The 54942-nt window shown below is 61.1% G+C and carries 64 protein-coding genes (2 of these 64 only partly in view); 49 read left to right on the plus strand and 15 right to left on the minus strand.

Going from position 1 to position 54942, the window contains the following annotated elements:
• From MOP44_RS09890 to MOP44_RS09900, 3 genes are all read right to left on the minus strand, one after another.
• Positions 1-314: the 5' end (the start) of a SurA N-terminal domain-containing protein gene (locus MOP44_RS09890; RefSeq protein WP_260795876.1), read on the minus strand. 760 nt of this gene lie to the left of the window's left edge; only the first 314 of its 1074 coding nucleotides appear in the window; it begins with the start codon at positions 312-314; its stop codon lies beyond the left edge, outside the window.
• A gap of 118 nt (positions 315-432) precedes the next feature.
• Entirely contained in the window at positions 433-1389 is a 957-nt protein-coding gene (locus MOP44_RS09895) for a DsbA family protein (RefSeq protein ID WP_260795877.1), read from the minus strand.
• Positions 1390-1778: 389 nt separating this feature from the next.
• A complete protein-coding gene (locus MOP44_RS09900; RefSeq protein ID WP_260795878.1) occupies positions 1779-4241 on the minus strand; it encodes an LPS-assembly protein LptD in 2463 nt (820 codons plus the stop codon).
• A 292-nt stretch (positions 4242-4533) separates the two neighbouring features.
• Here MOP44_RS09900 and MOP44_RS09905 point away from each other — a divergent pair, with 292 nt between their 5' ends.
• From MOP44_RS09905 to MOP44_RS09915, 3 genes are all read left to right on the plus strand, one after another.
• Positions 4534-5988, plus strand: a complete 1455-nt coding sequence (locus tag MOP44_RS09905) for an RDD family protein (RefSeq protein ID WP_260795879.1) — start codon at positions 4534-4536, stop codon at positions 5986-5988.
• 168 nt (positions 5989-6156) lie between these two features.
• Entirely contained in the window at positions 6157-8613 is a 2457-nt protein-coding gene (locus MOP44_RS09910; protein WP_260795880.1) for an ABC transporter permease, read from the plus strand.
• 196 nt (positions 8614-8809) lie between these two features.
• Positions 8810-9619: a hypothetical protein gene (locus tag MOP44_RS09915; RefSeq protein WP_260795881.1), complete on the plus strand. Its 810-nt coding sequence runs from the start codon at positions 8810-8812 to the stop codon at positions 9617-9619.
• Positions 9620-9637: 18 nt separating this feature from the next.
• Here the strand turns inward: MOP44_RS09915 and MOP44_RS09920 are convergent, their stop codons facing one another.
• From MOP44_RS09920 to MOP44_RS09930, 3 genes are all read right to left on the minus strand, one after another.
• Positions 9638-10537, minus strand: coding sequence for an ROK family protein (locus MOP44_RS09920; protein ID WP_260795882.1), 900 nt, complete (start codon positions 10535-10537; stop codon positions 9638-9640).
• A gap of 19 nt (positions 10538-10556) precedes the next feature.
• Entirely contained in the window at positions 10557-11960 is a 1404-nt protein-coding gene (gene sthA, locus MOP44_RS09925) for a Si-specific NAD(P)(+) transhydrogenase (protein WP_260795883.1), read from the minus strand.
• Positions 11961-12170: 210 nt separating this feature from the next.
• Positions 12171-13880 carry a methyl-accepting chemotaxis protein gene (locus MOP44_RS09930; RefSeq protein ID WP_260795884.1) on the minus strand — a complete coding sequence of 570 codons (1710 nt, stop codon included), beginning with the start codon at positions 13878-13880 and terminating at the stop codon, positions 12171-12173.
• Positions 13881-14128: 248 nt separating this feature from the next.
• Here MOP44_RS09930 and MOP44_RS09935 point away from each other — a divergent pair, with 248 nt between their 5' ends.
• Positions 14129-15541: a glucuronyl esterase domain-containing protein gene (locus MOP44_RS09935; RefSeq protein ID WP_260795885.1), complete on the plus strand. Its 1413-nt coding sequence runs from the start codon at positions 14129-14131 to the stop codon at positions 15539-15541.
• Positions 15542-15582: 41 nt separating this feature from the next.
• Here MOP44_RS09935 and MOP44_RS09940 read toward each other — a convergent pair whose 3' ends face one another.
• The 5 genes from MOP44_RS09940 to MOP44_RS09960 form a co-directional block, all read right to left on the minus strand.
• Positions 15583-16632 (minus strand): DUF2950 domain-containing protein, encoded by a 1050-nt coding sequence (locus tag MOP44_RS09940; protein ID WP_260795886.1) that lies wholly within the window; start codon positions 16630-16632, stop codon positions 15583-15585.
• Positions 16633-16691: 59 nt separating this feature from the next.
• Positions 16692-18242, minus strand: a complete 1551-nt coding sequence (locus tag MOP44_RS27850) for a DUF3300 domain-containing protein (protein WP_313901060.1) — start codon at positions 18240-18242, stop codon at positions 16692-16694.
• 273 nt (positions 18243-18515) lie between these two features.
• The gene (locus MOP44_RS09950; protein ID WP_260795887.1) at positions 18516-19796 is read right to left on the minus strand and encodes a GAF domain-containing SpoIIE family protein phosphatase; all 1281 of its coding nucleotides are present in this window, start codon (positions 19794-19796) and stop codon (positions 18516-18518) included.
• 185 nt (positions 19797-19981) lie between these two features.
• Complete coding sequence (locus tag MOP44_RS09955; protein ID WP_260795888.1) at positions 19982-20464, minus strand: GNAT family N-acetyltransferase; 483 nt, start codon at positions 20462-20464, stop codon at positions 19982-19984.
• A gap of 39 nt (positions 20465-20503) precedes the next feature.
• Positions 20504-20932 (minus strand): hypothetical protein, encoded by a 429-nt coding sequence (locus tag MOP44_RS09960; protein WP_260795889.1) that lies wholly within the window; start codon positions 20930-20932, stop codon positions 20504-20506.
• A 200-nt stretch (positions 20933-21132) separates the two neighbouring features.
• Between MOP44_RS09960 and MOP44_RS09965 the strand changes: the two genes are divergently transcribed.
• From MOP44_RS09965 to MOP44_RS10005, 9 genes are all read left to right on the plus strand, one after another.
• A complete protein-coding gene (locus MOP44_RS09965; RefSeq protein ID WP_260795890.1) occupies positions 21133-21684 on the plus strand; it encodes a YceD family protein in 552 nt (183 codons plus the stop codon).
• 111 nt (positions 21685-21795) lie between these two features.
• Positions 21796-21981: a 50S ribosomal protein L32 gene (gene rpmF, locus MOP44_RS09970; protein WP_260795891.1), complete on the plus strand. Its 186-nt coding sequence runs from the start codon at positions 21796-21798 to the stop codon at positions 21979-21981.
• A 19-nt stretch (positions 21982-22000) separates the two neighbouring features.
• Positions 22001-23065, plus strand: a complete 1065-nt coding sequence (gene plsX / locus MOP44_RS09975) for a phosphate acyltransferase PlsX (RefSeq protein ID WP_260796630.1) — start codon at positions 22001-22003, stop codon at positions 23063-23065.
• Between the two features lie 11 nt (positions 23066-23076).
• The gene (locus MOP44_RS09980; protein WP_260795892.1) at positions 23077-23253 is read left to right on the plus strand and encodes a Trm112 family protein; all 177 of its coding nucleotides are present in this window, start codon (positions 23077-23079) and stop codon (positions 23251-23253) included.
• Positions 23254-23713: 460 nt separating this feature from the next.
• Positions 23714-24589: a tyrosine-type recombinase/integrase gene (locus tag MOP44_RS09985; RefSeq protein ID WP_260795893.1), complete on the plus strand. Its 876-nt coding sequence runs from the start codon at positions 23714-23716 to the stop codon at positions 24587-24589.
• Positions 24586-24945 carry a hypothetical protein gene (locus MOP44_RS09990; RefSeq protein ID WP_260795894.1) on the plus strand — a complete coding sequence of 120 codons (360 nt, stop codon included), beginning with the start codon at positions 24586-24588 and terminating at the stop codon, positions 24943-24945. The genes MOP44_RS09985 and MOP44_RS09990 overlap by 4 nt, the downstream gene beginning before the upstream one ends.
• Positions 24942-25193, plus strand: coding sequence for a hypothetical protein (locus tag MOP44_RS09995; RefSeq protein ID WP_260795895.1), 252 nt, complete (start codon positions 24942-24944; stop codon positions 25191-25193). Before MOP44_RS09990 ends, MOP44_RS09995 begins: the two co-directional genes overlap by 4 nt.
• A gap of 39 nt (positions 25194-25232) precedes the next feature.
• Positions 25233-25424 carry a hypothetical protein gene (locus tag MOP44_RS10000; protein WP_260795896.1) on the plus strand — a complete coding sequence of 64 codons (192 nt, stop codon included), beginning with the start codon at positions 25233-25235 and terminating at the stop codon, positions 25422-25424.
• Positions 25411-25752 carry a hypothetical protein gene (locus MOP44_RS10005; RefSeq protein WP_260792868.1) on the plus strand — a complete coding sequence of 114 codons (342 nt, stop codon included), beginning with the start codon at positions 25411-25413 and terminating at the stop codon, positions 25750-25752. The genes MOP44_RS10000 and MOP44_RS10005 overlap by 14 nt, the downstream gene beginning before the upstream one ends.
• A 793-nt stretch (positions 25753-26545) precedes the next feature.
• Here MOP44_RS10005 and MOP44_RS10010 read toward each other — a convergent pair.
• Positions 26546-26755, minus strand: a complete 210-nt coding sequence (locus tag MOP44_RS10010; RefSeq protein ID WP_260795897.1) for a hypothetical protein — start codon at positions 26753-26755, stop codon at positions 26546-26548.
• A gap of 207 nt (positions 26756-26962) precedes the next feature.
• Between MOP44_RS10010 and MOP44_RS10015 the strand changes: the two genes are divergently transcribed.
• From MOP44_RS10015 to MOP44_RS10025, 3 genes are all read left to right on the plus strand, one after another.
• Positions 26963-27175: a hypothetical protein gene (locus tag MOP44_RS10015; protein WP_260795898.1), complete on the plus strand. Its 213-nt coding sequence runs from the start codon at positions 26963-26965 to the stop codon at positions 27173-27175.
• Between the two features lie 32 nt (positions 27176-27207).
• Complete coding sequence (locus MOP44_RS10020) at positions 27208-27414, plus strand: DUF2158 domain-containing protein (RefSeq protein WP_260795899.1); 207 nt, start codon at positions 27208-27210, stop codon at positions 27412-27414.
• 715 nt (positions 27415-28129) lie between these two features.
• Positions 28130-29086, plus strand: a complete 957-nt coding sequence (locus MOP44_RS10025; protein ID WP_260795900.1) for a nucleoside hydrolase — start codon at positions 28130-28132, stop codon at positions 29084-29086.
• Between the two features lie 163 nt (positions 29087-29249).
• Here the strand turns inward: MOP44_RS10025 and MOP44_RS10030 are convergent, their stop codons facing one another.
• Positions 29250-29444 carry a hypothetical protein gene (locus tag MOP44_RS10030; protein ID WP_260795901.1) on the minus strand — a complete coding sequence of 65 codons (195 nt, stop codon included), beginning with the start codon at positions 29442-29444 and terminating at the stop codon, positions 29250-29252.
• A gap of 87 nt (positions 29445-29531) precedes the next feature.
• Entirely contained in the window at positions 29532-29738 is a 207-nt protein-coding gene (locus MOP44_RS10035; RefSeq protein WP_260795902.1) for a hypothetical protein, read from the minus strand.
• 654 nt (positions 29739-30392) lie between these two features.
• On the opposite strand from MOP44_RS10035, the gene MOP44_RS10040 reads away from it, so the two are divergent.
• Positions 30393-30980, plus strand: a complete 588-nt coding sequence (locus MOP44_RS10040; protein WP_260795903.1) for a hypothetical protein — start codon at positions 30393-30395, stop codon at positions 30978-30980.
• A 118-nt stretch (positions 30981-31098) separates the two neighbouring features.
• Here the strand turns inward: MOP44_RS10040 and MOP44_RS10045 are convergent, their stop codons facing one another.
• Positions 31099-33780 (minus strand): S53 family peptidase, encoded by a 2682-nt coding sequence (locus tag MOP44_RS10045; protein WP_260795904.1) that lies wholly within the window; start codon positions 33778-33780, stop codon positions 31099-31101.
• Between the two features lie 1098 nt (positions 33781-34878).
• Here MOP44_RS10045 and rpsL point away from each other — a divergent pair.
• The 32 genes from rpsL to rpsK all read left to right on the plus strand — a co-directional run.
• Positions 34879-35280, plus strand: coding sequence for a 30S ribosomal protein S12 (gene rpsL / locus MOP44_RS10050; protein ID WP_260795905.1), 402 nt, complete (start codon positions 34879-34881; stop codon positions 35278-35280).
• A 154-nt stretch (positions 35281-35434) separates the two neighbouring features.
• Positions 35435-35908, plus strand: coding sequence for a 30S ribosomal protein S7 (gene rpsG, locus MOP44_RS10055; protein ID WP_260795906.1), 474 nt, complete (start codon positions 35435-35437; stop codon positions 35906-35908).
• Positions 35909-36010: 102 nt separating this feature from the next.
• Positions 36011-38092 (plus strand): elongation factor G, encoded by a 2082-nt coding sequence (fusA, locus tag MOP44_RS10060; RefSeq protein WP_260795907.1) that lies wholly within the window; start codon positions 36011-36013, stop codon positions 38090-38092.
• A gap of 144 nt (positions 38093-38236) precedes the next feature.
• Complete coding sequence (tuf, locus tag MOP44_RS10065; protein ID WP_260795908.1) at positions 38237-39424, plus strand: elongation factor Tu; 1188 nt, start codon at positions 38237-38239, stop codon at positions 39422-39424.
• Positions 39425-39520: 96 nt separating this feature from the next.
• Entirely contained in the window at positions 39521-39838 is a 318-nt protein-coding gene (rpsJ, locus tag MOP44_RS10070; protein ID WP_026442722.1) for a 30S ribosomal protein S10, read from the plus strand.
• 224 nt (positions 39839-40062) lie between these two features.
• Positions 40063-40788: a 50S ribosomal protein L3 gene (gene rplC / locus MOP44_RS10075; RefSeq protein WP_260795909.1), complete on the plus strand. Its 726-nt coding sequence runs from the start codon at positions 40063-40065 to the stop codon at positions 40786-40788.
• Positions 40789-40874: 86 nt separating this feature from the next.
• A complete protein-coding gene (rplD, locus tag MOP44_RS10080) occupies positions 40875-41552 on the plus strand; it encodes a 50S ribosomal protein L4 (RefSeq protein ID WP_260795910.1) in 678 nt (225 codons plus the stop codon).
• Positions 41552-41845 (plus strand): 50S ribosomal protein L23, encoded by a 294-nt coding sequence (locus MOP44_RS10085; RefSeq protein ID WP_260795911.1) that lies wholly within the window; start codon positions 41552-41554, stop codon positions 41843-41845. Before rplD ends, MOP44_RS10085 begins: the two co-directional genes overlap by 1 nt.
• Before the next feature lie 132 nt (positions 41846-41977).
• Positions 41978-42802: a 50S ribosomal protein L2 gene (rplB, locus tag MOP44_RS10090; protein ID WP_260795912.1), complete on the plus strand. Its 825-nt coding sequence runs from the start codon at positions 41978-41980 to the stop codon at positions 42800-42802.
• A 15-nt stretch (positions 42803-42817) separates the two neighbouring features.
• A complete protein-coding gene (gene rpsS / locus MOP44_RS10095; RefSeq protein WP_260795913.1) occupies positions 42818-43108 on the plus strand; it encodes a 30S ribosomal protein S19 in 291 nt (96 codons plus the stop codon).
• A 60-nt stretch (positions 43109-43168) separates the two neighbouring features.
• Positions 43169-43687 (plus strand): 50S ribosomal protein L22, encoded by a 519-nt coding sequence (rplV, locus tag MOP44_RS10100; RefSeq protein WP_260795914.1) that lies wholly within the window; start codon positions 43169-43171, stop codon positions 43685-43687.
• Positions 43688-43707: 20 nt separating this feature from the next.
• The gene (gene rpsC, locus MOP44_RS10105; protein WP_260795915.1) at positions 43708-44382 is read left to right on the plus strand and encodes a 30S ribosomal protein S3; all 675 of its coding nucleotides are present in this window, start codon (positions 43708-43710) and stop codon (positions 44380-44382) included.
• Between the two features lie 163 nt (positions 44383-44545).
• Positions 44546-45007, plus strand: a complete 462-nt coding sequence (rplP, locus tag MOP44_RS10110) for a 50S ribosomal protein L16 (protein ID WP_260795916.1) — start codon at positions 44546-44548, stop codon at positions 45005-45007.
• Between the two features lie 64 nt (positions 45008-45071).
• Positions 45072-45329 (plus strand): 50S ribosomal protein L29, encoded by a 258-nt coding sequence (rpmC, locus tag MOP44_RS10115; RefSeq protein ID WP_260795917.1) that lies wholly within the window; start codon positions 45072-45074, stop codon positions 45327-45329.
• The gene (gene rpsQ / locus MOP44_RS10120; protein ID WP_260795918.1) at positions 45330-45656 is read left to right on the plus strand and encodes a 30S ribosomal protein S17; all 327 of its coding nucleotides are present in this window, start codon (positions 45330-45332) and stop codon (positions 45654-45656) included.
• A gap of 21 nt (positions 45657-45677) precedes the next feature.
• Complete coding sequence (gene rplN, locus MOP44_RS10125; RefSeq protein ID WP_260795919.1) at positions 45678-46049, plus strand: 50S ribosomal protein L14; 372 nt, start codon at positions 45678-45680, stop codon at positions 46047-46049.
• A gap of 64 nt (positions 46050-46113) precedes the next feature.
• Positions 46114-46440, plus strand: coding sequence for a 50S ribosomal protein L24 (rplX, locus tag MOP44_RS10130; protein ID WP_260795920.1), 327 nt, complete (start codon positions 46114-46116; stop codon positions 46438-46440).
• Between the two features lie 199 nt (positions 46441-46639).
• On the plus strand, positions 46640-47188 hold the full coding sequence (gene rplE / locus MOP44_RS10135) for a 50S ribosomal protein L5 (protein WP_260795921.1): 549 nt from the start codon (positions 46640-46642) through the stop codon (positions 47186-47188).
• Positions 47189-47287: 99 nt separating this feature from the next.
• Positions 47288-47473: a type Z 30S ribosomal protein S14 gene (locus tag MOP44_RS10140; protein ID WP_260795922.1), complete on the plus strand. Its 186-nt coding sequence runs from the start codon at positions 47288-47290 to the stop codon at positions 47471-47473.
• A gap of 127 nt (positions 47474-47600) precedes the next feature.
• Positions 47601-47996: a 30S ribosomal protein S8 gene (rpsH, locus tag MOP44_RS10145; protein ID WP_260795923.1), complete on the plus strand. Its 396-nt coding sequence runs from the start codon at positions 47601-47603 to the stop codon at positions 47994-47996.
• Positions 47997-48148: 152 nt separating this feature from the next.
• Positions 48149-48688: a 50S ribosomal protein L6 gene (gene rplF / locus MOP44_RS10150; protein ID WP_260795924.1), complete on the plus strand. Its 540-nt coding sequence runs from the start codon at positions 48149-48151 to the stop codon at positions 48686-48688.
• Between the two features lie 123 nt (positions 48689-48811).
• Positions 48812-49162: a 50S ribosomal protein L18 gene (gene rplR, locus MOP44_RS10155; protein WP_260795925.1), complete on the plus strand. Its 351-nt coding sequence runs from the start codon at positions 48812-48814 to the stop codon at positions 49160-49162.
• Positions 49163-49351: 189 nt separating this feature from the next.
• Positions 49352-49861 carry a 30S ribosomal protein S5 gene (gene rpsE, locus MOP44_RS10160; protein WP_260795926.1) on the plus strand — a complete coding sequence of 170 codons (510 nt, stop codon included), beginning with the start codon at positions 49352-49354 and terminating at the stop codon, positions 49859-49861.
• Between the two features lie 2 nt (positions 49862-49863).
• A complete protein-coding gene (gene rpmD, locus MOP44_RS10165) occupies positions 49864-50052 on the plus strand; it encodes a 50S ribosomal protein L30 (protein ID WP_260795927.1) in 189 nt (62 codons plus the stop codon).
• 119 nt (positions 50053-50171) lie between these two features.
• Complete coding sequence (gene rplO / locus MOP44_RS10170) at positions 50172-50645, plus strand: 50S ribosomal protein L15 (protein WP_260795928.1); 474 nt, start codon at positions 50172-50174, stop codon at positions 50643-50645.
• Between the two features lie 143 nt (positions 50646-50788).
• Positions 50789-52174, plus strand: coding sequence for a preprotein translocase subunit SecY (gene secY, locus MOP44_RS10175; RefSeq protein ID WP_260795929.1), 1386 nt, complete (start codon positions 50789-50791; stop codon positions 52172-52174).
• Positions 52174-52893: an adenylate kinase gene (locus tag MOP44_RS10180; protein ID WP_260795930.1), complete on the plus strand. Its 720-nt coding sequence runs from the start codon at positions 52174-52176 to the stop codon at positions 52891-52893. Before secY ends, MOP44_RS10180 begins: the two co-directional genes overlap by 1 nt.
• Positions 52894-53016: 123 nt before the next feature.
• Entirely contained in the window at positions 53017-53769 is a 753-nt protein-coding gene (gene map, locus MOP44_RS10185; RefSeq protein ID WP_260795931.1) for a type I methionyl aminopeptidase, read from the plus strand.
• 50 nt (positions 53770-53819) lie between these two features.
• Positions 53820-54038, plus strand: coding sequence for a translation initiation factor IF-1 (infA, locus tag MOP44_RS10190; RefSeq protein ID WP_026445769.1), 219 nt, complete (start codon positions 53820-53822; stop codon positions 54036-54038).
• Positions 54039-54159: 121 nt separating this feature from the next.
• Positions 54160-54273 (plus strand): 50S ribosomal protein L36, encoded by a 114-nt coding sequence (gene rpmJ, locus MOP44_RS10195; RefSeq protein WP_026445768.1) that lies wholly within the window; start codon positions 54160-54162, stop codon positions 54271-54273.
• Positions 54274-54507: 234 nt separating this feature from the next.
• Positions 54508-54894, plus strand: a complete 387-nt coding sequence (gene rpsM / locus MOP44_RS10200) for a 30S ribosomal protein S13 (RefSeq protein WP_260795932.1) — start codon at positions 54508-54510, stop codon at positions 54892-54894.
• A protein-coding gene (rpsK, locus tag MOP44_RS10205) for a 30S ribosomal protein S11 (RefSeq protein ID WP_260795933.1) crosses the window boundary here: on the plus strand, positions 54894-54942 show its 5' end (the start). The gene runs 371 nt beyond the window's last position; 49 of the gene's 420 nt are visible here — the first part of the coding sequence; it begins with the start codon at positions 54894-54896; its stop codon lies beyond the right edge, outside the window. The genes rpsM and rpsK overlap by 1 nt, the downstream gene beginning before the upstream one ends.

A 54942-nucleotide genomic window follows, 5' to 3' on the forward strand; every position in this document is an offset into this window, starting at 1 on the left:
TTCACGTCTTCGTCACTAGCGGCAAGGTTCAGCTTGGCTGCCCGCTGCTGAAGGATTTCATCGTCAATCATTCCATCCAGAGTTTTCAGGCGCACGATGTTGGCCTGCTCGGTCGAGGGCTCCTGCTGGGACTGATCGAGGTTGGCTTTGTAGATCTTCTCCAAGTCGGCGCGCATGATCTCCTTGCCGTTCACGGTGGCGACCACATCCGCGCTGGGGGCGCGGTGGCAGCCCGAAACGATCAGCAAGGTACCAAGGCCCAGAATGAAGACGGAACAGCGCGCTCGCGCGCCAACAACCCAATCGACTTGCAACCTGATCTCTCCCCTGAAAGCCGCAACAGCTTCCGGCACTACAGGATAACTCGCCTACCCGGGACAGGGGTAGGGCAAAACGCCTTTGTTCTCAGCAGCAAACCGCTGCTGGAACCACCTATTGTCCGGCCGGCTTCGGAGCGGGGGCCGGCTCCTGCTTTTGCGGCGGAGGCGGTTCGACGCCCGCTGCGCGAAGGGCCCGGTCGATGACGATCCAGAGTTGCTCTTCGGGCATAGCGCCGTTGATGCGTTCGCCTTCGATGAACAGGGCTGGGGTGCCTTCAATGCCCAGAGACTCTGCGAGGCTTGCGGATTGCTTCACCTTGCTCTCGTCCTGCTTGGTAATACAGGCATTCAGCTTGTCCATGTCGAGCTTGTCAACCGTGCCCTCGTCTTTGGCAATCCGATCGAGAGCCGCGAAACTTTTCTTGACGTCGCGATCCTGGCCTTCACCGTTGACTTCCTGGCCGTGCGAGTGCAGATAGTCGACGTACTTCCAATAGACGTCGCCGCTCTGATCCGCCAGACAATTCGCGTCCACTGCCGCATGCATGGCCCACGGATGGATTTCGGTCAGGGGGTCATCCTTATAGACGAACCGAACCTTGTCTTTGTAACGATTCAGCGTAGTGGGGAACAGCGACTGGTGCATGCGCGCGCAGTAAGGGCACTCGAGGTCGTCGAAATTGATCACCGTGACCTTGGCGTTGGGATTCCCACGCACCGGGCGGCCGCTGATGTCGATGTTCATGGCCGGGTTCTTGTCCAAACTGTAGGTTTCAAGCCGAGCCAGGGTCTTGTTGTCCTTGGAAATCAGAAACTTAAGCTCCTGCGAGCGGCTGCCGCGCGAGATCGTCACCGGCAGGTTGTCATAGCCGGGGAACTCGCTGGGCGTACGCTGTCCGATTGCGAGCGCGATGTCGGGCGGCATGCTGAACTGGGAGCGGACCATCACCTCGATTTTGCGGGTCAGGCCCGGATCGGCGGCGGTGGATTTGTCAGTCTGGGCTTTGCAGCCGGCGGCGAGGCCGAGCGCCAGAAGGCCGGCCATGATTCGAAAACGCAGCAAATTCATTTCCTCCGGCTTGATAGCCGTCCAGTGTCCGCGCCGGCAAAATCCGCTTCACAGCGCGGGTTTCAGAGCAGGTCGCACGGTGTCCTCAGGATACCACCGGGCAAAGTGCGGGCCGGTCGCGGGGCAGGTGTCCAAGTCTGAGACATTTGACAGTAGCGGAGGCAGGCGAGGCGGAACGACGATTTTGGTCAAGTGCCCGTACAAAGAGCGGCCAACCGCTGTTCCGTCCCTAACCTCATCTGGTGAGACGTTCCGGAGCACAGCGCATTATGCAGCCTCTGGGTCATTGGCTGGATAATGTGTCCCGTCCCCGCGCTGCAACACCCTCCCTCGTCGCCGCGAGTCCTTCGGGTCCACTCACTGAAGGGTTCGCGGTCCCGCCTTCCAAGTTAGTACGCAGGAATGGCGCCAGGGTCACGGAAGACGGCGTTTGAGCGGCGGATATCGCCCACAGAACCGAAGTTCGCCAGGGTGAAGCTGTAAAGATACTGCGTCTCATCCCGGACGGTTCCCAGGGCGAACCGGCGGTAGCCGACAGTGAGCCCGCAGCAGTCCCAGTTGTAAACAGCCTGGATGCCTCCGTACTGAAGGGCCCCGTTCACGAAGTCGTAGCCGCCGTTCATGGCGAGATTGAATCCCACGCGGTTCTGCCGGCCGATCTGGATGAACGGATCAAGCTGCTGGCTTTGGGAGAGGGAGGCCTTGCTGCCCTGCTCGTTGGGGGCGTTCAGCAGGGCATGGCCCACGCCGATGGTGGTGATGCCCCAGCTGTAGCCCGCAAAGACGTTGTCAGCGCCGAAGCGGCCAGGCTTGGGGTCGTAGTCCAGGTCCCACTCAACGCGCAGGTTGTGAATGGCCTCAAAGCGCAGCCGAGAAACCAGGGGGGACAGGTTGCGTGGTTCGGTCAGGAAAGCGACGCCAGTCAGGTCGAGCGTGGAGGAGAAGACGTTTCTGCGGCCGGGAATCAGCGCTCCGCCAAAAGTGGGGTCCAGGAAGTACCTCTGCAGGATCTGCCAGCTTGCCCATTCGCGAGGGCGGGAATCGCAACCCGGGTTCTCTGCTTTAGCAGCACCAGTACAGAGGCGCGGGCGTACGTAGAAGCGCTGCGTGAGCGAGAAGCCGACCTCGTTGGTGTCAGTGGGAATGTCCGTGGTGTCGACCAGGAGCACGTCCCGCGCCTTTTCGCCGATGCCGCCGACGAAGTGATAGGTCAGCTCAGGTTCAATGACGTGCCGCAGCACCTTGCCCGATTTGCCGATGGCGAAGTCACGTTCGAGCGCCGGCGGACGAAGATCGAGCGCGGCCTCGCCATAGAGACGGTGGAGAGGTTCGTGCCTGACCGCAGGAACGCCGGAGTGCGTTCCGACCAGGTCAGGAACCTGGCTGGTGGTGTACCAGGTGCCGCGCAACGCGACCTGGGGAACAATGCTCCAACCGGCGCCGACAATGGGTAAGGAGAGATGCGGATAGAAGTCGAGGCGCCCGTCGTTATGAGCGTGGAAGTTCGGCTCGGACCGGCTCATGTGGGCGATTGACGATCCCAGCCCCCAGTAGAGCGGCGAGGTCGGAGATTCGAGCGGGCGATCGAGAACATCGAAGCGCACACTGGGCAGGTGCAGGATGCGGACCTCGTTGAACTGCGAATCCGCGTCGCTGGGCGGTGCCGTCCCGTTGCCTGCATTGGGGCTGACGAATGTTTGCAGGCGTGCTGTCTCGACCGAGGGCACGTAGCCGTTATGCGCGCGGGTCCAGGCCAAGTCGCTCTTGACCTGTGAGTTGATGGCCTGCCAGTAGCTGTCGTTGAAGACCAGGCGGTAGGTGTAGTTGGAAAGGTACTCCACGTTGCCGGCGATGCGGGTCTCCGGCGAGAAATCTTTCCGCACAAGCGCATTGATGTCGGCACCGCCCTGATTGACGTGAACAGGAGGCGCATCGGGCTTGGGCTGGTAGTAGAAGCCGCGATCGAACAGCGCATTCCAACGGACGGTGAGGTGATCGAGTCCTGGGCCTTTGTAGCGGAAATCGCCGTTCGGCGCCCATCCGCGGCGGCTGTAGTACTCGGTGCCGACCACCATGTCCATGCTGCGGTTGAGTACGAGGTAGTACTGCTCGCCGAGCGTGAAGCCGCGAATGGATGAGCCTACGCTGAACACAGGGATCAGGAATCCGCTCTGGCGGCCGGTCTCCTCGGTCGGGTGCTTCATGTAAGGCAGATAAAACAGCGGCACGCCGAGGAATTTGAAATAGGTGTTCTTTGCGGACGCCTGGCCTTCTTTCACATTGATGGTTTTGGCGAGCAGCTGCCAGTCGGGGTTCGGCAGGCGGCAGTTGGTCATGGTGCCGTCGACGACGCGGTAGTCGCGCTCGCCGGCCTGGATGAGCACGCGCGCCGAGATGATGAAGGGATTGGCGGTGGAGTAGACGACGTTGCGGCCGGAGCCGCGCACGCCCATGGTGCCTGTGACGTCGTAGAAGCGCGCGGTGTGATCGTTGAGGCGCATGGTGCCGCGCGATGCGGTGAGCACTACGTCGTCGGGGCCGCCGCGCACCTCGAGGTGGCCTTCCGCCTCGAGCTCTGTGCTGACCTGGTTATAGGTGACCTTGTCTGCGCTGATCACGTAGTCGCGGTAGTGAAATTCCGTGACGCCGTAGAGCGTAGCGGTATTTGCGGCCCAGGTCTGGCGGTCCGCTTTCCAGCTGACGGGGACACCCGTTACCGGCGCTGGCTCGGGCTGTGCAACGGGGATTACTTCCTGGCCGGGATCGTCGGGCAGGCTGGAATTGGAGGGCTGATTTGAAGAGCTTGTTCCAGATTGCGCAGGGGGTAACGCATTGGTCAACGTCTGCGCCATCACAAAGGTGTGACAGAGCACTACGAGCGTGATACATAGGAAAAAGCGAGGACGCATCCGGAGACCAAGGCCAGCATAGCAAACCGCGGGCACAATCAATGGACGTACAACGCACGCTCTGGCTTCAGGACATTTCGGTTCAGCACGCCCGTTCGGATCGCTCGATCCGCATAAGGTCCTGTACTCACCTCCGCGCTTCCCATGCCTCTCGCATTGTCAATCTCCGCGGCGCCCTGCTCGCTGCCGCGGAACAACAGAGCGGATCGCAGCAAGCAGAGCCGCAACAAGGAATATGAAATTGAGCACACTCGGACAGCCCCATCCCGAGGCCGCGTGGAAGCAGGAAGTCGCTCGCCGCATTGCCGCGCATAAAAACCGCAAAGGAGCGTCCGCTCCCGAAGAGCCCGCGCAGGCGCACAACTTTGGCAGCAGCCTGGCTGCGCAGGCCGCGTCGCGCGTTGCCGCGCGCTTTGCCCAGGCTCCGAGCTATACAGAGATGCAGGCTGAGGAAGCGCGCCTCGCGGTGCGCGCCGCAGAGATCGCGACGAAGGTGGCGCTCGAAGCGCAGGCTGCGGCCGAAGAGGCGCTTGCCGAAATGCACGCCGCAGCAGCAGAGCAGAAACGCGGCCCCGCCGTGGTGGAGAGCATCGCAAGCGCCCGCGTTGAAGCGGTGGAGGAGATCGCCGTCTCGGTTGCGGAGCCGGAGATGGTCTCTGTGCCGGAGCCCGTGTGGATGAGCGAGGCGGTGGCTGAAGTTGTGTCCGAGCCTTTTGCCACAGTGCCTGTGCAGACGGCTGAGTCTGCCCCGGAGTCGGTGATCACGCAACACGTCGTGGATGGCCGGAGCTTTGGAATTCGCTGGGAGTCGGATGCGGCTGTGCGCGTATTGCAGCCAAGGCACGCGCCCGCTCCAGAGCCTTTTGAAATTGACCGTGAAGACTGGTGGACGCCGGCGGAGGTGAGCGCGACGCTGCGCAATGAGCCGATCGCCATAGAGTCTGACGCGGGCACCGCAAACCTGATCGCGTTCCCACGCGAGATTATCGCCACGCGCAAGATGCGCCCGCGCCTTGCGGAACCCGTGACTGCCGCCGCGACAGAGCGACAGCTCAGCATCTTTGAAGTCGATCCGGGTACCGTCTCGACTGAACCTGAGCCAGTGGCCGACCCCTGGCCTGCACAGGAGTGGGCGCCGGCTGGTTGGAACTCGGCGACAGTGTCTGAGACCGCGCACTGGCCAGTTGAGCAGGTGTCAGGGCCCAAGTGGTCGGGCATGGAGCTGGATGCCCACCCGGTGGTGGAACGCCGCACTGAGCCCGAGGCGGTGCGGGCAAAGCAGGAAGTTCACCTGGCCAGCCTGGGCTACCGCCTGATGGCGATGGCAGTGGACGGCGGCCTGATCCTGGCCGGCTTTTTTGCCGTGGCGATCATGCTTTCCTCCAGTGTGCAGCCGCTTTCGCCACGCTCAGCGGAGGTCTTCGCGGTGCTGGGCCTGGCTTTTGCAGGGTTAGCCTATAACGCGCTGTTCCTGGGATTGGGCGTGTCGACCCCCGGCATGCGTTATGCGGGGATCGCGCTGAGCACGTTCGAAGATGAAGTGCCGACGCGCGCGCAGTTGCGCCGCCGCCTGGGCGCGATGGTACTCTCGCTGGCTCCGGTGGCGCTGGGCCTGGTCTGGTCGGTGTTCGATGAAGATCACCTGAGCTGGCATGACCGGTTCTCGGAAACTTATCTGCGCAAGCGATAGCACTTGCGAGTGGCAGCTCACCTCTATAGTCTGTTCGAGTCTCAATGAGAAGCCGATCCGTTTCCGGGATCGGTTTTCTCGTTGTTTGCGTATCCCCGGACACAAGACACCGCCGGCGTGGCAGTCTGCTCGATGAGTGCGCGCGGCTTCCCTGAAAGAGGTGCGTCCTTGGCTACCCTTCTCGCCGACATCCGCCAATCCGTCCGCATGTTCTGGAAAAGCCCGGCCTTCACCATCGCGGTTCTAGCTGCGCTTGCGCTGGGCATCGGCGCCGATACTGCGATCTTCTCCGTGGTGAACGCGGTTTTGCTCAAGCCGCTCACGTATCCGGAGCCGGACCGGATCGTGCAGTTCCGGACGACCTCGCGGGACGGGGGCGAGTTCCAGGGAGCTTCGGTCACCAAGTTCCACATGTGGCAGGCGCAAACTGGCGTGGTGCAGGACGCGGCCGCGTACGACTTCGGCAGCAAGGGGATGAACCTGACGGGAAACGTCCCCGAGCAGGTGAAGGGTGTGCATGTATCGGAGGCGTACTTCCGGCTGTTCGGTGCGCGCATGACGCTTGGCCGCACCTTCACCCCGCAGGAAGACCTGCCGCATGGCGGAAATCTTGTGGTGATCAGCTACGGCTTCTGGAAGCGCAAGTTTGGCGGCGATCCTAACGTTATCGGGCGCACTCTGCCGCTCAGTGGAGAGCCTTACACCATCATCGGCGTCGTCGACCGCGACTTCGAGTCCGATCCTGCGGCCGACCTGTGGCTTCCGTTCCAGTTTCCGCCCAACTCGACCGACCAGGCGCACTACTTCCAGGCTGCGGCAAGATTGAAGCCGGGCGTGAGCCTCGGGCAGGCGCAGGCCCAGATGAAGCTGGGTTACTCGCAATTCAAGCGGCTCTATCCTGAGGCCGATCCCAACGACAGCTTTACCGTCAAGCCGCTGAAGGATGCCGTCGTTGGCGATATGCGTAAATCGCTGCTGGTGCTCATCGGCGCGGTCAGCTTCGTTCTGCTGATTGCGTGCGCCAATGTCGCGAACCTGCTGATGGTTCGCGCCGCAGGGCGCAAGCGAGAATTCGCCATCCGCGCGGCCATGGGTGCGAAGCGGATCCGCATGATTCAGCAGCTGCTCACGGAGAGCATCCTGCTGGCGCTGGTGGGCGGAGTGCTCGGGCTGGGCCTCGGCTTCATCGGCGTGCGCTGGCTGTTATCCGTGCGGCCCGGAGCGATACCGCGCATTGGCGAGGACGGCGCCGGGGTGTCCATTGACTGGCGCGTTGCGCTCTTCACCGTGGGTGTGTCGATTCTTACCGGTATCTTATTCGGGCTGATTCCTGCATTCGGCGCATCGCGTCCTGACCTGGCGGCGACAATGAACGAGGGTGGCAGCCGCAGCGGCTTCGGTCTGCGGCAGAGCAAGGCGCGGTCGATGCTGATCGTGAGCGAAGTTGGTCTGGCCCTGGTGCTGCTGGTGGGCGCCGCACTGCTCATTCGCACATTCATCGCGCTGCGCATGGTCAAGCCGGGATTCGATGCGCACAACGTGATCACCATGGAGATGTCGCTGACCGGCCAGCGCTACTCGACTACAGGCGGGGTGGCGCAACTCATCCGCGACAGCCGCGACCGAATCAAGGCGATTCCGGGCGTGGAGGAGGTCGGCGTCTCCGATACGCTGCCGCTCGATGGCGGATTCGGACTGCCGTTCATCATCGTGGGTCGCCCGCTCAAAGGGCCCGCGACCGGCGGATCTGAGTGGAAGTGTGCCTCGCCTGGGTATTTCGGAGCATTCCATATTCCCATCCTGCGCGGTCGCGACTTCACTGTGAACGATGTGAACGGCGCGCCGCCGGTGGTGTTGATCAGCGAAGCATTCGCCAAGGAAAACTGGAAGAACGGCGAGGACCCGATTGGACAGCAACTCATCATCGGCAAAGGAGTGGGCCCTGAATTCGAAGAGCCGGCGCGCACCATTATCGGCATCGTGGGCGATGTCCACGATCGCGCCCTGGATGATCCGGCAGGCCCGGTGATGATTGTTCCGCAGGCGCAGATGGGCGATGGTATCACGTTGCTGAATTCGCGGATCGCGCCGTTCATCTGGATCATTCGCACGCAAACGGACCCATACCAGGTGGTTCCCGCGGTGACCGAGCAACTGCGCATTGCCAGCGGCGGATTTCCGGTGGCGCACATCCGCACGATGGATGAGGTGGTGGTGCGATCGACCGCGAGGCAGGACTTCAACATGCTCCTGCTGTCGATCTTCGGCGGCTCTGCGCTGCTGCTGGCGGCGATCGGCATCTACGGCCTGATGGCTTACAGCGTGACGCAGCGAGTGCGGGAGATCGGCATACGAATGGCGCTGGGCGCGGACCGTGGCAATATTCGCAGCATGGTGGTGTGGCAGGGCATGCGACTGGCCATTGCAGGCGTTGTCCTGGGGGTGGGAGCAGCCTTTGCGCTGACGCGCCTGATCGCCAGCTCGCTTTACGGGGTGAAGAGCTGGGATCCGGCTGTGTTCATCACTGTGCCGATCGTGCTGAGCGCGGTGGCGCTGGCAGCGACATGGATGCCCGCGGTGCGCGCATCGCGGCTCGATCCGATGAAGGCGTTGCGTATCGACTGAACACCGGGCCTTGCACCCCAGAGAATTTCTTGTCGCCGATGGCCGCAATCGGGCTAGAATAAACGCGCTTTCCAATCAGTGTTTTCCCTTCATTCCTGCGTGCGCGGGGCGCGGGGTTCTTTGCTGCGCGTAAAGCCCTGCGTTGCGCACATGGATTGAGGGAAGGGCCCGGCTTCTTACATTCTCTGGAGGATTCATGCTGTCTCGTATGCAGATGTTCTCTCGGGGCCTGGTTCTCGCAGCCGCTGGGGTTGCCATCGCGGTCGCACAGACGAGTCTCTCAAAGTTCGGCGTCAACCTGAATGAGCTCAAGCCGCAGGTGGTCGAGTCGCTGCGGAACGGATTCATTCCGGCATACCCCAATCGCAAGGCGTATCAGGCTGCTCCGGTGGCTGCGCGCGTGGCGTTCGTGAATGAGGCCATGGCGTGGGCGAAGGCGTATACCGAGTCGGCCGCGTTTAAAGCGGATTATGACAAGCGGCGCATTGCGGCGAAGCCCGCAGCGCCCGAGGCTAAGGGAAGCGCGGACGACCAGTACAACAAGCTTTTGGCCGACCAGCGCAAGTCGCTGGAGGAGATGAAGAAGAACGTTGCCCAGATGTCTGCTGATATGCAGAAGCAGATGCAGCCGGTGATCAAGCAGATGGAAGAGACGATCGAGAAGACGGCGAAGGACCCGCAGATGGCCGGCATCATGAAGAACAGCTATTCGGCCCAGGCCACGTCTGACGAAGAACACTACAAGAAGGAGCTCGCCCGGTACGAGAAGGAGTTTCCGGCCGACCCCAAGGTGCTTATCACGAAGCGCCTGCGCGAGTTCATTGCGCTGTGCAACGACGTGAATTTTGACGCGAAGCTGGTGGGAACCGGCACCAATATGCGCTTCGCGGATCAGCAGTACGAGCAGAAATCTGACCAGTGGAAGCTGCTGTATCGCGCAGGCAAGGAGCCTACTGAGGCGGCGCGGGCGTATGCGGCGAATTGGTTGAAGCAGCTTGGAGGCTAGCGATCCCCAGCCGGCCTTCTACCATGTGAGCGCGCGCAACGCGCTCACCCCGGCTCCGATCAGGGCCGTCTCATCGTCTTCTTCCAGCACTTCGAGCGAGAAGCTCTGTAGCGGGCTCATCTTCACCATCGATTCCAGGTGCGCGCGCAGCATACTGAGTTCGAGGAACTTCACGTTGTGCCCGGTGAAGTAGAACTTGCCCGGGCCGGCGAGATGGATGAACGATGCTGTTGCGGCGGCCAGCGCACGATGCCATAGATCGACGAACTCCAGGCATTTGGAGTCGCCCTGCCGCGCCGCTGCGAAGACCTCTTCCGGTTCCTTGTCGAGAAAGCGTAGGCGCATGGCGCGATAGCCCATGATGCCTTCGAGGTGGCCCACGCCGCCGCATCCGCAGAAGCGCTCCTTGGGGTCGAGCGACACGGTGATGTGACCGCCTTCCCATACGCCTTCGACGTAGGGCCAGCGGCCGTAGCCAATGCCGTTACCGATGGTCCAAACGCGCGTGAGCCGGTTGAGGTGCCCGCGTGTAGCGGCGACACCGGCGGCGATGGCGTCGGCGTCGTTGGCAATGTGTACGGGGGCAGAGATGCCGCGCGATTGCAACAGGCGACCCAGCTCTTCGCCCATGTGGAGGCCTTTGATCTGTTGCAAATTGGGGCTGTCTTCAATGATGTTGTGGCGCACCACGCCTGGAACGGCAAGTCCAATCGCGTCGAGCTTTTCGCCGCTGTCGGCTGCGAGAGTGGCTACGAGCGAGGCAAGAATCTCAAGCAGATCGCCGCTGGGCATCGATGCAAGCTCATCGGTCTGCTCGCCTTCGCCGCGGTAGCGGATGGTGTTGCCAACCAGCTTGTGGTCCTCGAGCAGTCCAGCGACGATGTGCTCGGTCATGACCAACCCGATGGCGAGTGTCATGGAAATGCCTCCCTGCCGCTTACCCCTGGTACCGGTGCATCCGGCCCAGCCCATTGAACGCCGCCACCTTGTAGCACTCGGCCAGCGTGGGATAGTTGAATACCGTGTCGACGAAGTAGTCCACGGTTCCGTCGAAGGTCATGACGGCCTGGCCGATGTGCACCAGTTCGCTGGCGCCCTCGCCGATGATGTGCACGCCCAGCACTTTGCGCGTGTCGCGATGAAAGATCAGCTTGAGGCGTCCGGTGGTGTCGCCGCGAATCTGTCCGCGCGCCACTTCGCGATAGTAGGCCATGCCTACTTCGTAGGGGACGTCTTCGTCAGTGAGCTGCTCTTCGGTCTTGCCGATGAAGCTGATCTCGGGAATGGTGTAGATGCCGTAGGGATAGAAGCTCGGATTCGATGTAGTCTCGCCGTCGTCGAAGGCGCGGTGAGCTGCGATGCGACCCTGTTCCATTGAGACCGATGCCAGCGCCGGGAATCCCACTACGTCGCCTACGGCATAGATGTGCTCGACCTTGGTCTGATAGTGCTCGTCGACCGGGATGCGTCCGCGCGCGTCGGCTTCGATGCCGGTGGCGGCCAGGTTCAGATCATCCACCGCGCCCTGCCGCCCGACTGCATAGAGCAACGCATCGCCCGAAACCTTCTTCTTGCTTTGCAGGTTCGCGACTACGCCACCGTCGGGCAGCTCCTCGACGCTTTCTACCTCTTCGCCCAGGCGCATCGTCACGCGCGCGTCGCGCAGGTGATAGCTCAGTGCTTCGACGATTTCCTGGTCGGCAAACTCAAGCAGCTTGGCGCGCTTTTCGATCAGGGTGACGCGCACGCCGAGTGTGGCGAACATGCAGGCGTATTCCACGCCGATGACGCCGCCGCCCACGACGATGAGCGAGCGCGGGAGCGTGGGAAGATCGAGCACCTGATCGCTGTTGATGATGGTGCGGCCGTTGATGGGGACCTTCGGCGATGTCGAGGGCCTGGTGCCTACGGCAATGATGATGCGATCCGATTCGAGGGTGGTGTCACCGGCGGGCCCTTCCACCTTTACGTGCGTCGGGTCGATGAAATGGGCGATGCCATGTACCACGTCAATTCCGTTACGCGAGAGCTGTGCCTCGGTGACGTCCACCTCGGTCTTGATCACGGCTTGCACCCGGAATGCCAGGTCGGCCATGGTGATCTTTTCCTTGACGCGGTAGTTCATTCCATAGACGGAGCGGTAGTTATAGCCGGAGAGGTGAAGCACGGCCTCGCGCATGGTCTTGGAGGGGATTGTGCCGGTATTGATGCAGACGCCGCCGACAACCGAGCGCGATTCCACCACGGCTACCCGCTTCTTCATCTTGGAGGCGGCCACTGCGGCGCGCTGTCCGGAAGGCCCCGAGCCAATGACGGTCAGGTCGTACTTGGCGGCGCTCATGCGAGTCTCTCTCCCAGAACGATTCGATGCCTTGAGCCGGAAGGAGTTTCCGTGAGGGGAGTCACGAAGCCCTTCAACCGGAGGCTACCACACGAGCCTCCGCGAAAATACGACTTGTCCGAGCAGTTCGCGGATTCACAGAAAAAACGGCGCCCCGGTGTCTCGAGATGAAAGACACCGAAGCGCCGGGGAGAATCTTCTTAGAGTGGTTCAGGAGTGCGCGGAGCGCACACTCATTCCGGCCGGCTGCGGGCGGGCGCTGAATTTTCCGCCTTGCTGGTGATCGCCCTCCAGCTTGAATTCGCGGATCATGCTATCCAGGTCGCCGGCCAGAGAGGCCAGGTGCTTGAGCGCCTCCACAGTCTCTTCCGCCCCTTGCGTATTCTCCATCGCGAGTTGCGAAATCTGGCCGGCGGATTCGGAGATCTCACCGGACGCGGCCGTCTGCTCTGTCGCGGCCGTGGCGATGAGTTCGATCTGGTGCTCCACCTGTTTGGAGGACTCGATGATTGCTTCGAGGCTCTTGCGCGCGCGGTTGGTTTCGTTCAGGCCAGTTTCGACAGCAGTGCGGCTCTCGTCCATTACGGTGAGGGTTTCGCGCGTTTCTTCCTGGATGCTGCGAATGGTTGCTGCGATCTCTTCGGTCGCGCTCTTGGTGCGTTCGGCCAGCCTGCGCACCTCGCCTGCGACCACTGCAAACCCGCGGCCATGCTCGCCCGCGCGCGCCGCTTCGATCGCCGCATTCAGCGCGAGCAGGTTGGTTTGCTCGCTGATCTCCTGAATGACGTTGACCACCTTGCCGATCTCCTCGGATCGGGCGGCTAGCGACGTCATTTTTTCTGAAACCGAGCTGGTCGCGGCGGAGATGCGCTCCATGGTTTCAGCGGCCGACTGCATCACCGCTCCGCCCTGGTCGGCCGTCTCAGCAGACACGCGGCTGGCCTGTGCGGCATGCTCGGCGTTATGGCTGATCTCGCCGATCGTGACCGTCATTTCCTGGGCCGCGGCCGCGATCTGATTTGTCTTGCTGGATTGCGTATTGGCGTTGCCGGCGGCCTGAACCGCGCGGGCACTCATCTGGTTGGTCGAACTCGAGAGTGTTTCGGCAGTTCGACCCAGAGACTCCACCATGGCGCGCAAAGCGGCCACACTGGTGTTGAACGCCTCGTCCAGACGCCCGATCTCATCGCTGCCGGTCACATTCACATGAGCGGTCAGGTCTTTCACCGCCAACCTCTCCAGTGCGGCGGTGGCGCGCCCGATGCGCGGCGCGATAACGCGCGTCAATGTTGCGCCCACGAGAACGCACAGCCCCACGAGGAGCGCGGTTGCAACTACGGAAACCCATTCGGCGCGGGTGCTGGAACGCATGGTCGCGTTAGCACCTGAGGTGCCCTCGCGGACATTCAGGTCGAGATCTGCGCCAAGGTCCTTCAGAGTGTTGCCGAAAAGATTGACTGCCTCATCGCTGGTCAGCGCATCCATCGCATCCCCGATCTTGCCGGCAGAGACGAGATTCGCTCCGCGATTGCTCAGTTCGAGGTAACGCTGGAAGTCTGCAACGAACTTCTGGTAGAGCTCGCGCTCGCCCGGGTACGAGATCATGGCTTCGTATTTACGCAGATCGCTCTCGTACTCCTGGATGGCCTCCTGCCGGCCCTGCATGTGCTTTTCCAGGCATGCGGGGGTTTGGCAGACCAGGACATCGAAATCCTGCCTGCGCAGGGAGTTCATGGCAGCACGAATATCGCCGAGCTTAACTACCGATGGGAATGAGTTGAGGCTTACGTCCGAGCTGATCGCGGCGATGCTTCGCGACGTGAAGAAGGTGTAAGCACCCAAAGCCACACACAGCACGCATACGGTGCCAAATGCGATGTAAAACTTTTGGGAAATCGGGATATTGCGCGCGAGGGACATTCGACCGGACCTTTCGGAGTGAGATCAGTGAACCTCATCGGCGCGGTGTTGGGAGACTTGAGCAGATCAGACAAGCCACAACGCGCAGCTGTCCGGAATGAGGCGTGTTCCGCCGGGCCGATTGCGATAGAGCTGACGAACCGATATTCTTGCCGCGCATAGCAGTTTTGCTTTCTGAGGAATTTCTTATGTGTGCTGGCGCGCATATTCGTTTCACCTTCCGGGCCGCGGTCGCTGCTGTCCTAGCAATGCCTCTTACCTTCTTCGCACAAAGCAAGGCTCCTTGTCCTCCGCCTCCTGCCTCGCGGCCAGCGCCGGTCAAGCTGACGGCGGAGCAGGATCGAGCACGCATGCTGGAGCTGCTTGGATTGCGTGAGGACCAGATGCGCCGGCCGCCGGCGACTGATCCGAAATCGCCGAATGCTGCGAACTATGACGAGGCGAAGGCGAACGTCTATCCCAATCTGCCGGATGCGCTGAAGATGAAGAACGGTCAGAGCGTGACAACGGCGGACCGGTGGTGGAAGCAGCGGCGGCCCGAAATCGTGGCCGACTATGAGCGCGAGATACTGGGCCGCGCGCCGGAGAATCTGCCGCAGGTGACATGGGAAGTAGTGAGCGAGAAGCCCGAGAACTGGCGTGGCATCGACGTGATCACGAAGCGGCTGGTGGGTCACGTCGATAACTCCTCCTATCCGCAGATCACAGTCAATATCGACTTGATCCTTTACACGCCCGCGCATTCCGGCGGCCCGGTTCCGGTGCTGATGGAGATGGCGTTTGCGAGAGATTGGGAGCGCGCGCTGGCGCGGCCGTTTGTTGTGCCGCCTCCGCCGGGAACGCCGGGCCACTGGGGCGTGGATGGGTACGAAGCGCTCAAGCGTGGTTGGGGATTCGCAGTGCTGAATCCGGTGAGCTTTCAGTCCGATGACGGCGATGGCCTGACGCAGGGCATCATCGGGCTGATGAACAAGGGCCAGCCGCGCGGATTGAATGACTGGGGCACGCTGCGCGCCTGGGCGTGGGGCGCGAGCCGCGCGCTCGATTATCTCGGGAGCGATGCGGCAGTGAATGCGAAGGAAGTGGGGCTAGTGGGGCACTCGCGCTTCGGGAAGGCCGTGCTGGTCACTATGGCGTATGATCCGCGCTTCGCGATCGCCTACTCGAGTTCGTCGGGCGAGGGCGGCGCGAAGCTCTATCGGCACATTTACGGCGAGCAGATGTCGAATCTGGCGTCTGCTTCGCTCTACCACTGGTTCTGCGGCAACTTCCTTCGCTATGGCGGTCCGCTTACGCCGGCGGATCTTCCCGTGGATAACCATGAACTGATCGCCCTGTCGGCGCCACGTCCGGTGTTCATCGGAGGCGGATCGAACGACGGCGATGGATACGCGATTCAGGGGGGCGATGCATGGGCTGATCCGAAGGGGATGTTTCTGGCGGAGGTGGCGGCGACCCCTGTGTACAAGCTGCTGGGCGGGAATGGGCTGGGCACGGCGGAGTTCCCTGCGGTCGGCACGACGATCGCAAATGGCGATCTGGCTTGGCGGCAGCATCAATTCGGCCACACGCCCGCGCCAAACTGGCCCGCGTTTCTTGATTTCGCTGCGAAGTACCTGCACACGCCGGCGGGCGAGAAGGTTCTTGCCCAGGCACAGTGACACGAAGCCCGGCTTGTGGCCAGTGCTTTCGGGGATACGGTTTACATCTGCGTTGTTCCGGCCGTGGCCGTCGTAGCTCCCTGGTCGCCGCTGTAATCGTCTTCCACCGGGTCCCAGGACTTGTCGGGATTGAACAGATCCATCGACTTGAACTGATCCAGCGTTGTCGGCCCGAGGTCCTTTTCGTAGACCACGCCGTCCTGGCTCACGATGAAGGTGCGGACGCCCGTCACCCGGTACTCGGCCGGAGCGGCAACGAGGGCAAATCCACCGATCATCGCGCCCTTCACCACGTAGTTCAACTTGCCAAGTGGGGCCGCTGGCCCCTGGCCCTTGAGGATCTTGAAGTAGTAGCCGTGGTACGGATTCAGCTTTTCCTCATAGCCCTGCTCGATGGCCTTGGCTACCTTCTCACCGACCGGGCCGTCCCAGGTGCCATCCGCGTTCTGCCAGGCAAGCCCGTCCTGATTGCCGGGAGTGCTGATGATTCGCTGGGCGAACTGGCTGGGCTCATAGGCCTGCCGCTGGCGGAAGGCGTAATCGTACTGCGCATCGACGTAGCCGTGGCAGACCGAGATCGCGTCGAGTTCATTCTCGCCCACGCGTCGGTAAAGGAGTTCCTTCTGGCCGGCCTTGGTGTCAAAGAACCACTTGGAACCACTCTTTACGATCGGCACGGGAAACGGCCAATCATTGTCTCCGATCACCAGGAAATACCGATTCTTGTTCTTTGGGTCCGCCGAGACGGATTTCTTCTGCTGGGCTTTGGCTGCGAACGCCGCGGCATGCTCGCGGTCCTGCGCAGGTTCTCCGCTGAAGATGAGCTTCTCGACGCTCGGCCCGAAGATCTTGATCATCTCATCCTGGTTGAAGTCGTTCGCCGCTGCAATCAGGGCGTCGGCGGCTTCATCCGCGTTGGCGAACGTTTTCTGACCGGCAACAGGTCCTGATACGGTCGCAGAGGGCTTTGCTGCGGGAGCCTTCGCCGCCGGCTTATCCGTGGCCGCAGGCTGTTGTCCCCGAGTAGATGGGGAACTGGCGCACACGCAGCCCACCGCGGCGAGAAGAACAATCTGCATAAGACGATTCATCTTTGGATCGGTATGTCTCATATCTCTGCCCCATCACCTTCCAGATGGATATCGGGTTCTTACCTGCGCCGTCCGCCGCCGCCACGGCTCATGCCGCCACCACCGCCACGGGATCCCATGCTCGACGATCCGCGGCTCGAGGAACTGCGGGCGCTTGCGCCGTCGAAGCCGCCGCCGCGGTTTCCGCCGCCGAAGGCATCACGATTGCCGCCGCCGCTGCGCGAGAGATCGCGGCCACCGATACTGTCGGCGCCGCCTCTGTTGCCGCCGCCCAAACCGCTATTTCCTCCACGATTGCCTCCGAGCCCGCCATTATTGCCGCCCAAGCCGCCTGCGCGATCGCCCGCGGTCCGGTTGCTGGGGAGATTACCGCCTTCGCGGCCGATCTGCTGCCGTGCGTTCGCCTGGCGGTTCGAGAGTGAGTCGCCGCGAGTGACACCGCCGAACTTATTGGCAGTGGCGCGATCACCATAGGGCGTTCCGCCGCGATGCGACGGATTGTGCTGCCATGAGCCTCCACCGCCGGCCGGCAGCTGCGATGCGCCGCCGCCGGGCCGGCCAGCACCGCCGACGCCACCTACTCCACCCGGGCCGCCCACGCCTCCTGCGCCTCCGACACCGCCCACTCCGCCGGCGCCACCCACTCCGCCAACTCCTCCGACGCCTCCTGCACCTCCGACGCCTCCAACTCCGCCTACACCTCCAACGCCGCCTACTCCGCCTGCGCCACCCACTCCGCCCACTCCACCGGGACGGCCTGCGCCGCCGCTGGGAAGCTGCGAAGGCCGGTTTCCGCGGCTGATGTTCGTGTTGCGATTGAAATTGTTATTTACGTTGATGTTGACGTCGTTGTGTCCCCAGCCGCAGCCGCAGCACCAGCCGCCGCCCCAGAACGCGCCCATGGCCACGCCGATGCCAAACGAGATCGCGATACCCGCCGCGTAATAGCCCGGCGGGGGGTAATAGATAGGCGGATAGGGATAAACAGGAGGACCGTACACAACTGTCGGGTTATACGAAGGCACGTAGATTACTTCGGGATTCGACTGCTGGACAACGATGACGCTTTTGTTCTCGATGACCTGGGTCTCCACCTTCTGCTGCTCGGTGGTCTTGAGGTTGCCCTTGTCCTGCGCCTTCTTGCGCATGCGCTGCACAGCGTCCATCACGTCGCTCTGCTGCGCGAGGAAGGCGTTCCCAAGATCGGTGGTCCACTGGATGTCGTCGGTGAGGCGCTTCACGAGATCAGGCAGGCCGGCCATGGACTGAACGCTGGGATCCCAGGGCTGCTTTGCAACCGCGTCCGAAAGCGCCTTGTCCTTGAGGGTCTTGTTCTTGTCGAGCCACTGCTGAAGCTGCACAAGTTCCAACGGATAAGTGGACGAGGCAAGGACCTGCGCCAGCAGCCCATCGGGATAGAGCGCGATGGGAGCGACGAGGGCGTCGAGCTGGTCGGGAGGTATCTTTGTGCCCTGGCTTGCACCGGCTGCCGGCGCTGTCTGCGCGGGTGCGGCCTGGGCAAGCGCTGCCTGTTGCGCTGCCGCAGAAGCCGGAAGCCCTGCCGGAATCATGGCGAAGCAACACACCACGGCCACGAAAGTCCTGAACAAGCTGGGTGTGCAATGTGGAGCAGACAGCTGCTTGCCGGAGGCATCAGCGCTCCGGCTAAATCCGAGTCGGCCTGACATGGAACGAACCTCGCTTCCGCGGAATGCCAGTTCGCATGTTCGGCTTTGGGTTTTGTGCAATCTACTGGCAGAAACGACAGCGGGATGCGAGGTGGACTGCCGTTTCTGCTGCGGACGATGCCTCCAGATTCAGGTACTCCTCAGCAGCGGCTAGGAAAATGTCCGGGCCGCACGCGTCCGGACATGCACTAGAGATCAGAGACTGCGAATCAGCACGGCTGTCGCATCGTCCTGTCGCTCGCGGAGTGGGCCGAAGCGGCGGACTTCGTCGATCAATCCGTCGACGCAGGCATCGGGAAGCTGGAAGTGCTCTAGAAGGCGAGCTGGTCCGAACTCCTCGTCTGCATCGTTCGATGCTTCCGTAATTCCGTCGCTGTAGAGCAGCAAACGCGTCTCGGCAGGCATGGCGATCGTGCGCTCCGGGTAAGCCGAGGTCCCGAGGCCGAGCGGCAGTCCAGTTTCGACGTCGAGGAACGAGCAGGCGCCGTTGGCGATCACCATCGGCCGGGGATGGCCGGCGCTGGCCAGCGTCAACATGCGGGTGCCGGCATCCAGCACCCCGTAAATCATGGTGACGAATTTTCCGATGGGGAAATCTTCCATCAAGCTGCGGTTGAGCTGGGCGAGAGTGGGCGCGGGCGAGGCGTGCAGGGGAGCGATCGACCGGAGCAGCGCGCGCGTGGCCGACATGAGCAACGCGGCGGACATGCCTTTACCCGAGACGTCGCCCAGGGCGATGCCGTAACGCTGGTTGCCCAAGTCGATGAAGTCGAACCAGTCACCGGCGGTAGATCCGGCGGGGCACCATGCCGTATCGAACTCGAAGCCCGGCACAACCGGCGTGGGCTTTAGGAAGAGCGCTTGCTGAATGGCGCGTGCGTCTTCTGATTCCTTTTGCAGACGGGCGCGCTGTTCGCGTTCGGAACGGAAGGCTCGGGCGTTCTCGAGCGCGATCGCGATATGTCCGGCGAGCGCTTCGAGAACCGTGATCTGGTCCTCTGAGAATGCGTCGAAATCCTGGTGGCTGACCGAGAGAACGCCGGAAATCTCACCGGCGACGAGTAGCGGAATTGCCGCTTCGGAGCGCGTTTCGGGCTCGCAGGCAATGTAGTAGGGGTCCTGCAATACATCCGGCGCATAGTGCGTGCGGCGAATGGAAGCGCAATGACCGACCATGCCCTGCATCGGGCCCAGCCGGTGGTGATGGCCCTTTTGATAGTGCGTGCAGCCGCAGACCTCCTGCAGCACCATGTCACCCGACTCTTCTTCGCGGAGCCACAGACACACCTCCACGTTGCCAACGGTTCCGGCAATGTCGTGTACCACGCGGCCGAGCAGCGTGTCGAGATCGAGTGTAGAGGCGATCCGGTGAGTGGCGCGCTGCACCTTGATGAGCAGTTGCGTGAATTCGCATGCGTCGCGGATGCGTGCGGGGAAAGGCTGAACGGCGGGAGTACCGACAGTGACGGTAGCCATGCGCGACTCCTCGAACCCGGATTACGGGCCGGATAGCTGATAGATGAATGGCTATGAGCGCCGATGCAAAGTGTTTCGCAATGCAGGAGAAGCCGGGGCGTCCATCGGACTCTTCGAACCGATTCTAAAGGGAGAACGGTGACCTTTCTCCAGAGTGAATTCCGACCCGAGCAGAAATTTACCACCTATAGCGGCTTCGACATGACGATGCAGTGGGTTTCGAGACCGTCCTTCAGCGGGTGCGGATACTCGAACGGCACGGCGCCGGTTTCGACAAAGCCGTAGGCGCGGTAGACAGGCGGCAACTCCGTGCGCAAGCTCAGAACCGTGATGTCGAGCGCCACGCAGCCGTGCGTGCGGAGATAGTCTTCCGCCGCCTTCATCATGCGGCTGCCGATCCCCAATCGCTGTTTGGCAGGCGAGACCGCGAGCATGCCCGCGTAGCCCCGTTCCCCGCGTACTTCGACATAGATGGACGCGACTAACTGCCCGAGGTGGTCTTCGGCGAGCAGGATTGCGCCTTTCTGCATGGAAGCGGCGAGGCGTTCAGGATCGGTGCGGGGTCCGGTCATGAACGTTTCGACGGAGAAAGCTTCATTGATGAGAGGGATGAGGCGGTCGCTGTCGGCGGCGGTGGCAATTCGGATTTGAAGAGGCTCCGGTGGCATATCCAGATCAGAATATGCCGCCGCCAGGCCCTGCGCCCGTCAGTCTGTCATGATCCCACGCTCGCGAAGAATGGCGAACACATCCTGGTGGGCGAGGTAGACGAGGATCTGCTGGGTGTGGGTGTCGATTAGGAAAGTGGAGTCGACTTCGAGAGGTTCGTCGGGGAGGCTGGGGCGGGTGAAGGTCATGCGCCAGCGGGTGCGGGCCAGGGTGTAACGCGAGTCGAGGTGAGTCTCGTCGAGTCCAACGAGTTGGCTGCCCCGGCTGCCGAGCTTCGCGAAGAGTTCCTTGCGTTTGGCGAGGGCGGGGCCGAAGAGAGCGGCAGGGACAGCTTTGGCACCGTCGGGTCCAACGGCAAGGAAGGTCTCCGCGAACTGGGCGAGCGTTTCCGCCTGGGTACCGTGATCGGAATTGTGCTGGAAGGTGGTGAAGAAGGCGGCGAGTGATTGGGATTTGGTTAAGGTCATGAGCAGGAATCTCCTTTTGTGCGGCACGCAGATAGATGACTTCAGAGCGCGACGGCACTTTAGTATTATATCAAAAACTTGCGATCAAGTCAAGCAGAATCAGCCGGTTAGTTGGGTGCGTATGCGTTGTGCTGCCATATGCCGCAACGGCTCGCGATCGGCGCATTGACGTGCCGGGTGCGGGGTCTTAGGCTCACTGTATGGAATTCAAGATTGCGGAGCTGGAGAGGGAGCCGATTGATTTCGGCCTCCAGTTCAAGCCTGGAGCGATCCAGTACGGAGAAGAGGCCCGCCAGACCGGTTCGTTGGCCACAGACGGACGGGCGGAGGTACTGCACGAGCATCGCGGCCCGAAGGACGTGGTTGCCGACATCCGGCTGAAGGGGCACTGGCAGGGCGACTTTCAGGTTCCCTGCGCGCGCTGCGTGGAGGATGTGGATATAGCGCTGCAGGGCGACTTCGACCTGATCTTCCGTCCGCTGGGAGCGGATTCGGGGCCGCAGGAGCGGTCCATCTCGGCAGTGGAAACCGAAATCGGGTATTATCAAAAAGACAGTCTGTTGCTTGAAGATGTGCTGAGGGAGCAGGTGCTTTTGTCTCTGCCGGTCCGCACCTTGTGCAAGGAAGACTGCAAGGGACTTTGTCCGCGCTGCGGAGGCAATCGCAACAACCAGGCGTGCTCCTGCGAGGAGGGTCAGACCGACCCCCGCTGGGAGGCCTTGGGCGAGCTTCGCGGACGGATCAAGTCTTGAGAGATTAACCCTTAGAATCAGGGTGTTACGCCGGTGGGCATTATCTCCCGCACCTTTGCCGAAAGGCAGGGAGGGATTGGGACGGCCGCGGCGGACGAAAGGAATTGCATCATGCCGAATCCGAAACGGCGCCACTCCGCGCGCCGCACTGCCAACCGCCGCGCTCACGACTTCCTTACGGCCACTGGTGTTTCCGAGTGCCCCAACTGCCACGAGAAGAAGCTGCCCCATCGCGCCTGCGCAAAGTGCGGCGAGTACAAGGGCCGCGCCGTGGTGGATGTGAAGGAAGCCAAGTAAGCCGAGGGCTCGGTTGAGCATGCTCATCGATATCGCGCTGGATGCCTACGGAAGTGACAAGGCCCCGGAGCCTGAAATTCGGGGCGCTATCCTCGCCTGCCGCACGCTGCCGGTACGGGTCCATTTGATTGGGCCGGAGCCGGAGGTGCGCGACCTGCTCGATGAGCACCTGGAAAACGAAGATTTGCCGATCTCGGTGGTTCACGCCTCCGAGCGCATTGGCATGGAAGAAAAAGCCGCCCACGCTGTCCGCCACAAGAAGGACAGCTCCATGCGTGTGGGGCTGAAGCTGGTGCGCGAGCGGAAGTGCGCGGGTTTCGTAACGGCCGGAAACACAGGCGCGGCGATGGCCACGGCCAAGATGGTGCTGGGAGCGCTGCCGGGTGTGGACAGACCTGCCCTTGCGACACCGATGCCGACCTCGAAGGGCAATCCGTGCGTGCTGCTGGATGTGGGGGCGAACGTCGATTGCAAGCCGCACAACCTGGAGCAGTTCGCGGTGATGGGCGAGATGTATGCCCGCAGCGTGCTGAAGATCCACAAGCCGCGCGTGGGGCTGTTGTCGATCGGCGAAGAAGAGAGCAAGGGCAATGATCTTACCCGCGATGCCTTGCCGCTGCTGAAGGCGCTGCCGATTCACTTCATCGGCAACGTCGAAGGCCGAGACATCTTTAACGGTAATGCGGACGTGATCGTTTGCGACGGCTTTGTAGGCAACGTGGCGCTGAAGACCAGCGAAGGCATTGGGCGGTTTGTGCGCGATGCGTTGCGCGAGTCGCTGACCAAGACGGTCACGGCTAAAGTGGGCGCGCTATTGTCACGCCAAGCGTTCAATGATTTCCGCCGCAGGCTGGATTACACCGAGTACGGCGGGGCGCCGCTGCTGGGCGTGCGCGGCGTGTGCATCATCGGCCACGGGTCGTCGAACGACAACGCGATCTACAACGGGATCCGCGTGGCATATGAGTTTGCCAAGGCGGGAACGAACGAGAAGATCGAGCGCGAGTTCGCGCAGCGTCCCACGCGCGGGCACGGGGCGCACACCGATCCCGAAGCGACCAACCCAGACGCGACCATCCAGTAGGCAGACGCGCCATGTCTGCCGATTCCTCTCCATCTGAATTTGAATTGCGCTTCGCGGAATTGCGGATGCTGCTAGCGTGCCCGGTGTGCCAGGGCGAGTTGCGGATTGATGGCCAGAGCGTGGTTTGCGTCGGCTGCGGGCGCGGCTATCCGATTGTGGATGGAATTCCGGTGATGATCGCGCAATAGATTCGGATTTAAACCCTTGTTTCAGCGGTCCGCTGCCAGCCCCACTTTGCGCGATCCTCCATGCGCGACGTCACGTGCGCCTCCCATTTACAGTGTTGTGCATGACCAAACGGTGATCCACGGACACCGCGCGAAAGCCCGCGTCCTGCGCGGCTTTCCGCCTCTTCCTCTGGTGTCCAGCAGTGCCCGCGCCGTCAGTTGCCTTACGCTGCCCAAAGCGTTTAGCGTCCAATCAAACACACAACCAATCACCACGCGATCCGCTGACCTTCCCCCGGTGTCCATTCGTGGTCAAAGAGGGAAGCCAGATGTTTGAGAAGTCCGGGAAGTTCTATGCCGATTGGCGCGACGCCAGCGGCAGCCGTCTCCGCAAATCTTTCACCAGCAAACGCGCCGCGCTCCAATACGAGGCCGAGCAGAAAGAGCTCGCCCACCCAAAAAAGCAGGCGCTCGGGTCACGTTGGCCGAAATCCTCAGCGCCGCATTCCTCGGCGAAGCGCAGGACCGCAACACCCACAACATCGCCATCGCCAAAGCCCTCATCGCTCAAGCTGGTGCACTCTCGCCGCAAAAGCTAAGCGCCGCGCACGTCATGGAGATTGACGCCACTTTCCGCGGGCGCCCTTACAGCACCTCGACGCGCTGGCACTACGCCACCGCACTCCGCTGGATGCTCCGTTGGCTGTGGGAGCATCACGGCGCCCCCAAGCTCGATCAAACGGTGCGCAAGTGGCCGCGGCCCCGCCCGCGCAATGTCACCGTGCACGACGACGAACGCGCCGCAATCCTCCGCGCGGCGCCCGATCACCTGCGGCTCTGGGTGCTACTGTGCTCAGACCTCGCCATCCGCTCAGGCACCGCAATCAACATCGGCCCGCCGCACTACAACGGCCAGCGCGGAACACTCTCGTTCACCACAAAGTGTGACGAGCACCTAACCCTCCCGGTCACCGCCGCAGTGCAAGAGTTGATCGATCAGTGCGACCCGAACGACCCCACGTCCTACGTGCGGCAACTCTGGTTTGCCTACAACCAGCGCAAAGGCAGGCGCGGCCCCGTCCTGCGCCTGGGCAACCTGAACGCACTCCGCCGCCAGTTCTCCGAGCTCTGCAAGTCGCTCGGCACTCGGCGCGTTACTCTCCACGACCACCGCCGCACAACGGCAGTCGCCATGCTCGAACACACGCGCGACGTCCGCGAGGTCCAAGCCCTACTTGGACACAAGGACCTGCACTCGACGTTCTGGTATCTCGACCACGCTCTACGTCCAATCCATCGCGAAACCCTCGAAGCCATCAAGCGCCCATTCCTCGTGAAGAAGGAGCACACCGCATGAGCCTAGCAATCCTCCACGCGCCGCCTGGGCGACTGGTGGACATATCCGCCAGCGCCCCGCCGCGCGACCGCACCAGCCGCACACAGAAAGCCCTAGACCACTGCAAGGCCGAATGGTCGAACGCCTACCAGATCGCGCAGGAGAAAGGCCTACCGGCGACCAAGGCCCTCCGCATGGCTCAGGTGGCCTACAAGCTGGCACTGCCCAAACTCGACGGCCTGCCAGCCATCCGCGCGCACATTGCCGCCGTCGCGCAAGGCGTCGCGCTCGAAGTGTTCACCGGGCGCGACGCCTCGCAACTCCTGTACGCCGCACAAGTTGCCCTCACCCTCCAGCAGAAAGGAACGAAGAAATGAGCGCCACCCCCACCCCCCACCCCAACGCGCCGGCCGATTTGCCGTACATCACCGCCGCGCCGGACCACACGCAACCCGTCGCCGGAATGGTGCGCGGCCAATCGCCGCGCGCCGCGCAGGTGTCCGCGATCCTGCACCGCTGCGCAACCGACCTGTGGGACATAGGGACCTACGACGATCCCGGCCAAATGTGGGAAGAAGCCCGCGCCGTCGCCAGCCGAATCCTTGCAGCCTGTCCCGCCGTCTAAACCGCAACATGTTGTGTGTGCTCCAATGGTACACACAACATGTGCTACACTCCTGCCGTGCCGCATCCGCTCGACAACGCCAGCCCCAAAGCCCAGGACACGACGCCAGCGCCCACCGCTGCCGCATGGCTGCGCGACCCCGGCGCGCCGCCCACTGAAAGCGCCAACTCGCGCCTCATCCGACAATGGGAAACCGAGCCCGAATGGAAGGACACCAGTGAGCAGCTTTGAAGCGCTCGCCGTCGCCGCCCTCCGTCGCTGGTGCTCTGAGCGCTCCGCGCTGCGCTCCGGTCTGACGGTCAACCTGCAAGCCAGCGGCTACACACCACGCCAGCAGCGCGCCCACGATTCACGGCTGGTGCGCGTCCTCAGCTTTGAACAGGTCTTCTCCACCCTCGCAGATCGCCAGCAGTCCGCTCTACTGCTGGCCTACCGGGACAACCTATCTCTCACCGCCCTTGCCTCCTGTTTGCGGTGCAGTGTCCCGGAAGCTCAGGCGCGCGTGTCCGGCGCGCGCCTGAGTCTCGCTGACGCCCTAGACCGCCGCGCCCTGCTTTAAACAAGCGGATATACTCTTGTCAGATTCCCCTGATGCAAGCCCAGGCCAATCCTAAGTGCTATGTTTGCGGCTCGCGGCTCCTTCGCCGTGTCCCCTGCACAGGCATGGTGCGCAAACTCCTGCTCGCGCCCTTGGGCTTCTATCCTTGGCGCTGTTCGTTTTGCGGCATAGTGAGCATTAAGCGGTCGCGGAACTCCCCTCTGCTGTGGTTCCCTGCAACCCGGCAGGCCAACGACCTAGACCGCCGCCACCTGCTGTAAAAAAGAGCGCGGCCAAACTGCTGCGCGCCTGCTACGATGCTTAAACAGCCCTCCCCATCGCGCGCGCCCAAGCGAGGCTTCCTATGGTGTGCCGTAGCTGTGGCTCGACGTCCTTCACGCGAAGACCCCGCATAGGCTTTCTCCGCAAGTACGTGCTCCCGCGTTTCGGCTTCTATCCGTGGCGCTGCGACTTATGCGATTATGAGGCCCTGTTCCGGCAGAGAAGCGCCCCCGTCCCCAATGAACAAACCCATCAATCAGCGCCGCGGCCACACGTCATGAAAAAGGGCGCTGCCGGCCGGTAGCGCCCTGATGCGTTCGTTCGCGTTGTGAGCGGTCTCGCGTCGTGCTCTCCCCCAGAACACCGGCGCGAGACGCTCGGGCCCAAACCTTGGGAATGCAATCAATCTAGACCCCGACACCACACCACGCAACAGCACCAACGCGGCAAGCCTGATGCTCGAACGTCACATTTGACAGTTACGGCAATTCTGCTAGCCAGGAGACGAACCGCACTCCTCCCTAGACCGCCGTCACCTGCTGTAGCGCTCTTTAATTCCGGCAATCTTCTGTTCAAGTTCGTAGGCTTTTCGAAAGTGATCAAGCGCCCTCTCGGCGGTATCCAAGTCAACGCTGGCTTGGAAGCGCTCCGCCGCTGTGAGCGTTATATCGTTTGCTACCGCACTAAGAGCTTGGACTTTCTGTTCGAGGAGAGCGATGTGTTCCTGCAGAGGTCGTTGCACCCTCTAAGAATAATCCGCGCGTGGCTTCCATTCCATCAAAATTGGATCGAAGTAACGTTCACCATGCAGGGGAATGAGTCACAACTAGGGTATTCCCCAACTAAGCCGCCAAGCCGCTGGATGCTACTGCGCTGCGAAAGCCTAGTCGCGATTCGCAAGGCAACCTTACCGGGCGAGCTCGCATCTCAATTCGCGAGATCATCCGCCATGAGCAAGCAGGAAGCTCTACCCGAGATCGGAGACCGCGTCTACCTCGACGCACGCGGAGGCGTGTACGTTGTGGTCGAGGTGAACGAAGAGACCCGGACAGTGTCGGTGCTGCCCGAGCCGGAAGTCATTACCGCGCCTGTCGACAAGCTTGTCCCGGCCGTCGACAACAAAGCTGACACCAGCATACATATCGTGAAGAAGCCAAACTAGCGAGCGTCAGGCATCACCAAAGGGTCCCCATCATGCCTCTAAAGCTTTATCGCGGAATCTGCGTTCGCCTGAAATCAGGTGGCCCCATGATGGTCATCTTCGGCATCGACGAAGCAGGAGTATATTGCCGCTGGCTGGAAGGCGGAAAGCTGAAAGACGACATCTTCGACGCCGCCGACCTCGAACCCGCTACACAGCGCGAGGTTGCAGCCGCACTGGACACCCCGCGCAAACCATAAAAGACCATAGATATCTATACCTCTACTCGGTGCGCCGCGCCCTCGGCACGTCCGGCGCCGCGCAAACGGCCGCGCGTCGTCGTCCGTGCAAGCGCGGCGGGCAATCTCGCCCGCTCGCACGCGCCGCTCGCGCCGATGAAGCCCGGCGCTCTATCCCGCCGCAAAGAGCGCGGCGGGCACTGCGGGCGGCTGGCTCGCTCCCCTCCGGGCCTGCGCGGCCCCTCGGCGGTCGGTCGTCCGCTTCGCTTCCTCCCTGCGCTCCATCCGTCGCGCCCCGCCGTCCCCCGCGCATCCGCTGCGCTTCGCTCCGCGGCGGGTGCGCTAACCACCGCGCACCCGGCCCTCCGCCCGCATCGCCGCCCGCCGCTGGGACCCCGGCCACCGACGCGAAGGGGAGGTGTGCCGCTCTGGTGTCCGCCCATCGGCGGGCGAAGCCATAAAGGGCAACGACAAAAGCAAAAGCCAGGCGCACGGCGCGCTCCGCGCGCCGCCCGCCATCGCAGCGAACCCGAAAGAATGTGAGGAATGAACTGATGTGTAGTGATTTAGAACACTCGAAAACATCTAAAAAAGTGACCGTGAGCACAGCCGAAACATGCTAGCATCGGCCTTAGGAAAGTGGACGCCGCCCGGTATCCACTGGTGTCCGAAAATAATCCGGACACCCCTCGGACACCAATGTTTACGCACCCCTGCACCATTTACAGTGTTGTGCATGACCAAGGTGCAGTCCTTTGCCGTTGTTTGTGCGCTGCTCTGTTCCCTCGCAGGCGTCCGGCCCTCTGCTTCTCAAACGGCTTCATCGGCGGGCTCGCAGCAGCTTGCGATTCTCGATACGGATATCGGCGATGATATTGACGATGCGTTTGCGCTGGCGCTCGTGCTGCACAGTCCTGAGATCAAGCTGCTGGGCATTGAGACCGCATTTGGCGATACCGAACTGCGGGCCCGGCTTGTCGACCGCTATCTGAAGGCGGTCGGGCGGACGGATATTCCCGTGCTGGCCGGCAAGGCGACGCCGCACAATAACGTGTTCACGCAGGCGGCTTATGCGGAGCGCGAGCCGGCGCACAAGCACAAGGATGGAGTGCAGTTTCTGCTTGACCAGGTCAAGGCGCATCCCGGGCAGGTGACGCTCATTGCGATCGGGCCGCTGGTGAATGTGGGCGAGGCGATCCGGCGCGATCCTGCGACGTTCAAAAAGCTGAAGCGCGTGGTGATGATGGGCGGTAGCGTGTACCGCGGGTATGGAAACGGACGGCCGCCGGAGCCCGAGTGGAATATCAAGCTCGATCCAGAAGGCGCAAAGCTGCTGTTCGGGGCGGGCGTACCGATAACCATGATGCCGCTGGATTCGACGCAGATTCCGCTTGACCAGGCGGAGCGCGACCGGCTGTTTTCCTTCGGGTCGCCGCTGACGGACCAGCTCACACTGCTGTATCACCAGTGGGCGACGTTAACCAAAACGGCCACTCCGACGCTGTTCGATCCGGTGGCTGCGGCCTACACGATCAGGCCGGAGCTGTGCCCGGCGAAGCCGCTGCGGATCGAGGTAGACGACAAGGGGATGACCAAGCCGATTGATGGGCAGCCCAATGCGAATGTCTGTGTCGAGTCGGATGCGAAGGGGTTTGTGGACTTTCTGGTGGGAAGGATTACGGCGGCGAAGTAGCTTCCTCGAGGGGTATTTACTGGTTAGTACAACGTGGCATTAGTTGTTGTGACGAGTTGTTTTGGGCCTATGGAATTTAGTATCTCTTTATCTCATTTAAGTTGTTTTTGTTAACCCTGATTTTGGCGAATATATGGAGAAGCAAAAACAGGGGGAGGGGTAGCTAATTTTCTAGTAAATACAGTGACTTATTAGTTACTCCCCGTTTGTGCTTGGTATCAGGCTTGCGGCCGGGCTTTTGAACGGTCTGTTTAATCGCCACGCCCATGATTTTTCGAGCTCCTGAACCGGTAGGCACACAAATCCCAACGTTCTCACGATAGAGGCCGGAGCTTGCCGTGTAAGTGATGGCGGTCACGGGTGATGAGAGGATGACAACTTGCGATTGGGGGGGCAAATTTGCCTATCCGGGGGGTTCGTTCGGAATGTGCCGCGTAGCCTGTGTTCACTCATCCTGGCCGTCTTTCATATCGAAGTGAACTGTGGCAAAGCACGCGCAATTCTCGACCGGACATCGCATCTCTCCACCCTTCGATAAGTCGTTTCCGTCATAGGCGGTGATGATGTGGGGATTGAAGGGATGACCGCATCGTTTGCAGTTGCCGTCCTCATCGTCCATGCTATCGGGCGGCAAGATGATGTCGTTTTCCAAATGTTTGCCTCGATGGGACTTTTCAGTCGATTTCAGTGTAGTGCCCGAGTTGGCGTCAGCTGAGAAACTGGACGAGGGTGTGGAACGGCACCGCAGTCATGCATGGCGCCTTGCGTTATCCGAGACAATGAAAATGAGAGACTGCAGGCGGTCTCCCGCGGGGGCTAAAGCCCAGACTCAATAGGATGAGCGGCTTGCGGCATGACTGAAGTCATGCCCTGATACAAGACCTGTTCCGAACGGCTATTTTCCGCAATCTGCGCAGAGTTGAGCCCTGACACGTTTCCGTACCCCAACTCAAGTTTTTCCGCAGCGTGTAGGGCCCGAAGTGGGTTCGTTCTTTGGCGGGTTGGCGTCCTTCGGACGTGGCAAGTTGGCAGGTTGGCGCGAAGTGGGGGGCGTGTCTGCATAAGGTGCCCTAGATGAGCCTTTCCCTTTTCCCCGATTCGAGGCGAGTGCAGGGGTGTGCCGTCCGTCACATTCAAAACCATTGACATCGGGAGAAATTGAGGAGAAAAATCTTGGGTCGATTCCCATCCACTCAGCGAAAGACCTGAACGGGCTGGGAAAGCCGTGCATGCGGCAGGCCGCGGACGAATGGTGCGGTATGGCGGGGTCGGCAAAGAGAGCAAACGAATTCAGGGAGGAGACAACGTGAAGAGCATCTTGAGAGTGTTTGCCTCGGGGGTCGTTACCGCTGGAGTTGCGGGACTTCTGATGACGGGGTGCAAGTCTGCGCCGGATTTGTCGAAGGACAACGCGGCGTCGCTGATCCAGTCGCACTATGACAGCCAGCCGCCGGCGGGAGTGACGATCACTGTAGACAAAAAGGGCCTTCAGCAGGGCCTGACAGCCGGGTATTGGAAGCTGACAAAGATCTATCCCAAGCAGCAGGGCTGGGCGGACTACACCGTGACTGATGAGGGCAAGAAGGCGTTTAAGCTGCAAAGCGGCGGCGATGTGATCGAGTGGCGGCCGGGTGCAGACGGGGAATATCACTTCCTGGTCACGACCTTGACGGCCACAACCATGCGCGCCAAGGACGTCAGTGATCCGCAGAATGAACACCTGGCCGACGCCAAGACAGCCAAGAGTGTCAAGTACACGGAAAGCGTGAATCTGACGGGCGTTCCCCAGCCGCTGCAGGACATCGCGCATAATGCGGGCAATAAGCTGAGCTCAAAGAAGCAGGCCGACCTGGCCTATGAGGACGGCGCGTGGAAGGTGCACGGGATTATCTAAGGCTTAGATGAACTCGCAACCAGGGGCCCTCGGGAACTCGCGATGTGATGGCAAAGTGAGAAAGCAGGGCGCATTCCGGATGCGGAATGCGCCCAGGCTTTTGTGCCGGTGTTCTTATTTAGATGGAGGCGCTTCTCAGAGACTCCCAGTTGCCAGCGTTGTCCTGGCTCTCCCAATACACGGAGAAGGGTCCGGTGACTGTTATCTCAAACGGACCCCGATATAGTTGCCAGCCCAGAGATGGGGAGCCGCCGCCGCTGATGTAGATCCAGGTGGCGGCGATTCCGCTGTACTGGTCGGATGCATTCAGCGTAATGAGGTACTTTCGCGTCGTAGCCCGGGGGAGCGTTGGCTGCCTCGAGATGGAAAGCAGGGTCTGGGGCGGAGTGTAGTCGTAGCAAATGGGCCCGTAGGAATAGGACTGTCCGAAGGAAGCGGTGGTCCAGCCCTCATTGTTCCAGCCAACCGCGTAAGCGGTATGGCAACCCTGGCTGACGCCTCCGGCGCAGCCGTTGGCCCCATTCACGAAGGAGAGGCAGCCGTTGACTGCATTCGGGTATTGGGGGCCACTGTAGAAGAGGTCTCCGGAGCCGCCATGTGCTTTGGTGGTTGAGTCGGTGGGAGGGGTATCCCAGGACTGCCAGAAGCCGGCAATCCCGGTGCCGTTCGGCCCCTCATTTCCCTTGTAGTCGTTGACGGTCCAGGAGACGGTCTGGCTGGTGTTGTACCAGTGGTTCACGGCCGGTCCGGTCCAGGTCAGGTAGGGCACGCCGTTGGCCGAGTGGGAGAGGAGCTCCCAGTTCAGTGACCACGCCAATTGCATCATGTTCGCCGTCCCCCAGCCGGTTACCAGGTCATAGCTGGAATGCGAGCAATAGGAGGTGAGGCTATAGGTCGCGGTCTGGTCATTGGAGTTGCAGCCAGTGGTGATGTCGTAGAAGGGGTTGTGCTGCGAACGGTTGTTCAGGCCCTCATCGTAAAGGGCAGCGTTGGGCTGACCATAGGGGGCGCAGGCCGAGTTATAGGAGGCGCCGCAGATACTACCAATGTAGAGCAGATAGGCGTTCTCCTGAGCGAAGAAACCGGCCATTTCAGGGGAGGCGATGCTGGTGCCGCCGGTCGGGTGGAGTCCGCCGCCAAAATAGTAGTTCTGCTCGGTAGCTCCCCACGCATTCAGGGAGATGTCGGGCACCAGGCGACCGGTCGCACCGGAGTAGTAGTCCTGGTAGGACGGCCGACCGAACACGACGCTTTGGCCTCCCCCGCTTCCGCCGTTGTTGTAGTAGCAGGAGTTGGCGGAGGTGCCGCCCTGCCAACCGGTTTCACTGACCCAGTTGCCGCTGGCATTGAGCGTGAGGGAAGTGCCGCCCACACCGACGAAGTCGGGGTCGGATGCGGGGTAGGCAACGGAAGTATGAGCCGGGTTGTTGAAGTAGCAGTCGTCCGTCGAGCCGCGGTCTCCGGAGGCCGTCAACAGCGTCCAGCCCTGGCCCACCATCGAGTTGAAGATCGTGTGCCAGGCATTGGTTGCGGTCGTGGAGCAGCCGGTGCTCTCCGTGCAACTCCAGCTGGTGGTGAACACGCGGGCATAGCCGTCGTTCAGCATCTGGTTGAACATATCGGCGTTGCCGGCCTGGCTCCACGTGCCGTCCATGTACACGTAAATGTGGGCTGTGTCGGCCCACGAGCCGTAGCTGTTTGCGGTGGCCGTGGTCCATTCGCTGTCGAGCATGGTCTCGCCATTGGGCCCGCCAGCGGGCTGGCCATCGATGTACCACCCGTTGAGGTTATAGGCGAGGCCGTACTGGGCGGCGAAGCCCTGGTAGTCGCTGATGCTCCAGTCTCCCCAGGCAGCGATAGCGATGGAGGATTCCTTGGGCGAGCCGCCGTCGACCGGGCCGGCGACGTGGAAAGGATTGCAGCAGTGACCGAGATTCCAAAGCCCGCCGTAGTTGTAGGTTTGGGAGCTGTAGATGTTCGAGGGATCGATGTAGCCGTTGGTCATGTTGGTGGCGGGTCCACCGGCGTTTGACGCTGGTGCGCCTGCCATCGGGGCGGCTTTGGCTTTGCCGTTGCCGTGCGCGGAGCCAGCCTCGGCATGGGCTGGGCCGGGAACGTAGTCAGCGAGCTTTGCGTCCCATTTAGGATTCGACGGGCGCATGCGCTGGATGGTGTTCATGCCCAGGACGGCGTTCACGATGGGGTGCAGGTTCGCCGGCAGAAGCGGATCGCGATCGTTGGAGTAGGCGACGTCGTTGCCCACCTTGTAGGAGTTGATAGTGACGCCGAAGACCTTCTCAAGGACGCCTGCAGGAGCCTCGAGGTCAACCAGCAGTCGATTGGGGTAGCGGTTCGTGATGGTGAGCCCCTGGGCTCTGGCCCAACTGAGCACCTGTTCCTCGTCGGCGGCAGAAGGGGAGAAGCGCGCGTTCCACTCCTCGGCGGTGAGGAAGTGGTGGAATTCGGGCGAGTTCTTGTCCGTCAGATCATGCAGGAACTGCTCTTCCTCGACAGGGTGTGGCGGCTTGAGCGCGACGGCCAGACGCAGCATCTTTTCAGGAGCGTAGTGGCCCGCGAAGATCGCCGTTCCGTTCGCGATCTGGGGCGGAGTGTGATCGGGTATGCGCAGGGTGGGCTCTGGTAAAGGCTGGTGGAATCCAGGGCGAGGAGTCTGGGCGCTCAGAGCCAGAGAGCTTGCGAGTAAGAAAGTGGCAGCGAGTGCCGGCCGGGCTTTGCTAAGCGCGGCGGTGATCGAAAGCGCGGATCGGGCACGAGAGGCGGCGACAGGGCGAGAGAGCATGAGGAGGTAACCTCCGTTTCAGGTTTTCGAGGGAGGGGCCCAACGATAATGCCGGAAGGAATAAAGGCGGAGGGTGGTATCAGTCAGGAAGAAAATGCATCCGCCGGACCTGCAGCCACGGCCTGAAAAGAGTTCGCCGCGGCAGAAGACATTAGGAAGCCATGGCGGCGCGCGCAACCTTCCGCTGCCGCTTACATCATCAAAGTGGACCGAAGCGATGGCTTGTGACAGAGCCCGATAAGAAAAAAGCGGAACTGCCAAAGTCGCGAAATCTCACTGGCCGGTGGGGGGATGGGTAGCCAGCGTCGGAAATGAAAATCCTGGAGAGAACGAAGAACAAGGTGATCTGGATGCCAAATTTCGGTGCCGTTTTTCATAAGGCCGCGGCTGCACGGGATTGTGCCAGAAAGAGGGGTGGTTCGGCCACAATTTATTTAGCTCGGCAAGGCCGAAAGTACCCGCGGCGTTTTGATCGGTGTTCAGAACCGGTGGATGGATCTGGGAGCGCCGTTCGAGGTGAATCCGACCGCCTGCAAAATGATCTAATTAAGTGAACAAGCGAACTCACATAGCAATTCGTTGACCCGACCTCAGTTTCTTGTTATTCTCAAAAGGTTCCGCAAGAACGTCTCTTTTGGTGTGCTTTAACGTAGAGAGGCGTACGGGAGACCCGGGCAGGAAAGTGAAGCGCGGGTTGGTCCTGCGGCCAGGCAGGGTAGAAGGCCGGCCAGACAGGCTCCGAAATCAGCTCTTATCTTGCAAGGGCAGGGGCAAAGCCGATCCGGGGCAGGGTCGAGACGAGCTTAAGTTGCTCATCTGCTTTGGGATCGCAAGTATCGCTACGGCGCTCGCGCGTTCTTCACCTTGAAGGGCTATGCGAGCCGGAACCGGCGAAACGGAGTTGGCCCCCAAGCATTAAAGGGGCGTACAGCCACCGTCCTGGTTCTCGTCTGAGATGGGAAGAAGACAGACGCGAAGCAGAACCGGGCTTCTGTGCGTTTGGAGCGGGCTGATGAGCTCATCCGATGCCAGAACGACCCGAAGAGTCTGCGCGCGACTGGCTGAACGAAGTGCAGGATCTGGGTAAGGAGTTTCGGTTTGCCTACTTTTAATCAACTTGTCCGCAAGGGGCGTACGGCCCCCCGCTACAAGACGGCGTCGCCAGCATTGCAGGCCTCGCCCCAGCGCCGCGGCGTTTGCACCCGCGTGTACACCCAGACGCCCAAGAAGCCGAACTCGGCGCTGCGTAAGGTGGCCCGCGTACGGTTGACCAACGGCATCGAGGTCACCACCTATATTCCCGGCATTGGCCACAATCTGCAGGAGCACTCGATTGTGCTTATCCGCGGCGGCCGTGTGAAGGATCTGCCGGGCGTGCGTTATCACGTGGTCCGCGGCACTCTGGACTCGGTGGGCGTAGCCAACCGGAAGCAGAGCCGTTCGAAGTACGGAGCCAAGCGCGCCAAGGGCGGTGCGGCGACTCCGGCGAAGAAGAAGTAACTGAGTTCGTAGTTCACAGTTTGTAGTTCGTAGCCGTGAAGTGCTGGGAATTAAGAACTGTGAACTGTGGTTTTTCGGTTCCCGGACGGAGTATAGGGCCGGGACTGGGGCAGTAGAAGACGCGCTTAAGTGCGCAAGAGAGTTTTGAGGAACTATGCCGAGAAAAGGGCACATTTCGAAGCGGGAAGTCGCGCCGGATCCGGTTTACGGGTCGACGCTCGTGACCAAGTTTGTGAACTCCATGATGTGGGGCGGCAAGAAGTCGACCGCGCAGGGCATCTTCTACCAGTCGATGAAGAACCTGGAGGAGAAGGGCGGCGGAGACGATGCGCTCAAGCTGTTCAAGAAGGCCGTGGAGAACGTGAAGCCGCTGCTCGAAGTCAAGACCCGCCGCGTGGGCGGTGCCAACTATCAGGTGCCGATCGAAGTGAATCCCGATCGCCGCACTTCGCTGGCGATCCGCTGGCTGATCAGCTATGGCCGCGCCCGCGGTGAGAAGGGCATGGTCGACAAGCTCACGAATGAGCTGCTCGATGCCGCCAATGGCCGCGGCGCCGCGATGAAGAAGAAGGAAGACGTGCACCGTATGGCAGAAGCCAACCGGGCGTTCGCGCACTACCGCTGGTAGAGCAGACATTGAGATTGGCCCGGATCGAAAGTGGTCCGGGCGCTGGATCGAAGGAAGTAAGAAGTTAACCGCGGGCATCCCCGCCCGCAAGGATTTGAGACTGTGGCTCGCAATATTCCTCTGAATCGTTGCCGGAACATCGGTATCATGGCGCACATCGACGCCGGAAAGACGACAGCGACAGAGCGCATCCTGTTCTACACGGGCATTACGCACCGCATCGGCGAAGTGCACGAAGGCACCGCGACCATGGACTACATGGAGCAGGAGCAGGAACGCGGCATCACTATTACTTCGGCTGCGACGACGTGCATGTGGAACAACTTCCGCATCAACATCATCGACACGCCGGGGCACGTCGACTTTACGGCCGAAGTGGAGCGCTCGCTGCGCGTTCTCGACGGCGCAGTCGCGGTGTTCGACTCTGTTTCCGGCGTTCAGCCGCAGACTGAGACCGTGTGGCGCCAGGGCGACAAGTACAAGGTTCCGCGTATCTGCTTCGTCAACAAGATGGACAAGAACGGCGCGGACTTCGAGCACGTGATGGACACGATCCGCAAGCGGCTGGGCGCGAAGCCTGTGGCTCTGCAGATTCCCATCGGCGCTGAAGCCAACTTCAAGGGCGTGGTCGACCTGATCGAGATGAAGGCGATCCTCTGGCACGACGAGACCATGGGTGCCAAGTACTCGGTCGAAGAGATCCCCGAGAATCTGAAGAAGAAGGCAGAAGCCTTCCGCATGCAGCTCATCGAGGTGATTGCCGAGACCGACGACGTTCTGCTCGAGAAGTTTCTGGAAGGCGAGACGCCGACCAAGGAAGAGCTCAAGGCAGGCATCCGCCAGGCCGTCATCGACCTGAAGGTGTTCCCGGTGATCTGCGGTTCGGCGTTCAAGAACAAGGGCGTGCAGACGCTGCTTGACGCGGTGGTGGATTATCTGCCTTCGCCGCTGGACAAGCCGCCGGTGGAAGGCATCAATCCTTCGCATCCGGACGAGAAGCTCTACCGCAAGGTGGATGACAGTGAGCCAATGTCGGCGCTGGTCTTCAAGCTGATCAACGATCCGTTCGGCAAGCTCTCGTTCATCCGCATCTACTCGGGTACGCTGAAGACGGGCGACACGATTGTCAACCCGCGTACCGGCAAGACGGAGCGCATCGGCCGCCTGGTGAAGATGCACGCCAACAAGCGTGAGGACATCACCGAGGTTCTGGCCGGCGACATCTGCGCCTGCGTGGGCTTGAAGGATCTGAAGACGGGCGACACGCTGAGCGATCCGCACCACGCGATTGCGCTCGGCGCCATCACCTTCCCGGAGCCTGTGATCTCGGTGGCGATTGAGCCGAAGACCAAGGCCGACCAGGAGAAGATGGGTATCGCGCTTTCACGCCTCGCGGATGAGGATCCGACCTTCAAGGTTCGCACCGACGAGGATTCGGGCCAGACAATCATCAGCGGTATGGGTGAACTGCACCTCGAAATTCTTGTGGATCGCATGAAGCGCGAGCACAAGGTCGAGGCCAATGTGGGCGAGCCCAAGGTTGCCTTCCGCGAGACGATCCGCAAGGCTGCAGAGGGTGAAGGCAAGTACATTCGCCAGACGGGCGGTTCGGGCAACTACGGCCACGCGAAGGTTCGCATCGAGCCGAACGAGCCGGGCAAGGGTTACGAGTTCGTCAACGACATCAAGGGTGGCGTGGTTCCGAAGGAATACATCAAGCCCATCGATCAGGGTGTGCAGGGTGCGCTGGAACTGGGCATTCTCGCTGGCTTCCCGGTGGTCGATGTCAAGGTGCATCTCTACGACGGCAGCTACCACGAAGTCGACTCGAACGAAATGGCATTCAAGTTTGCCGGCTCAATGGCATTCAAGGATGCGGCGAAGAAGGCCAGCCCGGTTCTGCTGGAGCCGGTGATGGCGGTCGAAGTGACGGTGCCCGAGGAGTTCATGGGAACCATCATCGGCGACATCAATTCGCGCCGCGGCCGCATCGAGGGCATGGAGCACGCGGGCGGTTCGCAGCTGATCAAGGCGATTGTGCCGCTGAAGGAGATGTTCGGTTACGTGAACGACATCCGCTCCAGCACACAGGGCCGCGCGTCGTACTCGATGCAGTTCGCTCGCTACGAAGAAGCGCCGCGCATGATCGCGGATGAGATCATTGGACGGGCGCAAGGAAAGTGATGAGCCGGTAGCTAGTAGCCGGTAGCCAGAAGCTAAGGGCTACGAGCTACAGGCTACGGGCCGGGTTTTGGGGCTGGAGCCGGATAGCCGGCGCCCCATGCGGAAAACGGGAAGCAAGAGCTACGAAAGGGATTCAGGACTTTTATGGCGAAGGAAAAATTTGATCGTTCGAAGCCTCACGTGAACGTGGGCACGATTGGACACATCGATCACGGCAAGACGACGTTGACGGCGGCGATCACGAAGGTATTGTCGAAGCACAACCCGAAGATCGCATTCCGTTCGTTCGACTCGATCGACAACGCACCTGAGGAGCGCGAGCGCGGTATCACGATCGCGACGGCGCACGTGGAGTACGAGACCAAGAACCGCCACTACGCGCACGTGGACTGCCCCGGCCACGCCGACTACATCAAGAACATGATCACGGGCGCGGCGCAGATGGACGGCGCCATTCTCGTTGTGGCAGCGACCGATGGTCCGATGCCGCAGACCAAGGAGCACGTGCTCCTGGCCCGCCAGGTGGGCGTGCCTTCGATGGTGGTGTTCCTGAACAAGTGCGATGCGGTGGAAGACACGGAACTGATTGACCTGGTGGAGATGGAAGTGCGCGAGCTTCTGTCGAAGTACCAGTTCCCGGGCGATGACGTTCCGGTGATCCGCGGCTCTGCTCTGGGCGCGCTGAACGGCGAAGCGCAGTGGGAACAGAAGATCGACGAGCTGATGGAGTCGGTGGACCAGTATGTTCCGCAGCCCAACCGCGCGGTGGATCTGCCGTTCCTGATGCCGATTGAAGACATCTTCTCGATCTCGGGCCGCGGCACCGTGGTGACGGGCCGTATCGAGCGCGGCAAGGTGAAGGTGGGCGAGGAAGTCGAGATCGTGGGCTTCCGCGAGACGCGCAAGACGGTTGTGACGGGCGTGGAAATGTTCAAGAAGCAGCTGGACGAAGGTCTGGCTGGGGACAACGCCGGCTTGCTGCTGCGCGGCATTCCCAAGGAAGACGTGGAGCGCGGGATGGTTCTGGCCAAGACCGGATCGATCACGCCGCACACCAACTTCAAGGGCACGGTGTACGTTCTGTCGAAGGAAGAGGGCGGCCGTCATACTCCGTTCTTCAAGGGCTACCGTCCGCAGTTCTACTTCCGTACGACCGACGTGACGGGAGTTGCGGAGTTGCCGGAAGGCACAGAGATGGTGATGCCGGGCGACAACGTGGAATTGACGATCGAGCTGATCACGCCTGTGGCTCTGGAAAAGGGTCTGCGCTTTGCTATCCGCGAAGGCGGACGCACGGTGGGCGCCGGCACGGTTGCGGAAATCATCAAGTAGGCGCTGGCCGCGCCGGGCGGACCGCCCTTCGGGCGAAAAGTTCGGTGCGGCAGCGAAATCTGATCAGCTCTCACTGATCACTTGGAAAGAAGAGCCATGGTAGGACAGAGAATTCGCATCCGGTTGAAGGCATACGACTATCGTGTGCTCGACACCTCTACCGGCGAGATCGTGGATACGGCCAAGCGCACGGGCGCCCAGGTTGCCGGACCGATTCCTTTGCCGACGATCAAGAACAAGTACTGCGTGCTGCGTTCGCCGCACGTGGACAAGAAGTCGCGCGAGGCTTTCGAGATTCGTACGCACAAGCGTCTGATCGACATTCTCGAGCCGACGCAGCAGACGGTGGACGCGCTGATGAAGCTCGATCTCCCGGCCGGCGTGGACGTCGAGATCAAGGCCTTTGAGAAATAGTGGTCAGTGATCAGTGGTCAGTGATCGAAACTGACGGCTGAATCGGACCGCGGTTTGGAAGTCCCGGCCTCTGGGCTCGTTTTAGATAGGCGGGGAAGTAGATAGGGATAACACAACAGGACGTTGTGACAGTGAGCCAGAGGCCGGATCGCAAAGCCGAAAGCCCACGGAACAAGTTCCGGCAGTGCGACGAGACAAGCGTCGCATGATGAGGTGAGAAGAACATGGCAGTTACGGGAATTCTAGGTAAAAAGATCGGTATGACGCAGGTCTTCGACGAAAAGGGCGATGTGCATCCGATTACGGTGCTGCAGGCCGGCCCATGCGTGGTGACGCAGTTGAAGACGATGGCCAAGGACGGCTACGAAGCCGCACAGATCGGACTGGTTGAGTTTGTGAAGGCCAGCAAGCTGACCAAGCCGGAAGCGGGCCATCTGGCCAAGACCGACGCTCCGCCGGTGAAGGAGATCCGCGAAGTGGCCGTTGAAGCCGCTGCGGAAGGCGAAGAGGGCACGAAGGCAGGCGACCGCGTGCTGGTGGACATCTTCAGCGACGCGAAGTTTGTAGACGTGATTGGCACGTCGAAGGGCCGCGGTTTCGCGGGCGTTGTGCGCCGCCACAATTTCGGCGGCGGCCCCAAGTCGCACGGCCATATGTTCCAGGTGCAGGGCTCGATCGGCGCTTCATCGTTCCCGTCGCGCGTGTTCCCCGGACAGAGGATGCCCGGTCACTTCGGGACCGATCAAATCACTGTTCGCAACCTGCGCATCCGTGGCATCGACCTGGACGAGAACCTGCTGATGGTGGAAGGTGCGGTACCTGGCCCTCGCGATGGCTATGTGTTCATCCGCAAGGCTGTGGCTCCGCCGCGTGAACGCCGTGGCTTCGCCGGATCCGGTACGGTCGATCCGCTGAAGGCTTCGAAGAAGGCGACTGCAAAGAGGAAATAAGCAGGCCTGACCAGAAATATGCGCCCGGATGGGTGCGACAAAGCTTGAGAGCTGACGGGCAAGTGAGTCAGCGGAAGAAGAAGAACATGGCACAAGTGGATGTAGTTAATCTGAATGGGGAAAAGGTGGGCTCGGTCGAGCTGGCCGATGCGGTGTTTGCCGCTGACCAGGTGAACGAAGCCCTGCTGTGGGAGGCGGTGAAGCATTATCGCGCCTCACTGCGCCAGGGCACGCACGCCACCAAGAACCGCAAGCTCGTGGCCGGCTCCGGCAAGAAGCTGTGGAAGCAGAAGGGCACGGGCAGGGCTCGCGTCGGCTCGGTGCGGTCTCCTTTGTGGAGACATGGCGGCACGGTCCACGGACCTCAGCCGCGCAGCTACGACTATGCCTTCCCGCGCAAGAAGCTGCTGGGCGCGCTGCGCTCGGCTCTCGCGGCCAAGCTGGCTGACGGCAAGCTGACGATCGTCGACTCGCTCGAGATCGCCGAGGCCAAGACCAAGCTCTACCACAACGCGCTGAAGAAGCTGGGCGTGACCCGTACGGCGCTGCTCGTGGAGAACGGCAAGACCCTCAGCAAGGGCCTGCTGCTCGGCGCGCGCAACCTGGACGGCGTGGAGCTGGTGCTGAACAACGAAGTGCATCCGTATGATCTGCTCCGCTATGACGTGGCCATCTTCTCGAAGGCCGCTATCGAGCAGCTCACGGAAGCTCTCGCGAAATCGGTGTCGAAGCGCAAGCTCGCGGCACAGACGGAGGCTGCGTAATGCCGACACTCTATACGACGATTCGCCGCCCCCTCATCACTGAGAAGGGCCTGAATGTAAAGGAAACCGAAGGGACGCTGGTGTTCGATGTGGCTCCCGAAGCGACCAAGACCGAAGTGAAGCAGGCTGTTGAGGCTCTGTTCAAGGTCAAGGTGGCAGCGGTTCGCACTTCCAACGTTCTGGGCAAGGAGCGCCGCCGCGGCAAGTTCGCGGGCTTCCGCCCCGACTGGAAGAAGGCATACGTCCGGCTCAAGGCCGGCGAGAAGATGCCGGAGTACGTGAGCAACCTGTAAAAGCAGGGAACAGGGAGTAGGGAGTAGAAAACCTACCGGCTCACAGCAAGGGATATCGGAACGCGATTGAGCGATCCGGAGAAACGGGGAGAGAGGCGCTGAAGACCGCGCGAATTCTCCAGGACTAAGACAATGGCAATCAAGACATACAGACCGATAACGCCGACGCTGCGGTTCAAGACGACGCAGGTGAACGACGATATCACTACGTCGACGCCGCATAAGCCGTTGCTGACGACGCGCAAGCGCACGGGCGGCCGCCGCAACTCGGGCGATCTGACCATCCGCCATCACGGCGGCGGCCACAAGCAGAAGATTCGCCTGATCGACTTCAAGCGTGACAAGGCCGGCGTTCCGGGCACGGTTGCGACGATCGAGTACGATCCAAACCGCTCGGCCCGCATTGCTCTGGTGCACTACGCCGACGGTGAGAAGCGCTACATCCTGCAGCCCGTGGGGCTGAAGGTGGGCGCCAAGGTGATGTCCGGTGCTGAGGCCGACATCCTGGTTGGCAACGCGCTGCCGCTGAAGAACATTCCCGCCGGCACTACGGTGCACGCGATCGAGCTTCGTCCCGGCAAGGGCGCGCAGATGGCGCGTTCGGCCGGTGCGCAGGCGCAGCTGGTGGCCAAGGAAGGCGACTACGCGCTGCTCAAGCTGCCTTCGGGCGAGACCCGCAAGGTGCTGGTGGAGTGCATGGCGACCATCGGCCAGGTGGGCAACACGGACCACGAGAACGTTTCGATCGGCAAGGCCGGACGCAACCGCTGGAAGGGCATTCGCCCGACCAACCGCGGCGTTTCGATGAACCCGGTCGACCACCCGCACGGCGGCGGTGAAGGTAAGACCTCAGGCGGCCGTCATCCGGTGACCCCGTGGGGCCAGCCGACGCGCGGATACAAGACACGCAACAACAAGCGGACCGATGCATTCATCGTCAACCGCCGGTCGAAGTAAAGGGAGCGGAGATTCATGGCACGTTCGACGAAAAAAGGACCGTTTGTAGACACGCACCTGATGGTGAAGGTCGAGGGAATGAATGCGGCCAACGATCGCAAGGTCATCAAGACCTGGTCGCGTCGCTCCACCATCTTCCCCGAGTTCGTGGGCCACACCATCGCCGTGCACAACGGCAAGAAGTTTGTTCCCGTGTACGTGACGGAGAACATGGTGGGCCACAAGCTGGGCGAGTTCGCGCCCACCCGCACGTTTAAGGGACACACGGCTGGCAGCAAGGCTGAGGCCGGCGCCAAGGCGCGGTAAAGACAGGAACTATGGACCAGGGAGCGCTCAGTCCCTGGCCGAGAGATTGAGGACAGACCAATGGCAGTCGAGACAAAAGAATACCGGGCCGAGGCCAAGTTTCAGCGCGTGTCGCCCCAGAAGGCGCGCCTGGTGCTCGACCTGATCAAGGGCCGGGGGATTCAGGAGGCGCTGGAGACGGCGGCCTTCACCAAGAAGCGCATTGCTCCGGTGATCCACAAGCTGCTCACCTCGGCGGTGGACAACGCCAAGTACGTGGCCGGCGAGCAGGGCATCGATCTGGACGTGGACAATCTCTACGTCAAGAACGCCCTGGCCAACGAAGGCCCGCGCATGAAGCGCATCCGCCCTGCCCCCATGGGCCGTGCTTATCGCTATCAGCGCCGGCTTGCACACATCATCGTATCGGTGGCAGAGCGCAATGGCGGAGCGAGCCTGGTGACGACGGTGGAAGAGCCGGCGAAGCCTGCAAAGAAGTCGGCCGGCAAGAAGACGGCTGTGAAGAAGGCTCCCGCGAAGAAAGCAGCAACCAAGAAGTCCGCGTCGGCAGCGCCGAAGGCGAAGAAGGCCGCCAAGTAGGCGACTGAGAGGAACTGATTATGGGACAGAAAGTCCATCCTTACGGATTCCGGCTGGGAGTGAACAAGCCCTGGCGCTCGCGCTGGTTCTCTGAGCGCGATTACGACAAGCTCCTTGTCGAGGACGTGAAGCTCAAGGCCGAGCTGCGCGACAAGCTGAAGGCCGCCGGCGTGAGCTCGGTGGAGATTGAGCGCCCCGGCAACAAGCTGCGCTTCATCATCCGCACGGCTCGTCCAGGTATCGTGATCGGCCGCAAGGGCGCCGAGATCGAGAAGCTCAAGACGGAGCTGGGCAAGCGCACCAACCGCGACGTGTTCATCGACATCGTCGAGGTGAACAAGCCGGAGCTCGATGCGCAGCTGGTGTCGGAGAATATTGCGCTGCAGCTCGAAAAGCGCGTCAGCTTCCGCCGCGCTATGAGAAAGTCTGTGGATTCGGCGCTGCGTTTCGGCTGCAAGGGCATCAAGGTTCGTGTATCGGGCCGCCTGAACGGCAACGAAATCGCCCGCTCCGAGTGGTATCTGCAGGGACGTTTGCCGCTGCACACGCTGAGGGCCGATATCGACTACGGCTTTAGCGAGGCGGAGACCACATATGGCCAGATCGGCGTAAAGGTGTGGATTTACCGCGGCGATATCTACGAGCAGAAGCGCCGGCGCGAGCAGCCCAACGTGGGTACGTCGGGAGTGTTTTAAAGGCAGGGAACAGGGATCAGGCAACAGGGAACAGAAGACCCGGTTGCGGGATCACGGCAAGTTTGTTTGGAAGAATCGTAAGTTGCCCGGGACGGGCGTTGGGCCGCGGATCGAACTGATCCCTGATCCCTGATCCCTGATCCCTGGTTTTGAGGGTTTCGCTATGTTGATGCCAAAGAAGGTAAAATATCGCAAGCAGCAGAAGGGCAAGCGCCGCGGTAAGGCGTGGCGTGGTTCTTCGCTTGCGTTCGGCGAATACGGACTGAAGGTCCTGGAGGCCGGCTATATCACCGATCGTCAGATCGAGGCCAGCCGTATCGCCATGACCCGGTTCATCAAGCGCGGTGGCAAGATCTGGCTGCGCCTGTTCCCGGATAAGCCGATCACCAAGAAGCCGGCCGAAGTCCGAATGGGCTCCGGTAAGGGTGCTCTGGATCACTGGGTGGCAGTTGTGCGCCCCGGCAAGATCCTGTTCGAGATGGAAGGTGTGGCCCCTGACGTTGCTCAGGAAGCTATGCGTCTAGCCTCGAACAAGCTGCCGCTCAAGGTGAAGTTCGTCCAGCGCCCCGGCGCAACTGAGAAGGCTGCTGCTGCTGCTTCCGCAGAGAAGACGCCGGCTGCATAAGCCGGGCGAGAAGACCGCGGTCACGTGCCCGTGAGGGAAGCGCACCGCAAAAGAGAGAATTGGAATGGAACTCAATAAGATTCGCAGCTTGAGCGACGACGAACTGGCGGCCCAGGAGAAGACCTCGGCCGAGCAGCTTTTCCGAATTCGCTTCCAGATGGCGATGGATCCGAGCTCGGGAGCGAAGAAGCTCCGTGAGCTGCGCAAGGACATCGCCCGCATCAAGACCGTAGCGCGGGAGCGCTCACTGGGCATTCGCGGCGCCAGCAAGGACGGCGCGACTGCAACGACCTCGGCGAAGGCCAAGAAGGGAGCACGCTAAATGGCGACTCAGGAAACACAGCAGACGCCGGCGGCAACTTCGCGGCGCAATGAGAAGGTCGGCAACGTGGTCTCGACCAAGATGCAGAAGACCATCGTGGTCGAAGTGGAAATGCGCAAGGCGCATCCGAAGTACAAGCGAATCATCAAGAGCTCCAAGAAGTTCTATGCCCACGATGAGCAGAACTCCGCTCGCGTTGGCGATGTGGTCCGCATCCGCGAGACCCGGCCCCTGAGCAAGCTGAAGCGCTGGACGCTGGAAGAGATCGTCCGCCGCTCCTCGCTCGGTCAGATTGAAGAAATCCAGACGCCGCAGGCTGCGAGCTAATCGAGCAAGGGAGAAGAGACCATGGCAGTACAAATGAGAACCATGCTCGCCGTCGCCGACAACTCCGGCGCGCGCAAGCTGCAGATGATCCTGCCGCTCGGCGGCGGCCTAGGCAAGAAGGCCTCGCTCGGCGACGTGATTACCGCCGCGGTGAAGGAAGCCTCGCCCGATGGCACCGTCAAGAAGGGCAAGGTTGTGAAGGCGGTTATCGTCCGCACCCGCAAGGAATATCGTCGTCGGGACGGAACCTACATCCGCTTCGATGAGAACGCGGCTGTTGTGATCGACGATGCGCACGAGCCGGTGGGCACCCGCGTATTCGGTCCCGTGGCCCGCGAACTGCGCGAAAAGAAGTTTTTGAAGATCGTTTCGCTGGCACCGGAAGTGGTCTAAAAGCAGCCGGTAGCCAGTAGCCGGTAGCTACGGGCTACAAGCTACAAGCTGTTTTGGAGAAATCATGCAGAGCTTGAACATTCATCGCAACGATACGGTCCAGGTCCTCACGGGCTCCGACCGCGGCAAGCAGGGCCGCGTGCTGCGCGTCTTCCCTGACAACGGCACGGTGCTCGTGGAGCACGTCCGCGTGGTCAAGAAGACCGTCTCCTCGAAGACCGGTAAGCGCACCAAGGGCGGCATCGCCGAGCAGGAATCGCCCATCAACGTGTCGAACGTTGCTTTGGTCTGCCCGAACTGTGGACCGACGCGCGTGGGCTACAAGAAGGACGGCGACACCAAGGTCCGCGTGTGCAAGAAGTGCGGACAGACTCTGGTCGCGAAGAAGTAGAAGAACAGCCGGTAGCCTGTAGCCCGCAGCTTGGAGCGCCAGTTACAGGGACCGACGCTGAAACAGCAAATACAGCGAATAGTCAGGATGCACGAGCTACAGGCTAATGGCTCCTGGCTACAGGCTGAATTGAACACCTACCGCAACGGTACACGGCATTAAGCCACTCCGAGACCGGTAGAAAGAGAGCAAAGACGAAATGGCAGCAAGGCTGAGAGAGAAGTATCACAAGGAGATCAAGCAGACTCTGCAGAAGGAACTCGGGCTCGAGAACCCGATGGCAGTGCCGAGGCTTGAGAAGATCGTGCTGAACATGGGCCTCGGCGAGGCTACGCAGAATAACAAGCTGCTCGATCCGCTGGTTGCGGATCTGGCCGCAATCGCCGGCCAGAAGCCTGTGACGACCAAGGCCAAGAAGTCCATCGCGGCCTTCAAGGTTCGCGAGGGCATGTCGATCGGCGCCATGGTTACACTGCGCCACGATCGCGCCTATGAGTTCCTGGATCGCCTGATCTCGACGGCTCTGCCGCGCGTTCGCGACTTCCGCGGCGTTTCGACGAAGAGCTTTGACGGGCGTGGCAATTACACGCTCGGTCTGCGCGACCAGCTGATCTTCCCGGAGATTGATTACTCCAAGGTTGAGAAGCTGAAGGGCATGAACATCACCATCGTGACCACGGCCCAGGACGACAACTCGGCGCGCGCGCTTCTGCGGGCCTTTGGCATGCCGTTCCGCCAGGGCGCGTAATGGCAGTTCATAGTTCACGGTTCACAGTTCGTAGTTGCGAGCCGCCAACTGAATCGCTGAGAACTACGAACTTAGGAACTACGAACTTTTGAGGATTTTATGGCAACCACTGCAAAAGCTGTGAAGGACGCGCGGAAGCCCAAGTTCAGCTCCCGCAAGCACAACCGCTGCAAGCTCTGCGGCCGCCCGCGCGGCTATCTGCGTAAGTTCGGCGTTTGCCGTCTGTGCTTCCGCGGCCTGGCGCTCAAGGGAGAGATCCCCGGCGTCGTGAAGTCGAGCTGGTAAAAGGCAGCTCGTAGCCAGGAGCCAGTAGCGAGAGCTGCAGGCTGCCGGCTGCGAGCTACAAGCTGTAGTAACCATTCCCGCGGGTTCTCTCAAAGTGCGAGAGCGAACGGGGAATGAAGGAGAAGGAATGAGTCTGACCGACCCCGTAGCAGATTTTCTGGCGCGCATCCGGAATGCGATCCGTGCCCGCCACCAGAAGCTGGACGTGCCGGCTTCGAAGCTGAAGACCGAGATTGCCCGCATTCTCAAGGAAGAGGGCTACATCTCGAACTACAAGACCCAGGAAGAGGAAGGCAAGCAGATCCTCCGCGTGTACCTGAAGTACGGCGGAACGGAATCGGCCATTCGCGACCTCGCCCGCATCTCCCGTCCCGGCTGCCGTGTCTACATCGGCCGCGATGAGATCAAGCGTGTACAGGGCGGACTGGGCATCTCGATCATGACTACCCCCAAAGGGGTTATGACCGGCCGTCAAGCGCGCCGTGAAGGCGTGGGCGGCGAAGTTCTTTGCGAAGTTTGGTAGGACTGGCCGTCCAGGCAACTGCCTTCGGCGGGCCTGAATGGATTCTTGTCGGAGCCAAGTAAGTTTTGTTCGACTGAGGGCGGCGCTCTCAGGGCTGCAGTGGAACGATGACTCAACTCGTCGGGACTCGCAAGCCAATAAGGATTTGAAGAATGTCGCGTATTGGAAAGAAGCCGATCCCGCTGGCGTCGGGCGTCAAGTACAAGGTTGAAGGCAACACCGTCACGGTGGAAGGGCCCAAGGGTAAGGTCACGGCGTTGATCGCTAATGGCATCACGCTCGAGACCAAGGACGGTCATCTGTTGGTGAACCGCCAGGATGACAAGTTCGCTGCCTTCCACGGCCTGACTCGCGCGCTGGTGTTCAACGCCGTGCAGGGCGTGACCGCAGGCTGGAAGAAGGAATTGGACATCGTCGGTATTGGATACCGCGCGGAGATGAAGGGCAAGAACACCGTGGTGTTCACGCTCGGCTACTCGCACCCGATTGAGTTCCCGTTGCCCACAGGCATTGAAGTGACGATCGACCCGAAGCAGACGCACCTGACGGTGAGCGGCATTGATCGCCAGAAGGTTGGCCAGGTTGCCGCCGATATGCGTTCGCTGCGCAAGCCTGATCCCTACAAGAACAAGGGCGTGCGCTACTCGGACGAGAAGCTGAAGAAGAAGGCCGGCAAGACGGGCGCGAAGTAACGGCTAGTAGCCGGTAGCCTGTAGCTCGAAACAGGAAAGCTACAAGCTGCTGGCTGCGAGCTACAAGCTGAATTACCCGAACGGATCCGCAAGGCGGTTCCGCTGATAGGAAAAGAGACTGAAATGATCACGCAGACCAAGAGAAACGAAATTCGCAAGCGCATTCACGCGCGCATCCGCCGCAAACTCGCCGGCACCGCCGAGCGTCCGCGCCTGAACGTGTACCGCTCGGTCAACCACATCTATGCGCAGGTGATCGACGATCACGCCGGCGTGACCATCGTTTCGGCTTCGTCGATCAAGGCGAAGACGGGCGGCAACGTTGCGGCTGCCAAGGAGATCGGCAAGACCATCGCCGAGCTCGCGAAGGAAAAGGGCGTGACCAAGGTCGTGTTCGACCGCGGCGGCTACCTGTATCACGGCCGCATCAAGGCGCTGGCCGACGCGGCGCGCGAAGCAGGCCTCGAGTTCTAAGTTCTGGCCAGAAGCCAGAAGCCTGTAGCTCGCAGCTTTGAAGGTGCTGGCTACAAGCTAAGGGCTATGAGCTATAAGCCAAGCACCTTCGGGTGCGGCTACTACGGCCGGGAGTTGCGGCCGGTTTCTATGAGAAGTTTCAGCAGAGGTTTCCAGGGTGACGCAGGGCGCGCCCGGAAGGAATAAAGAATGACGACGTTGAAGAAGAAGCTTGATGCCAACCAGTACAACCTGAAGGATCAGGTGGTGGCCATCAATCGCGTGACCAAGGTGGTCAAGGGCGGCAAGAACATGTCGTTCGCCGCACTGGTTGTGGTGGGCGACGCCGGTTCGGGCGTGGTGGGCTACGGTTCGGGCAAGGCCAAGGAAGTTCCCCAGGCGATCCGCAAGGGAATCGAGGCGGCCAAGAAGAACCTGGTCAAGATCAACCTGACGGACACCACGATTCCGCACCAGGTGCTGGGCCGCTTTGGCTCCGGCCACGTGCTGCTCAAGCCGGCTCCTGAAGGTACCGGTGTGATCGCGGGCGGCGCGGTGCGTGCGGTGATGACCTCGGCCGGCGTGCAGAATGTGCTCACCAAGAGCCTAGGCACCGCCAATCCCCACAACGTGATCAAGGCGACGTTCGATGCGCTCATCCAGCTGCGCGACAAGGCCGAAGTGGCCAACACGCGCGGCAAGACAGTTGAGGAGCTCTAATCATGGCCGAAAATAAGAAGATTCGCATTCAGTACTACCGTTCGGCCATTGCCACCCCGGTGAAACACAAGCTGGTGGTGAAGGGCCTCGGTTTCACCCGCCTGAACCAGATCGTCGAGCGTGAGGATACTCCCTCGGTGCGCGGCATGGTGAAGGCGATTCCGCACCTGGTGCGGATTGTTGAGAACTAGCTATTAGCCAACAGCCAGTAGCTCGTAGCTCTTGCTACTGGCTACCGGCTTCAAGCTAAGGGCTCACAACGCGAGTCGTGCTGGAACCCCTCCGGCCGGCGCTATTAGCGAGGAATATCATGGCAAAGAATCTATCGAACCTGCGCGCGCCCAAGAACGCCAATACGGCGCGCAAGCGTGTCGGCCGCGGTATGGGCTCCGGCATGGGCAAGACCTCGACCCGCGGCCACAAGGGCCAGGGTTCCCGTTCGGGCTCCAGCCTGATGCGCGGTTTTGAAGGCGGCCAGATGCCGCTGCACCGCCGTCTCCCGAAGCGCGGCTTCACCAACATCTTCCGCACCGAGTACACGGTTGTGAACCTGGACCGTATTGCTGAGCTCGAAGGCGTGAAGGAGATCGCGCTGGACGACTATCGCAAGCTCGGATTGGCCTCGCAGAAGAAGCCGCTGATCAAGATCCTCGGATCGGGCGAGCTGACGACTGCGGTCACCATCCACGCGCACAAGTTCTCTAAGTCGGCCCAGGAAAAGATCGAGAAGGCCGGCGGCAAGGTTGTGCTGCTGGGCGGAGCGCCTGCGGAAGCCAAGGCATAGAACACACTGCCCCACGTCCCCTAAATCGAGGGACTTGGGGCAGCAGCGTTCCACAAGCGCGACAGCAAACCTCATTCGCGCGTAAGATGGAAGCACACCCGTAAATTTCCGGCGCCCAGGCGCCTGAAGCTGGATACCTGAGCATGGTCGAGAAGTTCCTCAATATCTTCCGCATTCCGGATCTCCGCAAGCGAGTTCTGTTCACCCTTGGCATTCTGGCTGTGTACCGTCTCGGCGCGTGGCTTCCCACTCCCGGCGTGAACTTCACCCTGCTTGAACGGCTGTTCGATCAGCAGAGCGGTTCGGCTCTCGGCCTGATGAACCTGTTTGGCGGCGGCAACCTGCGCCGTATGACGATCTTCGCGCTGGGCATCATGCCGTACATCACGGCGTCGATCATCTTCCAGTTGCTGACGGTGGTCTATGAGCCGCTGGCCAGGATCCAGAAGGAAGGCGAGCTCGGCCGCCGGAAGATCACGCAGTGGACGCGCTACATGACGGTTGTTCTGGCAGCGCTGCAGTCGATCGGCATCGCGGCCATCCTCACTAAGCAGGGATTGGTTCTGCACCCGGGATTCGGCTTCATCCTACTGACGATTCTCACTCTCACCACCGGATCAGCCTTCATCATGTGGCTGGGCGAGCAGATTACGGATCGGGGCATCGGTAATGGCATGAGCTTGCTGATCTTCGCCGGCATCGTTGCCGGCCTGCCGCATGGCGTGGGCGAACTGGTCAATAAGATCCAGACGAATGCCTGGGGATCGTTCACGTTCCTCGGTATCATCCTGATGCTGGCTGCCATGATCCTGGTGGTTGCGTTCATCGTGTACGTCGAGCGCAGCGAACGCCGCATCCCCATCCAGAGCGCGCGCCGCATCGTCGGCCGCCGCATGATGGGCGGAGCCTCAAGCCACCTGCCGCTGAAGGTCAACTCGGGCGGCGTCATGCCCATCATCTTCGCCAGTTCAATTCTTTCGGCGCCGCTGTTGTTCTCGCAATCCGAGTGGGTGCAGAACAACCGGTTCTTCGAGCCGATCCTTCGGGCTTTGCAGCCGGGCTACCCCTGGTACGTCTTTTTGAACTTTGTAGGCATCATTTTCTTTGCGTACTTTTACGTGTCGATCGTGATGAAGCCCGATGACATCGCCGATAACTTCAGGAAGTCAGGTTCGTTCATCCCGGGCATTCGGCCCGGCAAGCGCACCTCGGACTTCATCAACGACATCCTCACCCGGATCACGCTGGTCGGCGCACTTTATTTGTTCCTGATCTATCTGATTCCGACCTACATGATTTCGGGTCTTCGTCTGGACCAGCTGTTCCTGGTGGGCCGTGTTTTCGAAAGCCTGCCCAATTGGGTGACTCATGGCTTCGGGGTCAACTTCTACTTTGGCGGCACGTCGCTGCTCATCGTAGTGGGTGTCGCCATGGACACCATCAACCAGATCGAGTCGCAGCTTATCATGCGTCACTATGAGGGCTTTTCCCCGCGTTCCGGTCGCATTCGGGGAAGGAAAACCTGGTAATGTCGTCATTGAGTTCTACGATTGAACATGGCTGGGAATTGAGTCGAAAGACCGTTCCCGGCCCGATTCTTTTGTTAGGCGCGCCTGGGGTTGGCAAGGGGACCCAGGCCAAGGAATTGGTGAAGATCTGGGATATTCCCCAGATCTCGACAGGGGATCTGCTCAGGGCCAACGTGGCCCAGGGCACGGAACTCGGCAAGATCGCCAAACAGACCATGGACTCGGGAAACCTGGTCCCGGATTCCCTGGTCAACGAGATGGTGGCGGTCCGACTGAAGCAGCCGGACACGGTTAACGGCTTCATTCTCGATGGTTTCCCGCGTACGCTGGGTCAGGCGGGATGGCTAGATGGGCGCCTTTCGGCACAGCCGGAGACACTGCCGGTGGTTGCTGTCAGCATCCAGGTCGACTATAATCAGTTATTGCGCCGGATTACCGGTCGCAGGAACTGTCCTGTCTGCCAGACCATCTACAACATCTACATGAAGCCGCCCGCGATGGTCGGCATCTGTGATGTAGAGGGTGCGGCTCTGGTCCAGCGAGCGGACGATACGGAAGAGGCTTTTACTGAGCGCATGCGCGTGTATGCTGCTCAAACCGCGCCCGTTATCGAGCACTACCGGGGACTGGGACGTTTCGCGGAAGTGGACGGAGACCGAGCCATCGATGTGGTGGCTGCCGGAATCATTGCCGCCGTTGAGCGGCTGCGCAAGGAGTAGCGCAGCTGAAACGGCGGGTTTGTGCGTGTGACGGCAGTTGTCAGTGGTCAGTTTTCAGTTGTCAGTCTCGGACTGGCAGCGGGGCTGACCGAGAATTGACGACTGAGAACTGAGAACTGTTTCGTGGCTGTTGTACTGAAGTCATCGCAAGAGATCGAGAAGATGCGCCGCGCGGGCCGTGTGGTCCGCGAGGTGCTCGAGCTCGTGCGCGGAATGGTTAAGCCTGGCGCTACGACTCTCGACCTGGAGAACGCTGCGGATAAGCGGATTGCGGAACTCGGCGCCAAGGCGGCATTCAAGGGCTACCATGGTTTTCCCGCGGTGCTGTGCACTTCGATCAACAGCGAGGTCGTCCACGGTATTCCTTCGGCGAAGCGGGTTCTGAAGGATGGCGACATCGTTTCGATCGACTGCGGGGCGATTATCGACGGCTATTACGGTGATGCGGCCATCACGGTTCCGGTGGGCGAAAAGATCGATCCGAAGACCGACCGGCTGCTGAAGGTGACGGAGCAATCGCTTCATGCGGGTATCGCGGCGGTGAAGCCAGGCGCCACGCTGGGCGATATCGGCGCGGCAGTACAGTCGGTGGTTGAAGCCGAAGGGTTTTCAGTAGTGCGTGATTTTGTGGGGCACGGCATTGGATCGAAGATGCACGAAGATCCGCAGGTGCCGAACTTTGGCGAGGCTGGTCGCGGCATGAAGCTGCGACCCGGCATGGTGATTGCCATCGAGCCCATGGTTAACGCCGGCAAGCCGGAAGTGCGCGTGCTGCGCGATGGCTGGACGGCAGTGACCGACGATGGAAGCATGAGTGCTCACTTTGAGCACACGGTGGCGGTGACCGACACCGGGTCAAGGATCCTGACCGACTGATTTCGGTCCAAAACCTTGGAGCGCGTGAGCGCCCAGAAGCGGGATATCGATTGTCGAAGGAAGATGCGATTGAGGTAATGGCAACGGTCATTGAGACGTTGCCCAATGCCATGTTCAAGGTCAAGCTCGAGAATAACCACGAGGTGTTGACCCATGTTTCCGGAAGAATGCGCAAGAACTTTATCCGCATCCTGCCTGGCGACAGGGTGGCGGTGGAACTGAGCCCCTACGATCTCAATCGCGGACGGATCGTTTACCGCTACAAATAGGTAGCCGGTAGCCTGCAGCCGGTAGCGAGTAGCGTCAAAGCTACGAGCTACAGGCTATGAGCTACAGGCTCGATACACCCCGCGTCGTCCTAAAGATGCGCGGAGAAGGGCAACAAAGCAGATGAAGGTCCGTGCATCAGTGAAGAAGATTTGCGTGAAGTGCAAGGTCATCAACCGCCGTGGGGTGGTTCGTGTGATCTGCGAGAACGCAAAGCACAAGCAGCGCCAGGGCTAATTAAGCCTGGTGTAGAAGGAAACTCCAGAAAGCAGGGAATAGGCAGTAGGGAATAGGGAGTAGAAGGCACGGCAATCAGTTTCTACTCCGTAAACACTCTTCCCAACTCCTGCAATTCAGGGGCTAGTTAGCTTGAGTCAAGGCTTGCGATGAACCCCGGAGGATTTCCGGATTAACCCGTGCGAACCGGTGCTAGGCCGGCGGCACATAACAAGAAGCAGCAAAGGAATCCAAATGGCACGTATTGCTGGCGTCGATCTGCCCCGCAACAAACAGGCACGGATCGCGCTTACGTACATCTACGGCATTGGTGACCCTCGCGCCAAGTCCATCCTCGAGAAGGCGAATGTTGACGCCTTCAAGAAGGTGCAGGACCTGAGCGAAGAAGAGGTCAACCACATCCGCCAGGTGATCGAGGACGAGGGTGATGTAGAGGGCGATCTCCGCAAGGACGTCCAGATGCACATCAAGCGCCTCATCGACATCCAGAGCTATCGCGGCAACCGGCACCGCCGTTCGCTGCCCGTGCGTGGACAGCGCACCCACACCAACGCCCGCACCCGTAAGGGACCGCGTAAGGGCACGGTGGCCAACAAGAAGAAAGCGACGGCGAAGACCTAATGGCGAAACCAGAGAAGGGCGCCGCCGGCAAGGCGGGCAAGAACAAGA

Source organism: Occallatibacter riparius, from assembly GCF_025264625.1.
In the GTDB taxonomy this organism is placed as follows: domain Bacteria; phylum Acidobacteriota; class Terriglobia; order Terriglobales; family Acidobacteriaceae; genus Telmatobacter; species Telmatobacter riparius.

What these genes read in the sequence shown, in the direction of transcription:
- MOP44_RS09895 (WP_260795877.1), bottom strand. Translation starts at nt 1,389, where the DNA reads ATGAATTTGCTGCGTTTTCGAATCATGGCCGGCCTTCTGGCGCTCGGC.
- MOP44_RS09900 (WP_260795878.1), bottom strand. Translation starts at nt 4,241, where the DNA reads ATGGCGCAGACGTTGACCAATGCGTTACCCCCTGCGCAATCTGGAACA.
- MOP44_RS09905 (WP_260795879.1), top strand. Translation starts at nt 4,534, where the DNA reads ATGAAATTGAGCACACTCGGACAGCCCCATCCCGAGGCCGCGTGGAAG.
- MOP44_RS09915 (WP_260795881.1), top strand. Translation starts at nt 8,810, where the DNA reads ATGCTGTCTCGTATGCAGATGTTCTCTCGGGGCCTGGTTCTCGCAGCC.
- MOP44_RS09920 (WP_260795882.1), bottom strand. Translation starts at nt 10,537, where the DNA reads ATGACACTCGCCATCGGGTTGGTCATGACCGAGCACATCGTCGCTGGA.
- sthA (WP_260795883.1), bottom strand. Translation starts at nt 11,960, where the DNA reads ATGAGCGCCGCCAAGTACGACCTGACCGTCATTGGCTCGGGGCCTTCC.
- MOP44_RS09930 (WP_260795884.1), bottom strand. Translation starts at nt 13,880, where the DNA reads ATGTCCCTCGCGCGCAATATCCCGATTTCCCAAAAGTTTTACATCGCA.
- MOP44_RS09935 (WP_260795885.1), top strand. Translation starts at nt 14,129, where the DNA reads ATGCCTCTTACCTTCTTCGCACAAAGCAAGGCTCCTTGTCCTCCGCCT.
- MOP44_RS09940 (WP_260795886.1), bottom strand. Translation starts at nt 16,632, where the DNA reads ATGAATCGTCTTATGCAGATTGTTCTTCTCGCCGCGGTGGGCTGCGTG.
- MOP44_RS09950 (WP_260795887.1), bottom strand. Translation starts at nt 19,796, where the DNA reads ATGGCTACCGTCACTGTCGGTACTCCCGCCGTTCAGCCTTTCCCCGCA.
- MOP44_RS09955 (WP_260795888.1), bottom strand. Translation starts at nt 20,464, where the DNA reads ATGCCACCGGAGCCTCTTCAAATCCGAATTGCCACCGCCGCCGACAGC.
- MOP44_RS09960 (WP_260795889.1), bottom strand. Translation starts at nt 20,932, where the DNA reads ATGACCTTAACCAAATCCCAATCACTCGCCGCCTTCTTCACCACCTTC.
- MOP44_RS09965 (WP_260795890.1), top strand. Translation starts at nt 21,133, where the DNA reads ATGGAATTCAAGATTGCGGAGCTGGAGAGGGAGCCGATTGATTTCGGC.
- rpmF (WP_260795891.1), top strand. Translation starts at nt 21,796, where the DNA reads ATGCCGAATCCGAAACGGCGCCACTCCGCGCGCCGCACTGCCAACCGC.
- plsX (WP_260796630.1), top strand. Translation starts at nt 22,001, where the DNA reads ATGCTCATCGATATCGCGCTGGATGCCTACGGAAGTGACAAGGCCCCG.
- MOP44_RS09980 (WP_260795892.1), top strand. Translation starts at nt 23,077, where the DNA reads ATGTCTGCCGATTCCTCTCCATCTGAATTTGAATTGCGCTTCGCGGAA.
- MOP44_RS09990 (WP_260795894.1), top strand. Translation starts at nt 24,586, where the DNA reads ATGAGCCTAGCAATCCTCCACGCGCCGCCTGGGCGACTGGTGGACATA.
- MOP44_RS09995 (WP_260795895.1), top strand. Translation starts at nt 24,942, where the DNA reads ATGAGCGCCACCCCCACCCCCCACCCCAACGCGCCGGCCGATTTGCCG.
- MOP44_RS10000 (WP_260795896.1), top strand. Translation starts at nt 25,233, where the DNA reads ATGTGCTACACTCCTGCCGTGCCGCATCCGCTCGACAACGCCAGCCCC.
- MOP44_RS10015 (WP_260795898.1), top strand. Translation starts at nt 26,963, where the DNA reads ATGAGCAAGCAGGAAGCTCTACCCGAGATCGGAGACCGCGTCTACCTC.
- MOP44_RS10020 (WP_260795899.1), top strand. Translation starts at nt 27,208, where the DNA reads ATGCCTCTAAAGCTTTATCGCGGAATCTGCGTTCGCCTGAAATCAGGT.
- MOP44_RS10025 (WP_260795900.1), top strand. Translation starts at nt 28,130, where the DNA reads ATGACCAAGGTGCAGTCCTTTGCCGTTGTTTGTGCGCTGCTCTGTTCC.
- MOP44_RS10045 (WP_260795904.1), bottom strand. Translation starts at nt 33,780, where the DNA reads ATGCTCTCTCGCCCTGTCGCCGCCTCTCGTGCCCGATCCGCGCTTTCG.
- rpsG (WP_260795906.1), top strand. Translation starts at nt 35,435, where the DNA reads ATGCCGAGAAAAGGGCACATTTCGAAGCGGGAAGTCGCGCCGGATCCG.
- tuf (WP_260795908.1), top strand. Translation starts at nt 38,237, where the DNA reads ATGGCGAAGGAAAAATTTGATCGTTCGAAGCCTCACGTGAACGTGGGC.
- rpsJ (WP_026442722.1), top strand. Translation starts at nt 39,521, where the DNA reads ATGGTAGGACAGAGAATTCGCATCCGGTTGAAGGCATACGACTATCGT.
- rplC (WP_260795909.1), top strand. Translation starts at nt 40,063, where the DNA reads ATGGCAGTTACGGGAATTCTAGGTAAAAAGATCGGTATGACGCAGGTC.
- rplD (WP_260795910.1), top strand. Translation starts at nt 40,875, where the DNA reads ATGGCACAAGTGGATGTAGTTAATCTGAATGGGGAAAAGGTGGGCTCG.
- MOP44_RS10085 (WP_260795911.1), top strand. Translation starts at nt 41,552, where the DNA reads ATGCCGACACTCTATACGACGATTCGCCGCCCCCTCATCACTGAGAAG.
- rplB (WP_260795912.1), top strand. Translation starts at nt 41,978, where the DNA reads ATGGCAATCAAGACATACAGACCGATAACGCCGACGCTGCGGTTCAAG.
- rpsS (WP_260795913.1), top strand. Translation starts at nt 42,818, where the DNA reads ATGGCACGTTCGACGAAAAAAGGACCGTTTGTAGACACGCACCTGATG.
- rplV (WP_260795914.1), top strand. Translation starts at nt 43,169, where the DNA reads ATGGCAGTCGAGACAAAAGAATACCGGGCCGAGGCCAAGTTTCAGCGC.
- rpsC (WP_260795915.1), top strand. Translation starts at nt 43,708, where the DNA reads ATGGGACAGAAAGTCCATCCTTACGGATTCCGGCTGGGAGTGAACAAG.
- rplP (WP_260795916.1), top strand. Translation starts at nt 44,546, where the DNA reads ATGTTGATGCCAAAGAAGGTAAAATATCGCAAGCAGCAGAAGGGCAAG.
- rpmC (WP_260795917.1), top strand. Translation starts at nt 45,072, where the DNA reads ATGGAACTCAATAAGATTCGCAGCTTGAGCGACGACGAACTGGCGGCC.
- rpsQ (WP_260795918.1), top strand. Translation starts at nt 45,330, where the DNA reads ATGGCGACTCAGGAAACACAGCAGACGCCGGCGGCAACTTCGCGGCGC.
- rplN (WP_260795919.1), top strand. Translation starts at nt 45,678, where the DNA reads ATGGCAGTACAAATGAGAACCATGCTCGCCGTCGCCGACAACTCCGGC.
- rplX (WP_260795920.1), top strand. Translation starts at nt 46,114, where the DNA reads ATGCAGAGCTTGAACATTCATCGCAACGATACGGTCCAGGTCCTCACG.
- rplE (WP_260795921.1), top strand. Translation starts at nt 46,640, where the DNA reads ATGGCAGCAAGGCTGAGAGAGAAGTATCACAAGGAGATCAAGCAGACT.
- MOP44_RS10140 (WP_260795922.1), top strand. Translation starts at nt 47,288, where the DNA reads ATGGCAACCACTGCAAAAGCTGTGAAGGACGCGCGGAAGCCCAAGTTC.
- rpsH (WP_260795923.1), top strand. Translation starts at nt 47,601, where the DNA reads ATGAGTCTGACCGACCCCGTAGCAGATTTTCTGGCGCGCATCCGGAAT.
- rplF (WP_260795924.1), top strand. Translation starts at nt 48,149, where the DNA reads ATGTCGCGTATTGGAAAGAAGCCGATCCCGCTGGCGTCGGGCGTCAAG.
- rplR (WP_260795925.1), top strand. Translation starts at nt 48,812, where the DNA reads ATGATCACGCAGACCAAGAGAAACGAAATTCGCAAGCGCATTCACGCG.
- rpsE (WP_260795926.1), top strand. Translation starts at nt 49,352, where the DNA reads ATGACGACGTTGAAGAAGAAGCTTGATGCCAACCAGTACAACCTGAAG.
- rpmD (WP_260795927.1), top strand. Translation starts at nt 49,864, where the DNA reads ATGGCCGAAAATAAGAAGATTCGCATTCAGTACTACCGTTCGGCCATT.
- rplO (WP_260795928.1), top strand. Translation starts at nt 50,172, where the DNA reads ATGGCAAAGAATCTATCGAACCTGCGCGCGCCCAAGAACGCCAATACG.
- secY (WP_260795929.1), top strand. Translation starts at nt 50,789, where the DNA reads ATGGTCGAGAAGTTCCTCAATATCTTCCGCATTCCGGATCTCCGCAAG.
- MOP44_RS10180 (WP_260795930.1), top strand. Translation starts at nt 52,174, where the DNA reads ATGTCGTCATTGAGTTCTACGATTGAACATGGCTGGGAATTGAGTCGA.
- rpmJ (WP_026445768.1), top strand. Translation starts at nt 54,160, where the DNA reads ATGAAGGTCCGTGCATCAGTGAAGAAGATTTGCGTGAAGTGCAAGGTC.
- rpsM (WP_260795932.1), top strand. Translation starts at nt 54,508, where the DNA reads ATGGCACGTATTGCTGGCGTCGATCTGCCCCGCAACAAACAGGCACGG.